The following is a 56308-nucleotide window of genomic DNA, read 5'->3' as shown; positions in this document are numbered from 1 at the left end:
CGCGTCGCCGTCGCCTCAGGAGATATTTATGACCGTCATCACCGATCTGAAGGTGCTAGATCTACGCTTTCCGACCTCGCAGCATCTGGACGGTTCGGACGCGATGAATCCGGACCCTGACTATTCGGCTGCCTATGTCATCTTGGAAACTGATCGCGGTCTTGATGGACATGGGCTGACCTTCACTATTGGTCGCGGCAACGAGATCTGCTGTGCGGCGATTGAGGCCATGCGTCATCTTCTCGTCGGGCTCGATCTTGACGAGGTCCGCGCAAATCCGGGTGCAGCCTGGCGCCGGCTGACAGGCGACAGCCAGTTGCGCTGGATCGGTCCGGACAAGGGAGCCATGCATCTTGCGGCTGGTGCGGTCGTCAACGCAATCTGGGATCTGCTGGCGAAAGAGGCAGGCAAGCCCGTATGGCAACTTGTGGCCGATATGACGCCTGAAGAAATCCTGAAGATCGTGGATTTCCGCTATCTGACTGACGTCCTGACACCGGACGAGGCGCTCGATATTCTGAAGCGGGCGGAAGCCGGTAAGGCCGACCGCATCGCGACCTTAAAGCGCGAGGGATATCGCTGCTATACGACATCGGCAGGCTGGTTGGGCTATTCTGAGGAAAAGCTGCGGCGTCTGTGCAAGGAAGCGATCGATGCCGGCTTCAATCACATCAAAATGAAGGTCGGACGAGATCTGGAGGACGACATTCGCCGCCTGACGATCGTAAGAGAAATTATCGGCCCTGACCGCAATTTGATGATCGACGCCAACCAGGTCTGGGACGTGCCGCAGGCGATCGACTGGCTGGGCCAGCTGGCGTTTTCCAAGCCGCTCTTCATTGAGGAGCCAACAAGCCCGGATGACGTTGCCGGGCATCGCAAGATCCGCCAGGCAATCGCGCCGATGAAGGTCGCGACCGGCGAGATGTGCCAGAACCGCATCATATTCAAGCAGTTCATCGCCGAAGGCGCCATCGACATCGTGCAGATCGACGCCTGCCGCATGGGCGGCCTCAACGAGGTTCTCGCTGTCCTGCTGATCGCCGCCAAATACGAGTTGCCGGTCTGGCCGCATGCCGGCGGCGTCGGGCTTTGCGAATATGTCCAGCACCTGTCGATGATCGACTATCTCTGCGTTTCCGGGACGAAAGAGGGCAGGGTCATCGAGTATGTCGATCATCTGCACGAGCATTTCCTCCATCCATGCGTCATCAAGGATGCAGCCTACATGCCGCCCGATGCGCCGGGTTTCTCGATTGAGATGAAGGCACAGTCGCGCGAAGATTATCGCTTCAAGGCTGGCGGCGGCCAATCTGGCCAAGGCTGACCGCTTAACCAGTCGCTTGATCGGAACCGGATGCGGCTGGGCACCGTTGGCGCCCAGCCGCTGCACGTTATTTAACTTGAGTAACCGTTAGCTTACCGTCCACTCGTTCGGCAACGAATTCGATGCTCGCGCCCTCCTTCAGTTTCGCGCGGATGGCGGGATCATCGGCGCGGAACACCATCGTCATGGCTGGCATGTCGAGGTTCTTCAATTGCTCGTGCTTGATCGTGACCTTGTTCGTCTTGGCGTCGATCTTTGTCACCACGCCCTTGGTAAATTCCTGCGCATAGGCGCCCGCGGCGGCACTAATGGTGAGGGCGGCGGCAAGGGCAATTTTGACCAGATTTTTCATACTGATGTCTCCTATCTTTCAAAGTTTCAATTGGCGGATACCGATACGTCGCCGTGCATGCCCGCCTCATAGTGACCGGGGATAAGGCAGGCGAATTTGAACTCGCCGTCGCTGGTGAACTTCCAGAGGATTTCGCCAGATGCACCGGGCGCCAACCGCATCGAGTTGGCGTCGGCATGTTCCATCTCGGGGAATTTCGCCATGACGGCCTTGTGCTCAAGGATCTTGTCCTCCTGGTCGAGCACGAATTCGTGGTCGGACTGGCCGGCATTCTTGAGTGCGATCCTGATCGTCTGTCCCTTGCGGGCCTTGATGACTGCCGGCTGAAAGAGCATCTTACCGTCATCGGTTTCCTTCATGGTGACGCGGATGGTCTGCGTTACCTTGGCCTTGTCGCCGGGCTCGCCGACGGCCATCTTTGCCTCATGACCGCCAGCATGCGTTCCCGATGACAATGCCGGGCCGGCAAATGCTGCGACGATGATTGCGATTGCGAATGCGAATGTCTTCATGTGAGATCCTTTCATGGTTGTGAAATATCCGGCCGCTATCCGTGATGCGGCTTGGGGGTAATCTGGGTCTTGGCATCCTTTGCTCTGGTCTGGTCCGGCAGTTCACCGGTCCATTCCCAGGCCTGCGTTCCCGGAGGGTTTTCGTACCAGCCCGGGTCGGCGTAATCGTCCGCGGAGATGCCTTCGCGGACTTTCACTACCGAGAACATTCCGCCCATTTCGATCGGGCCATGCGGCCCCCAGCCGGTCATCATCGGGATCGTGTTTTCGGGTATGGGCATCTCCATTTCGCCCATATCGGCCATGCCCTTGGTGCCCATGGGCATGTAGTCGGGCTGGAGTTTGCGGATTTTTTTCGCGAGCTTCGATTTATCGGTGCCGATGAAGGTCGGGATATCATGTCCCATGGCGTTCATCGTATGGTGCGACTTGTGGCAGTGGATTGCCCAGTCTCCCAAGTATTTCGCGTCGAATTCATAGGCCCGCATGGCGCCGACGGGTATGTCGATGCTGACCTCGGGCCAGCGCGCTTCCGGTCGAACCCAGCCTCCATCCGTGCAGGTCACCTCGAAATCATAGCCGTGCATGTGGACCGGATGGTTGGTCATCGTCAGGTTGCCGACGCGGACACGCACGCGGTCATTTTTTGAGACGACGAGCGGACTGATGTCGGGAAAGACACGGCTGTTCCAGCACCACATGTTGAAGTCGGTCATTTCCATGACGCGCGGCACGTAGGAGCCGGGTTCGATGTCGTAGGCATTGAGGAGGAAGACGAAGTCGCGGTCGACCCGCATGAACTTCGGGTCCTTCGGATGGATGACGAAGAAGCCCATCATGCCCATAGCCATCTGGACCATCTCGTCTGAATGCGGGTGATACATGAAGGTGCCAGACTTCACGAGATCGAACTCATAGACGAACGTCTTGCCGATAGGGATATGCGGCTGCGTCAGGCCACCGACCCCATCCATGCCCGACGGAAGGATCATGCCGTGCCAATGGATAGTCGTATGCTCCGGCAGCTTGTTGGTGACGAAAATGCGCACGCGGTCACCTTCGACGGCTTCGATCGTCGGGCCGGGCGACTGGCCGTTATAGCCCCAAAGATAGGCCGTCATTCCGTTGGCCATCTCCCGCTCGACAGGCTCGGCCACAAGATGGAATTCCTTGACACCGTTATTCATGCGGTGGGGCAGGGTCCAACCGTTGAGCGTGACGACCGGCTGGTAGTCCGGCCCCGAGGTCGGGTGGATGGGTGGTTGCATGTCGGCCGATGCCATGGTGGCGGCATCCGGTAGGCCCATGGCGGAGAACTTGGTCCAGGCACCGGCGGCCAGCAATGCCGCTCCCGCTCCGAACAATTGTCTTCTGTTGAACATCGAGATTTCCTTTCTACTCGTTGGAGCCGGCCGCCATGGCCGGTTCCACGGCTGCCGACGAAGGTCCGCCGCCATAAATGGCGGGCGCGAGATTGGCGTCTGCGAGCCAGAAGTCGCGTTTGGCGTTGACGGACAGCAGGGTGGCGTTGATTTTCTCACGCGTATCGGTGAGCAGCTCGAACGTATTCGTGATCATGCCGTTGTAGGTGAGCAGTGATTGCTCCGCGACACGGCTGCGCAGCGGCACGACGTTGTTGCGATAGTGACGCGCAATATCGAGGCTCGATCGATAGGCCTGGTAGGCTGATCGCGCTTGCGAGCGGATAGTCACAGCCTTTTCCGCGAGCTGGTTGGCCGAGCGCATATAGGCGAGCTCTGCCTTCCGCATGCGTGCTTTGCCGGTGTCGAAGATCGGAATGGCAAAGCCTATCTCCGCCGATCCGGAGAAATCGACCTTCCTTACCCCATCCTCGCGGCTTCGCTCTGCTTCAAGCCCGGTCACGAGTTCCAGATCCGTGACATAGCGGGTTGCTTCCGTCAGGCCGTAGGACTGCGCGGAGGCCTCGAGCTCCAATCGTGAGACCTTCAGATCGATACGGTTGCGAAGGGCATTCGCCTCGATCGTATCGCGCTGGGCGATCGTCTTTGGCAGGGATGGCAGCCGGTTCGGCAGGCGATAGCTCGTGTCTGCTCCCCAAAGTCCGAGTAGCCGCGTCAGGTCTTCCTTTGCGAGCCGTGCGGCCAGGCGCGCCTTAGCGGTTTCGCCGGCGAGTTCGGCTGCAAATGCATGCTCACGCGCCTGGGCGCCTTTTGCCATTGCACCGGTTTCGCCGAGCTTTTCTGCAAGCTCGGAAGCCGCATCGGCGGATGTCTGTGCTATCTGCAACTGGGCCACACTCTCGTCGGCCGCTACCGCCGTGATCCAGGCACGACGCGTGTTGGCGGCAAGGCCGAGCGTCGCGAGCGCAGCGTTCAACTGCGCCTGCTCAAAACGTGTGTCGGCAAGCGCGACATCCCGCTTCTTGGTGATCAGCACGAGGATATTGGCGGTGAGTGCCCCCTCGATTGTCCTGAACGCTTCAAGCTCAGGCGTGCCAATGCCCTTCAGGCCAACGGAAGCCGTCGGATTGAGGAGCATGGTCGTCTGCCACGCATCGGCGGCGCTGTCGCCGAGATCGGCATAGGCGGCCTGAAGGCCCTTATTGTTGATGAGCGCGATCTGAACCGCCGATTCGACGCCAAGCGTCTTCTCGCGAGACAGAAGCGCCTTGGTGCGAGCAGTCAGTGCCTTTGCCTGTTCCTGGTTTTGCACCCAGATGGCGTCTTTTGCGACAACGGATCTGGTTGTCGCCGACACGGTCGAAAAACCAGCTTGCTTTCCGGCATACTCGGCGCCGCTGACGCAGCCGCCGAGTATGATTGGGAATGCCAAAGTCGCTACAAGTCTTCGAATTGGGATCATGACGCATCTCCCTTCATCGGAGACTGCTGATCATTCTGCCGGCGCCACGGTTTTGGATCGGTCGGTGTGCGGAAAACATAACCCGAGACCGGGGATTGATATCGGACAGGTGTGACAGAGTGTGTCTGTTCGACACCCGCCGATGCGATGACGTCAGGAGGAAAAGTGGATGCGCAGCCGCCCACGAATAGAGGCAGCCCCACCACGACAATGGAAGGTCTCATCTTTAGAAATCCAGATAGGAAATTGCCAATGGCATCCTGCGGAAACACTCTCCGCAAAGGCCATGCGAACCCGTCAGATGCGGGCAGATCCTATTTAGATATTCGGGGGGCGATCGAGATTGGGCTGCTCGCCAAGCATATGCCGATCGTCGATGAATTGCCGGACGGAAGACACGGTAAATCCGCCGACCTCATAACCACCGCAAACAATACCGAAGCCGACGCAGAAATCCTTGCAACATTCCTGTTTGCCGGCCTTGTTCTTACCGAGATCGGATGCATCGCTATGATGGTCGCCGGCAAGGTCGGCCTGCGTGGCGCGATGATCGCCATGATCCATCTGCCTCTCGGCGCGGATCTCGGGAAATGCCGATCCATGCATGGCTGCATTTGCGTTGGACAGCGTATAGCCCGCCAGCGATACGATCATCGCTAGCCGCACGACAAGAAGCAATTTGCTCAGTGCGATTCGATAGGCTTTTCCCATGTCGACATCGCTACAATCAAACCTTGCCGTTTTCAAGATCGACCGCGACCAAGATTCGTGGTGTGCCGCGATGACTTGATCCGAAGCCGTTCCTCAAGATATCAAGCCTCTTGAATTTCATGAGGGAGCACCTGGATGCAGGACGAGCAAGCCGCGATTATCGAAGAACTGGGCGTGGCCGCGCAGTTTGACGCCGGGGCGGAAGCCGAGCGACGCACGGCATTCCTGGCGGATTACCTACGCAATAGCGGCGCCTGGGCCTATGTTCTGGGCATCAGCGGCGGGATCGACAGCCTCACGGCGGCTCTTCTCGCGCAGGCGGCAGTGAGCAGGCTGCGTGACAGCGGTTATGCCTGCGAATTCGTCGCGATGCGGTTGCCTTATGGCGTGCAGGCGGATGAAGCCGATGCGCAGGCCGCCCTGGCGACAATCCGGCCCGACCGGTCGGTAACGGTGAACATCAAGCCGGCTGCGGACGCCATGATTGCCGAGATCAAGCGCGACGCGCCGGGTATTCTTGGAGGCGAGCGTGAGGATTTTCATCACGGGAACGTGAAGGCGCGCGAACGGATGATTGCTCAATACGCAATCGCTGGCGCCATTCGTGGCCTCGTCATTGGCACAGACCACGCCGCCGAAGCGCTCATGGGCTTCTTCACGAAATTCGGTGATGGTGCTTCCGACATCCTTCCGCTTGCGGGGCTGAACAAGCGCCGCGTCCGAGCCGTCGCCAAGGTGCTGGGCGCACCGGACAGCCTGATTTTCAAGGTGCCGACGGCGGATCTGGAGACGAATGCTCCTTTGCGGCCTGATGAGGACGCCTATGGGGTGACCTACGATCAGATCGACGACTTTCTGGAAGGGCGATCTATCGATGGACGGGCCTACGACCGTATCCTGACCACCTATCGAATCTCGCGGCACAAACGCGCGCTCCCGGTCACCCCTTAATCGGTCAAGGCCGTCCAGTTTACGGGCGCGACTCAGAGGCAAGTCCAGCAAGACTGCATAGTGGCCTTGCGTGCGAAATTGCCGCGGCCAATGCCCGCGGCGCAACGCTGACCTCTGCGCTTGCTCAGACATTTCCGTTTAAGGGCAAGAAGCGGAGTTCGGCGCCTTTCCTGCTCACATATCCCTTTTGTCAGGTCATCGAGCGGTTTCGATGATCCATCAAGATCTACGAAGGGATCCGTCATTATGAGCAGGCAAGATGATAACAAGGCCATTGTCGGCCGCTGGTTTACCGAGTTCTGGGGCAAGGATGTCAATCTTGCCGTTATCGATGAGATCGCAGCGCCCCACATGCTGTTGAAGTACTCACTGCATGAGCCGCGCCGCGGTCGCGACGACATCAAGGCGTTCATGACCGACTTTCGGGCTGCGTTCCCCGACCTCAACTTCTGGGGCACTGCTGATTTGATCGCCGAAGGCGACTATGTGGTTGGCCAGTGGGAAGGCGGCGGCACGCATACCGGTCCCGCATTCGGTGATTTCCTGATCGGCGTCCTGCCCTCAGCGACCGGTCGCACGATGCGGTTTACCGGTACGACCGTCCTCAAGGTCGTTGACGGCAAGATCGTCGAAGAGATCGGCCTGGATGATGGTCTGACGGCGATGACCCAGCTTGGTCTTGTCAGTGCCACCAGAGGGTAAACATGGTGCCGTGCTGCTCGGGCACGGCGCCATATTTCCAAAGCAGAGCGACCCATTCAGGGAGAGGCTTCAGCAGCAAGTCGCGCCTGGTGTAAAATCTTGGGGAACATTGATGCAATGGCTATCCGGCGCTCCCTCAATCCCGCGCAAACCATATGCCTTGGTCGCAAGAATCGGGTGGTCGACAGTCCCATTTGAAAGCAAGGATTGCGGTGATGGATACGGCTTGGGGTCGAACTCAATCTGCAACGACACGAGAAGACGGCAATGATCAGTATGGCGACGATTTTCCCGCTTTCCCGGAGGCTTCCGGTGGCAGACGATCCACGCTGGGCACGCATCGTGGCGCGAGACAAGGCGGCGGATGGCGAGCTGTGGTACACTGTTTCGACGACAGGCGTCTATTGCCGCCCATCTTGCCCATCCCGCGCGGCGAACCCAAAGAATGTCGCACTCCACGACACGCTGGAAAGCGCCCGGGCAACTGGTTTTCGTCCGTGCAAACGCTGCAATCCCGACGGTCTATCGCTCGAATCTGAGAATGCGGCGCTCATCGCAAGGGCTTGCCGTATGATCGAAGACAGCGAAGAGGAGCCCTCCCTCGAGACGCTGGCCGGTGCCTTGGACCGCAGCCCGAGTTACTTTCATCGCCTCTTCAAATCGACGACAGGCCTCACACCAAAGGACTACGCCGCAGCCGACCGGGCCAAGAAGGTTCGCGAGAGCCTCGATATTGGCAATAGCGTCACCGAGGCGATCTATGATGCAGGCTTCAATTCGAGTGGTCGCTTTTACGAAAAATCGACGGGCATGCTTGGCATGACACCGACACAATATCGTCGTGGCGGCGAAAACGAGGAGATCAAGTTTGCGGTCGGACAGACGTCGCTCGGGGCAATCCTGGTTGCCTCGAGCAAAAAGGGTGTCGCTTCGATCCTTTTGGGTGACGATCCCGACGAGCTGGTTCGCGACTTGCAGGATCGTTTCCCGAAAGCGCTTCTGATCGGCGCTGACCGCGACTATGAGGCACTGATCGCGCGGGTCGTGGGATTTGTCGAGAATCCGCTTGTCGGCCTGGATCTGCCCCTGGACGTGCGCGGGACGGCGTTTCAGCGGCGCGTCTGGCAGGCGTTGCAGGAAATTCCCGTTGGCAAGCATGTGTCCTATGCGGAGATTGCACGCCGCATCGGTGCGCCGAAGGCCGTACGAGCGGTCGCGGGCGCATGCGCTGCCAACAATCTCGCCGTGGCGATACCCTGCCACCGGGTGGTGCGCAACGATGGTGCGCTTTCCGGATATGCCTGGGGTGTGGATCGCAAGCGCGCGCTCCTTGAGCGTGAAGCCCTGAAGACGGCAGCGATATGAGGATTACACCTCATATCCCGAACAGGCGGCTGGTCTCATATCGAAATGATGTGAAGGCTGAAACCAATCATGTCCACCTCTGTCGCAGACGGTCGGCCAATGCCCTTGCATATGGAGGTCGGTGCACCTGATGAATCTGTTTTCGCACTATGATCGTTCGGCTACATTTCTTGCAAATCTCGACGACGACTGGGCGAGGCTCATTCGTCTCGTCGGGCCTTGCCTGCATGATCCAAAGGCCGCTCGCGAGCCCTATGAGGCGCTGGTGCGGGCAATCGCCTATCAACAGCTGACGGCCAAGGCCGGTGATGCAATCATCGGGCGTCTCAAAGCATTGTTCGAAGATCGCGAGTTCCCGCGTCCGGAAGAGCTGATTGCCGCCGATTTCGATAGGATGAGAGCCTGTGGCTTTTCCGCGAGCAAGGTTGCAACGATCAAGGCGATTGCCGAAGGCGCGCTGACGGGCATCGTGCCCAGTCATGAGCTTGCCGTCATGATAGATGACGAGACACTCATCGAACGGATGATCAGTATCAAAGGCGTCGGGCGTTGGACCGTCGAGATGCTCCTGATGTATTCTTTGGAACGCACGGATGTCCTGCCTGCTGACGATTTCGGCGTGCGCGAGGGCTATCGCACGCTGAAGTCGCTACCGGAGCAGCCCCAGCCCAAGGAACTGCGCAAGCTGTCGGAGGCCTGGTCGCCGCACCGCACCGTCGCCGCGTGGTATCTTTGGCGTATGCCGCGTGAACGTGGAAATGTGCTGAAGTAGGACCTATGGCAATTGCAAATTTGCCTCCTCGGCTTGCCGGGCGATGTACCGCGAGCGGCGGAAGGCAAGGCCCAACCATGATTGTCCTATCCGAGGTGCCAGCAAGGGAAGAATGCCATGCACCTGCAAAACCGCGTGACGCCATTTGGCGACATCGTCGCCATCTCGCAACGTGGCATGTTCACCGGCAATCGTGGCATTATCCATGATCCTTCGACGAGGACCCTGCTTAGAAAGCGCTGGGCATCGAAAGCATGGCTGGTCTGCAGCTGTAGCTATAAGGGGCAGCATCGCGAGGTTATGGCGACACGAAGCTGGACCGAATTGTTTTTCCTCGACGAAGCGGTCGCGCTTGCCGCCGGTCATCGCCCCTGCTTTCTGTGCAGGCGCCCTGCCGCCGAGGCCTATCGTGCATGTTGGGCAATCGGTACCGGAGAGGCATTTCCATCTGCCCGGAGAATAGACGAGGTGTTGCATGCCGAACGCCTCGATCGTCGGGCCAAGCGCCTGCATCGTGTGACAATGCTGTCTGATCTGCCCGACGGTGCGGTCATCGCGCAGGGAGAAGAAGCATTCACGTTGCATGGCGGCTGCGCATATCGTTGGACAAACGAAGGATATGCCCGACCGCAAACCCTCAAAAGCGCCGAATGGCTTTTGACGCCACCTTCGACAGTCAAGGCGTTACGAGCAGGCTATGTGCCGCTCTTTCATCCGACGATCGCCACCAACTCCGATGAGCAAGGTCATGCTTGATCTGTTTGATACTATCGCTCCTGCTGATCCTCCGTTTGAGCCGCTAGCGGAAGGGGCCGCGCTGCTGCGTGGCGCGGCTCTCGCGTTTGAGACGGAGGTGCTTACTGCACTCGACGAAATTACCCTGCAGGCACCGTTTCGACACATGGTGACGCCGGGCGGCTTTACCATGTCGGTGGCCATGACGAATTGTGGAGAGGCTGGCTGGGTGACCGACCGGACCGGCTATCGCTACGATCCCAACGATCCCAACGACCCCGAAACGGGACGTCCCTGGCCAGCAATGCCGTCATGTTTTCTCGACCTGGCGGTCCATTGCGCATCCCGGGCAGGTTATCCCGCATTTCGCCCCGACGCCTGCCTCATCAATCGCTATGAGCCCGGGGCTCGTCTTTCTCTGCATCAGGACAGGGACGAGCGCGATTTCGCAAAGCCGATCGTGTCGATATCTCTAGGCTTGCCGGCAATATTCCAGTTCGGCGGACTTAAGCGCGACGATCCCGTCAAGAAATTCGCTATGCGCCACGGTGACGTAGCCGTCTGGGGCGGAGCCTCGCGGCTATGTTATCACGGCGTGACGGCGCTAAAGGAAGGGGTGCATGACGTTCTTGGAAGAATGCGCGTCAATTTGACCTTTCGAGGCGCATTGTAGCAGTTCGAGCTTTTTCCATTGAGGACACAAGCATGGTGATGACAGGCGTGCCTTATGGCCAGATGCGGTGCCACGGAGACCACCGTCAGACATGCTTCGAGCCTGGCGGGCGATTGTGGTGACAAGGACGCCGACACATGCCTTTTCGTGGCAATACACAGGGTGACCATGCGCCTTCGGAGAGTGCAGAGGGCATTGATGCTCTCGTTACGCTCGCCGCCGCTAATCCGGGCAAGGCACTGGTTCTATCCTATGTCGTGCAAATCGCGGCAGATGGTTGCGCCGTGTGGAACATCCTCGAAAATGGAGAGATCGAGGTTCGTTTTAACTCCGGGGAGATATTTATTCTTGCCGAAACAACAATCCTGCGACTTGCCTGATGGAGTGTGCTCCGACCTCAGATGGTGCCTGAGTGCTTTCTCGCCTTTGACGGTGAGGTTCAGATTGTCGATCTGACCGCCGCCGCGCGAAAACTGGCCGTTCAAGGCGCAAATTCACTGAGCGAACGGCAGCTCACGACCTGGCACATGCCGTTGGATGCGGGAATAGTGACGCGAACACCATACAGGCCGGGGCCGCATTGGGCCGAAGTCGCCACGTAGCGGTCGTACATCGTCGTTCTGCCATCGCGCGACGTGAAGCGCAATATCGCCTGCTTATCGCGCACCAACAGCGCTTGAACGTCTTCGCAGCTATGCGACCGAGTATCATATCGCTCTATCGCCACGGCAGGTGCCGCAAGGCCAATGTTCATCATTATAAAGAATGCAGCTTTCCACATCCGCTTGGTGCTCCCATACACTTTGTCTACTCGCAGCCCCATCTGTGTCATTTAGATCGGCGTTCAAGTCGATGCCATTCGGGGATCTGGCATCGTCATTTCGTGGGCGTCTTCCCTTTCTCAAGTGCCGTGCCGCGCGTGCGGAATGCACCCGTCTCCCCCGGGGCTTGTCGCTCACGCAGAAGGAGGCGACGTTTGCGCTGAACACCCCAGCGATATCCCGAAATCGAACCGTCCTTCTTGATGACACGATGGCACGGCACGAGAACTGCAATCGGATTGTTGGCAATCGACGCCGTGACCTCTCTTGCGTCCCGCGTCCCGAGTTTGGCGGCGATGGCACCATAGTTCGTCGTCTGACCGGCAGGAATGTCCCGCAGCGAAAGCCAAACCTTGATCTCGTCTGGCGTCCCGCGCAGATCCAGCGGCAAGTCGCACCAGGCGGCTGGATCCTCGATCGCATTCGCCAGCGCCTCGATCAGGTCACCAAGTTCCCCCTCGCGCCGCTCCAGGTCCGCATCCGGAAAACGCATGCGCAATGCATCTTCCATTGCGCTGCGCATCGTACCGAATTCGAGAGCCACAATACCCTTATCGGAAGTCGCTGCCACAAAATCTCCAAGGGAACTGATCCCCCAGGCGAAGCGAATGAGTTCGCGCATCGTCAATACCTTCCAGGTTTATCGTGCTCCACCCGTAGAAGCTGACGTCGCGAACCTCTCTCCGATTTTTGCTTTCAAATCGAATATTGAATGGCGGCCACCACTCTGCCGGCGCGGCAATTTTCAATTTGAAAGCAAGATTCAGATCGTGCTTTCCCCCGTGGAAGCTTAGGCCTCTTCCGACGGTGCATCCGGTTCGGCGCAAATCGGTACGCGAATGCGTGACGGTTGCCGAAGGTATGCTGCGGATCGCAACGAATGCGCGGATGGGTGTCACTGCACAAACGGGAGCAACTGCGCGTGAAGAAGCGGCAAGCCCTTCAGAGTGTGATTGCGGTTTGACCGGATGCCGGTCTGCCATAGAGGGAGAACATCACAATGACGATGCTGCTATACAATCTGCACCTTATTGCCGCAGAGCGCGGTGATGGGCTGCGCCCCGAGTTGTTGCGCATGATGATGCGGCCCGCAGCCCTGTCCAATATCGGTCAGACAGGAGAAGCGAGGCGTGCCTGCGAACAAGCGGAGCGCAACGAAGAGGTAGCGACCGACCATGCGGCCGCCGCTGGAATCGTGGAATTCCCAGTTCGCAATTTCCGGCTGTGAGCCTTAAGGACATTGCCAATGATCGTATCACAGTAGACGGTTCGGCTCACAGGCTCTCGCTGCCGATGTCCGAACGTCGCCAAGCCCATCACGACCTTTCGCGCAGGAATGCATCGACCTCGGAGCGCCTCGGCATCGATGGTGCCGTACCTGGCTTCTGAACCGAGAGGCCTGCCACAGCTGCGCCAAATCGGACCGCTTCGAGAGGAGGGCGTCCCTCTGACAGCGCGACCGCAAACCCGCCATTGAAGGCGTCGCCGGCGCCGGTTGTGTCAACGACGTTGGAAATGTCAAAAGCCGGCACGAAATGCGTTCCAACCGCGCCGTGAAGCAATGCGCCCTTTGCGCCCAGCGTAACAACCACATTGCGCGCCCCGCGCTCGACGAGGCTTGTCGCAGCCCTCAATGCGCCCTCGTCGATGCTTGTGTCGATCCCCGTCAAGGTGGCGGCCTCGGTTTCGTTGGGCGTGACGAAATCGCAATAGCCATATATGGCGTCGCCCACGGGGAGTGCCGGCGCCGGATTGAGCACTGTCGTTACACCATGCTCGCGAGCAAGTTTGAGCCCCTCGACCGCGGCATCAATCGGCTGTTCGAACTGCGTGACGAAGACTTTTGCACCGGCGATCAGCGGTTGGGCCGCGCGAATATCAGAGACATTCAGATTGGCCGCCGCGCCGCTTTCGACGATAATCGCATTGTCACCATTCGTGGCTGACACGAAAATAAATGCTGCGCCTGTGGCGCTGGTGTCGTCGACCAAAACGTGTGACGTCGTGACTCCATCCTGTTCCCAGGTCTTGCGCGCCATCTCCCCGAAAGCGTCGCGACCGATGCGGGTTATCATCGCCGACTTAGCGCCGGCCCGCGCTGCGGCTATGACCTGGTTTGATCCCTTGCCACCAGGGCCCATGGCAAAGCCACGGCCAAGCAGGGTCTCGCCGACGACCGGCATACGCTCTGCCTTGAAGGCCAAATCGGCCACGAAAGTCCCAAGCACGACCACATCGGCGCGATCCATCAATTTCCTCCCCATAACTGCAGGGCGAGATGGGGCCGCCCTCTCGCCTTATCTTGACATGCCAGTGCTGCGCCGCCGGCGCAAGATATGATCTCCACTCCTTGGTTCGGTTATCCTCGAGCCAAGGTCTTCGTTGACCTGCCAAAGATTCTGTTCCCAAGGCGTTCGATATCACGATAGTTGGAGGGACGTAGCTCATGCCGCCTTGAGCTCTCTCATGGGATCATGCTCCCGGAGACTTGGGTGACCAGAGGATGGTGTCGGCCGTCCTTTCATAGGCCATGCCATTCGGATAACTGATCGCTTCCAGTTGCAGGCCCCAGGGCGATTGGAAATAGAGAATGCTTTGCCCGGCATGCGGCCCCTCATTCATGGTAAGGGGACCAAGACGTGTCGTAATGCCCTGCGCGTCGAGATAGGCCTTGGCGGCCTGGATGTCTTCGACATAGAGCCCGACATGGAAGGCGCCTATATCGCTGTTCTTTTGTTCGAGGTGACGCTGGTCGGGTGCCTCATATTCAAAAAGCTCGAGATTGGAGCCGTGGCCGATGCGGATGAGCGCAGCGCGCTTGATGCGGGCTCGCGGATGCGTGCCCAGTGCCTGATGCATGAAGTCGCCCTCTTCATCGGCGATTGGGCCGAAGGTATATGCACGTTTGCAGCCGAGCACCCGTACGAAAAAATCCAGCGCTTCGTCGAGGTCAGGAACCGTTACCCCCGTATGATCCTGCCCCAAAAGGCCTGGCAACCCTCGGCTCGCTGTATTTGTCATGCTTTTCTCCCATCAAGGAACTCAAGGGCCAAGGCAGCGCCTGCGCCGCCTTGCTTGAGAACCGGTTTTATCTGCGCCTATATTTCCTCCTGAATGGCGAATGTGCAACTGCCGAGCGAGGGCGGCCAGCTTCCGGTTGGATCGCGTGATCTGGGAAGGCTGATGATCGCTTCTGTAGCTGCTGGCGGCGTGTGTACGGACGACATGCCGGGGCACCGTCCTGAGGCTCTAATCGGGCGAGGGCACGTCATATCAGCCAAGCTTCACGGACAGTTCAATGTCGCCGGCAAAGGGAAGGGATAGATAGCGATCTTTCGTGGTGCGGATGAGGCTCAGATATTCGGGGCACATTTCCGCGTCGTCGGCGAGGACCAGTGCGCCTGTCCGCAACTTCGGTGCGACCAGCTCAAAAATGTCGGCATAAAGCGCCTTGGCGCCGTCGAGCAGCAACAGATCGATGGATTCCGGAAGGTCCTGTCGAAGCGTCTCCATTGCATCTCCAGCGCGAATCTCGACCAGATCGGCAAGACCTGCGTCCTCAAGGTTTTGCTGTGCCCTCTCGATCTTGCTCGCTTCGAACTCGCTGGAGATCACCCGGCCGCCGCCATTGTCGCGCAAAGCCGCTGCAATAAAGAGGGTAGAGATCCCGAAGGAAGTACCGAACTCGACGATTGTTCGCGCGCCCGTCGCCCGGACCAGCATATAGAGAAGCTCGCCCGTTTCGCGCGAGACGGGCAACCAAAGATCTTTCAGCTGCGCATAGAGATCGAGGTATTGCGTCTTGCTGGTCGTCAGCGCGGCCCGCTCTTCGGAAGTGAAAGCTCTAATGTCGGGGCTCGTGGCGGCATCGGCCTCTGCGAACAAGCGATCAAGCAAGGAGCAGAAGGGAGCGGAAGAATGGGTGTTCATGGTTTTTCTCCAATAGCATGGGGTTGTGCTGTAGGCAGAAATACGAATAATCATTCGCATTTTCTAATCGCATTGGTGAGCGGATTGATGGGTGAGCGCCTAACATCCCGAATTTCCACGAGAAAAGAGCCAAAACAGAGCCGCTCGAACGAGCTCGTTTCGGCCATTCTGACGGCAGCTGTTCAGGTTTTGACGGCGGAAGGCGCCCAACGTTTCACCACGGCCCGCGTCGCGGAAAGGGCAGGGGTGAGTATTGGTTCGCTCTACCAGTACTTTCCCAACAAGGCTTCGATCCTCTTCCGGCTCCAAAGCGACGAATGGCGACGTTCCACCGAGATGCTCCGTGGGGTTCTCGAAAGCGCGAAGCCGCCAATGGATAGGTTGCGACACCTCGTGCATGAGTTTGTTCGGTCCGAGTGTGAGGAGGCGCCTGTGCGTATGGCGCTTGCCGATGCAGCCCCGCTCTACCGGGATGCCCCGGAGGCGCGGGCGCTCAGGGCCGAGGCAGATCGTATTTTCGACAGCTTCATCTTGGAGCTGCTTCCCAATTTATCCGAAAGTGCCCGCGACATTGTCGGCGATTTGATTTCGACGACACTGACCACGGTGGGCAAGGAGTATTCGCAAGGATTGAGGGCGCAGAAGGAGATCGATGCCTATGCCGGCGCCATGGCAGACATGCTCTGCGCCTATGTTGACGCGCTGGAGCCGTACTAAGCTGGCAAAGCCACGCCATTGCATGATGCGATGGAGTTTGCGCACCCAACCGCAAGCCGCATGCGACGGGCAATGACCCCATCACAGAATCTCGTGCCAACATGATCCATGCCTGTCCCAGAATGTTTGTAATCATTGGCCATATCTGTGGTTAGGACTTGGATCAGTTGCTGGCACGCATAGGTGCGTACTTTCGAACGTGCGCAACCCTGTGATAGTAGTTTTGCGAATCGATCGGATGAATTTGCGCCGATCCGATGGCAACCCAGAATCTGAAGTGTGAGTACGTAATGAAGCGACTTCTCTCGATCGCATTGCTTTGCCTCCTTCCATCGGCAGGCTTTGCGGCTGCGCCAACCAAGACCGTGACATATTTTCAGGTGGTCAGCGCCTATCTCAAGGACGCGAAAGCTGCCGCAGCCAAATATGATCACAAGCGACTCGCTTTCGACGGTTATGTCGTGCGCATGGGCACCGATCCAAAAGGGACTTTCTTCGGTGGTATCCAGAGCGATGGCCAGAAATTCGACCTGTCGTTCAGCCCAGCCGATCAGGCGCCTCTCAAGAGCAAGTATGATGGCGGCGAGATAAAGCCCTTCGAGCCTTCGAATGCCCTTACCTTCGAATGCCTGAACGAAGGTTATGTGCCCGAGGCCATGACGATCAGACTGACCAACTGCAAGCTGGTACAGTAGTCTCAGCCTGTCATCTTCAGCAGATGCCCTCGAATCCCGCGTGCCGGTTATTGCACTGTCGCGCGGGCTATCTTTCGGCCAGCCGTTGTTCGAGGTGGCGATAGTCTATTTTGCCGTTGACGTTGAGGGGGAGGTCTTCGATCAGCTGGATCTCGCCGGGAAGCATATAGGGAGGCAGCAGATGGTGCAGCCTCTCTTTGACTTTGCCGATATCGATCTTCGCCCCCGCTACAAAGCCAATGATGGCTTCGACAGATCCTTCGTCGCTGCGAGGCCAGGCGACAACGGCTACCCGCTCGCTCTGCGATGCGGATGCCAGGGCTGCCTCGATATCCTGAAGTTCGACGCGGTATCCGCGAATCTTGATCTGTCGATCGAGCCTGCCCGCAAAGATCACCCCATGCCGCGCATCCAGCCGTCCGGCATCACCGGTCCGATACCAGCGCCCGTCACGATCGGAGACGAATTTTTCCGCGTCTAGCGCAGGGGCATGCCAGTAGCCGGCGGTCATTTGCGGCCCGCTGAGCCAGATCTCACCGGTCTCGCCATGAGCGACCTCGGCGCCATCTTCGCTTCTAATCGAAAGGCGTTGTTTTCTATCGGCCAGCCGATCGGCGTCACGGCTCCGTCGAAATAATTCTCCGGATCGACACGATAGTAGGAGGTGTGAATTGTGCCCTCGGTGGGGCCATACATATTGAAGATCGTCGCATTTGGTGCGGCCGCCTGCCATTTCCGGCTGAGGGAGACGGGGAAGGCCTCGCCGGCAAAGAGACTATATTTGAGGGAGGGCATGGCATCTGGCGCAATGAGCCCGAATTCGGCTGATTTGGCTGCCGCCGAAGGCACAAGCAGGCAAGCCGTGAGGTTGTTGGCGCGAATTGTGCGAGGGGCGAGAATGGCGCCGTTTTGCGGCGCAACGAACAATTCAGCCCCATGCAGCCAGCACATCATCATGTCATGGACAGACAAATCAAAGGTCAGGTCGACCGCTTGCAGCAGCCGATCACTGCTGTCGATCGGCATGAGCTCATGAACGGCATCGATATAGGCTTCGAGGTTCCCGGCATTGATCGGTACGCCCTTCGGCACGCCCGTCGTTCCGGAGGTGAACAGGAGATAGGTCACTGTTTGGCCGGCAAGCGCACCAAGAGACTTGAAGTCATCGAGTTCGGCGCCTGGCGTGCCCGATCTTGGAACCGGCATGGCCTTCAATATCGGCAGGGTCAGCGGTGCGACGCCGACATGCTTTTCAAGTTCTACCTGGACGGTCTCATCAACGACCAGGGCAACGGCCTGCGACGAAGACAGGATCTGCCTGTTTCTGCTCGCGGGGAAAGTGACATTGAGGGGTACGTAGCCGCAGCCGGCTAGCAGAATGCCCAGCACGGAGGCGTAGGCTGCGAAGGTCCTTTCGGCACATAGGGCAACCAGTTGGCCTGGTCGGATGCCGGCGAGACGCAAATCCTCGCTAATGTCTCTAGCCGACAGAAGCAGTTGCTCATAAGAGACGCGAACGCCGGCGACGTTGATTGCAGGCCTGTCTCGAAATCGTCTCGCTGCGACAAGAAGCCGTTGGTCGAGTGTCATATATGGCTCCGGTCCTAGAGAGAGGCACGACGTCGCGGCCAGATGGATTGGTGCGCGACTGACGAGATGCATGCGCGACCATAGACGAACCGCCGCCGCCGCGCTCTTTGCAGATTGACAAGCCGCCGTTTCAGTTCGGCAATCGCGGCAGCCGGTTCGTCGTCCCTGGCACACCCGTGTCTAGTACCCCGCCTCCTTTTGGCGGCGGAATGCCAGCACACAGACCGCCTCCTTCGCTGGCTCATGGCGATAGAGTACGACACAGCCGGATTCACCGAACGGGATTAGAAGTTCACGACATTCCAGCGTCTCCACTTGGACGGGGCGGCTGATTTCAGGCATTCTCTCAAGGAGAAGGAGCTGCCGTTCAATTGCCTGACCGGCATGCCTTGCTGCTTCCGGCGCCTTGCCGATCAGGAAGCGACGGCAACGCTCCAACCCTTGCGCCGCGCCTTCGGTGACAATCACTTGTGGCACTCAGGCACCGTTGTTTCGTCGTCCCTACCCCAATTGTTCAGCCAGCCCTGGCCTCCTGACCAGTCAGGTGGCGTCCCGTTTCCTGATAGGATTCCCAGGACGGCAGTGCCTCGCTCTTAAAACTCTCGCGAGCCTCTTCGCGGTCTACATATTGCTGTATGGCTTCGAGCATGATCCAGTGCGCCGAGCGTCGGCGTATGTTGGCAAGCTGCTGGACGCGGCTTTTCAAGCCACCGTCGATCTTCAAGGACGTCGCCACCTCCGAACCCCATATCACATGGCAATACCTAGTAATAAACTAGCCCTCGTTTTCCTCGCTCTCCAGATCGCTCCAAGTCACAGTTCTTGTCGCGGTCCAATTCTTTCCCATCTTCTCCAATCCGCTCCCGAAATCTCACTTGATGCATCCTCCCGCCCTTTCTGTCTGTCGCATGGTTTGAGGCGGCACAAAAACTCAGATGTTTTCGAGAAAATTGTGCTAAAAGCGGATCAAGACATTCTGCATAGGCCAGGGAGGGGACGATGCAGTCATTGCTCACGCCGGTTCATACACCCGTGCCGGTCGAGGTGCTCGAGGCGGAGATCCGCAGGATCTGCGGTGCGTTTACCCTTGAGCCGACGCTCTCATCAGGCATCGTCGCCGGAGATGTCGCCACCCGACGCATGGGGCTGTTCGAGACGGCAATCGTCGGGCTCGATGCCAGCAAGCATGTCGAGCGCGGCGCAAAGGCGATCCGTCAGGATCCTGGCGAGCACTTCTTTCTTCTCGTTCAGGATACCGGACAGTGCAGTGTCGAACAGAATGGCAGGGTGGCCGATCTGGAGCCCGGCGACATGTTTCTGGTGGATTCCGTCCGTCCCTCGCGTTTCCTCTATCGCGGCATTCGTTCGAGCCAAGTTTCGATCCACTTGCCGCGCAACGAGATGGTGCATCGCTTCGGCGAAGCCTGTACAGGCGGTGTGTCGATTAGCCGAAGCGATCCGCTATGGTTGGCGATGCGCGCCGTGCTGACGAAGATGATCGACAGCTCGACCGCCCAGACCCAACTCGGGGAGGCGTTTCTCTGTCTTTTGGGTGCCTATCTCCAGTCCACGCGCGGGGCAGGCGCGACGGAAACCCTGTTGTCACGCGCACTCGCTCTTATCGACCGTCATGGCGTCGATCCTGCCTTCGGTCCGCGGGAGCTGGCAAGCCGGCTTAACGTCTCAGAGCGCATGCTGCAGCGGCATTTCCAGGCACTCGGGGAGACCCCCGGACATCGCCTACTGAACCGTCGTCTGGAGATCGCCTATAGCCGTCTCTCGGCTCGCTCGCGCCAAGCGGCCAATGATGGCATCGCTGCTATCGCCTATGACGCCGGCTTCAACGATCTCTCCTATTTCTACCGGGAATTCCGCAAGAAATACGGTGTCACGCCAGGCGCCGTCGCTCGCTGTCATTGACGCTTTTGTCCAACAGTCCGGACGTTTCCGTCCAAGTCTGCCGCGCGTTCCTGACCTAATCTTCCGCCAATCCTGGCCCTTGGCCAGGTTTTCGTGGAGGAAACTGGCTATGACGCATTATTCTGCAACCATCAACGGAACGATGGTGAACTGTGCCACAGATTTTGCCGTAATCAATCCGGCGACCAGGCAGGAGGCCGGCCGCGCACCCAACATGGATGGCGGCGATCTCGATCATGCGGTCGAGGCGGCGCGCAGGGCATTTGCCGAGTGGTCGGCACGCAGCGACAAGGATTTGCAGAGCATCTGCGCGGCAGTCACTGCCCGCATCGAGGAGCACGCGGAGGAACTTGCCAGGATCATTACGCTCGAGCAGGGAAAACCGTTGAATGGGCTCGGTTCTCGCTGGGAAATGGGCGGTGCCGTTGCCTGGGCTGGTTATACGACCGGGCTTTCCCTGCCGGTCAAGCTGTTGCAGGATAATGCCGAAGGCCGCGTGGAGCTGCACCGAAAGCCGATTGGCGTTGTCGGCTCGATCACGCCTTGGAACTTCCCGGTGATGATCGCGATCTGGCATATCATGCCGGCGCTTCGGACGGGCAATACGGTCGTCGTCAAGCCGTCGCCGCTTACTCCGCTTTCGACGTTGCGCCTTGTGGAAATTATGAACGAGGTGCTGCCGCCGGGCGTATTGAATGTCGTGACCGCCGACGACCAAGGCTTCAATCTGGGCGCAGCGATGGCCGCTCATCCCGACATCAACAAGATCGTTTTTACCGGTTCCATTGCCACTGGTCAGAAGGTCATGCAGTCGGCGGCATCCAACATGAAGCGGCTGACGCTGGAGCTCGGCGGCAATGACGCCGGTATTGTCCTGCCGGATGCCGATCCGCAAAAGATCGCCGAGGGCCTTTTCTGGGGTGCCTTCATCAATAATGGCCAGACCTGCGCCGCGCTGAAGCGCCTCTATGTGCATGAGACGATCCATGATGCCGTCTGTGCAGCGCTGGTCGCCTATGCCAGCAATATTCCGGTCGGCAACGGCATGGACGAGGCGAGTATTCTCGGCCCGGTACAGAACCGCATGCAGTTCGACAAGCTGAGCCGGCTGGTGGCCGATGCCAGCGGGCGTGGCAAGGTGCTTCTCGGTGGTGCGCCCGGTGAGGGGCTCTTCTTTCCGCCGACGATCATCGCCGGCCTTTCGAACGGCGATCCGTTGGTCGATGAGGAGCAGTTCGGTCCCGCTTTGCCGGTCATCAAATATAGCGATATCGACGATGCCATCCGCATGGCGAATGATAGCCCGAACGGTCTCGGGGGCTCCGTCTGGTCCTCGGACATATCGGTGGCAAAGACCGTGGCATCGCGCATGCAATGTGGCTCGGTCTGGATCAACAAGCATGGCGCGATCCAGCCCAATGCGCCCTTTGGCGGCGTGAAAGCCTCCGGTCTCGGCGTCGAGTTCGCCGAGGAGGGGCTCGCCGAATACACGGATATCCAGGTGATATTCGCCTGATCTTGAACAGGTATGACAGGGAGGATGGAAATGAACGTGAAACACTTGCTGGCTTCGGCCGGGCTGCTCATGACGCTAAGCGCGCCGGCGGCGATGAGCCACCCGCTCGATGGGTTGACGGCGGAGGAATATCAGAAGATCAACCAGATCCTGCGGGAGCAGAAGATCGTCGATGACAAGACGCTCTATCCGCTGATCGAGTTGAAGGAGCCGGCCAAGGCCGACGTCCTCAAATGGAAGGATGGCGACACGCCGCTGGATCGCGAGGCGAAGGTGCAGCTTACGAGCCCTTCGGGCTTCAAGGAGGCCGTGGTCAATATCACCAAGGGCACCGTCGAAAACACGACGGCGATCAAGGGACAGCCCATGGTGCTCTTCACCGAGTTCATGGACGCCTTGCAAGGTGTACTCGGTGATCCGCAGATGGTCGCGGGCCTCAAGAAGCGCGGTCTGACGCCCGACCAGGCCTTCTGCCTGCCATTGACGGCCGGCAACTTCTTCACCGAAGAGTATCAGAATTCCCGCCTGATGAAGGTGCCCTGCTACCATGTTCCGGAAGGGTCGAACTACTACGCCAAGCCCATCGAAGGCCTGTTTGCCGTCTACGATATTGGCCAGAAGAAGGTTCTGAAAGTCATCGACACCGGTGCCATCGAAGGTCCGAAGGACAATTGGGGCTACACCGAAAAGGAAGTAGCCGAGCGCGAGCCTCTGCGTCCGCAGACCAATCTTGCCACGCTTTCGCAGCAGGGAGGTCCAAACTACAAGATCAATGGCAGCCATCTCGAATGGGATATGTGGCGGTTTAATTTCCGCGTCGACAAGCGCCCGGGCCTGGTACTCTCCAACCTCGACGCCAAGGATGGCGATACATGGCGCTCCGTGATCTATCAGTCACATCTCTCGGAAGTCTTCGTTCCCTATATGGATCCGACCGAGGGCTGGTACTGGCGCACCTATATGGACAGCGGAGAATATGGTTTCGGCCTGTTCCTGAGCCCGTTGCGTGCAGGCGTCGATTGCCCGAACTACGCGACCTTCCTGCCGGCGACGATTGCCGACGACAAGGGTAACCCATTGACTATCCCCAACGCCATCTGCGTCTTCGAACGCAGCATCGGCGATCCGGCCTGGCGCCACTTCGAAGTCTTCGCACAGGCACCGGACAAGCCAATCCCGGCGGAGGGCCGGCCGGCAAGCGAACTCGTGGTGCGCACCGCCTCGGAGGTCGGCAATTATGACTATCTGATCGACTATCGTCTGCAGCCAGACGGCCAAATCCGCATCATGATCGGTGCGACGGGCCTTGACGCCGTCAAGGGCGTTCAGTCGACGTCGATGGACGATCCGACGGCTGCCGCCGACACCGCACATGGCACGCTGATCGCACCGAATCTGGTCGCCGCCAATCACGACCATTATTTCAACTTCCGCATCGATTTCGACATCGACCAGCCGGCCAACCATTTCGGAACGATGGATATCGTCCCTGCCAAGGTCGATGCTAAGAATCCGCGCCGCTCCATGTGGACGGTGCAGCACACGATGCCGAAAACCGAGATGGAGGCGCGTTACCAACTCTCTGCCATGAAGCCGCGCTACTTCATGATCTCCGATCCCTCGCGCAAGGGCTATCTCGGTCAAGAACCTGGCTGGATGATCCATCACGGCGACGTCGCCTACGGCCCCTTCGACTTCGTCAAGGATCCGCCGATGAAGCGTAACGCCTACATCGAATATTCTGTGTGGAACACGGTCTATGATCCGGATCAGCAATATGCCGGTGGCAAGTTCGCGATGCAGAGCGACGGTTCCGATACTCTTCCGGAATGGGTTAAGGCCAATAAGCCGTTGATGGGGAAGGACATCGTCACCTGGTTCACGGCCGGCTTCCATCATATTCCGCGCATGGAGGATTGGCCTGTCATGTCGACCGAGTGGAAGACGATCCATATCGAGCCGCACAACTTTTTCGCCCATAATCCTGCTTTGACGTTGCGGAACTGACAGCTCTTTACGCCAGTGCCGTTCAAGCGGCGCTGGCGGATGCACGAGGACGCTGCCAAGGCCGAAGCGTTGGCATTCAATCCAGCATCAACTGGACATTATCCTCCGCTTCGGAGCCGCCGGGGCAATGGATTTGAATGATCTCGACAATTCAATCAAACAGTGTCGGCCCGGTGCCGGCGCGAGCGGCGGCCAGACGTTGCCCAACACTGTTTCGGTTATCGGGATGGCAGCGCTCGAGCATGTGTTCGAACATTTTGACCGTCGCGGGATAGCCGAGCGCTTCTCTCGAGACTGCCGAATGCGACCATCTGATCGTGAAGCCTCCATCTGGGGTCCCGAAACCACCTCTCAGGATATCGTCGAGGGCATCGAGGTTCCGGCCCCAGAAATGGTCCGGGACCAAGACGCGGGTGATTTCATCATAGAGCGCCTCCAGGGACGTTATCCGCGAGCCATCGATGACATGCTGGCATGTGACTTCGCACCACTGTGTTGCTCGTAAACGGTTTGGTCGATCGGCAGTCACAATCTATCGATCGAATGTGAAGCTGTCCCCGCCGGGCCGCCGGGACAGGACTTCAGTTAGCCAATGCCATGCCGGGCTTACTTCAGCGTGACGACGCCTGCAGGCACATCGGGGATATTTGGAATGATGCCGTTCTTGGCATACCATTCGGCGACCTTGCCGATCTGCTCGGCATCCGCCTTGGAGACGGCCGTCGTCGGAACGGCGTTGTTCTCACCGATCTTCTGCGCGAGATCGGCAGGCACGTTCATTTCCTTGACCCAGATGGCGCCTGCTTCGCTCTTGTTGGCAACGGCCCAGGCATTTTCCGACTTGATGACGTCGAAGACGAGCTGAAGCTGCTCAGCCTTGGACTGGGCGAATGCTTTGCTCGCAACCAGGACGACGGCGTTGTCCGAGCGAATGGCGTCGCCATCGGCGACGACCTTGCCGTCATAAGCCTTTTCGGCAATCGTCAGAAACGGATCCCAGGTGGCCCAGGCATCAACATGGCCTTGCGTGAAGCTCGGACCGCTGTCGCTCGGGCTCAGATAGACGCGCTCCACGCTTTTCGGATCGACCCCGTTGGTCGCAAGACCCTGCATGAGCAGATATTCACCCGTGCCGCCGCGATTGACCGCGACTTTCTTGCCGGCAAGGTCCTTGATCGAAGTGATTTTGGAATCCTTCTTGACGACGATGCCTTCCGAGCCCGCGGCCATCTTCTGGTAGGCGAAGACGACCAGCGGGACCTTGGCGGCAAGCGCTGCTATTGCAGATGTCGAGCTGCCAGCGGTGATGTCTATGCTGCCGGCATTAAGGGCTTCGAAGGCAGGAGCAGCAGCCGGGAAGGGGCCGGCCCACTCGACCTTGATGCCTTTTTCGCCAAGCGCCTTTTCGAGCGTGCCGCGTGATTTGGCAAGGGTAATGTCGTTTGGACCTCTCAACCAGCCGATACGGACGACCTGGTCCGCAGCCTGGGCGGTGGGGGCAAGGGTAGCGATGGTAGCCGTTGCCGCCATCGCGATGAAGAATTGGCGCTTGGTGATCATTCTAATGTTCCGATCTGCCGAAATGGCGTGCTGAGAAGCGATAAAGTCAGACATGGGAAGGTTCGACGCCGAGTTCGGTCAAAAGCTCGGTTTCGAGGCGGCTTGCCTCCGGACCGCTGCGGCGGCGAGGATGATCAAGGTTGACGGGTATTTCTCGGGTGAAGCGACCATTGTCGAGCACGAGGATGCGATCGGCGAGCGTGATGGCCTCGCCGATATCGTGGGTGACCAGAAGGACGGCGGGCCGGTGCTTTTGCCAGAGGTCGAAGACCAGCCCGTGCATGCGCAAACGCGTCAATGCGTCCAGAGCTGCAAATGGCTCGTCGAGCAGCAGGAGTTCGGGCTCGCGCACAAGTGCGCGGGCAAGGGCAGCTCGCTGCGCCTCGCCGCCGGAAAGGGTGAGCGGCCATGCATTCCACCGGTGCGACAGGCCGACATCCTCAAGCGTCTGCGCTGCAACGGAGCGCGCATCCTGCCGCTTGACGCCCAGCGTGACATTGTCGATCACGGTTTTCCACGGCATCAGCCTCGGTTCCTGAAAGACCACGGAGCGACGTTGAGGAAGCTGCAGGTGCCGGGCTGGTGTAGCGTCCAGGCCGGCAAGCACGCGCAGCAAGGTGGACTTGCCGGAACCGCTGCGGCCGAGCAGGGCGACGAATTCGCCCTTTGCGATCGTCAGATCGACGTTATCGAGAATGGCCGGGCCGCCGAAGGAACGCGAGAGACCACGAATATCGACCAGGGGTGTCATGCGATCGCCTCCGGACGCCAGCGCAGCGCATAGGCTTCGATCAGCCGCACGAGACCATCCGTCAACAGCCCCATGAGGGCATAGACCATGAGGCAGACCACGATGACATCTGTCTGCAGGAAGTCGCGCGCATAGGTGATGATGTAGCCGATGCCGCTCGACGCATTGATCTGTTCTCCGACCACGAGACTGAGCCAGGCAACGCTGAGGCCATATCGAACACCAACCAGAAGAGACGGCAATGCGCCGGGGATGATGATGTGGTGGATGATGCCCGATGTGCCGAGGCCGAGCGTGCGGCCGGCTTCGACGAGTTTCCGGTCAATGCCGCGAATGCCGCCATGCAGCGTCAGATAGATCGGGAAAACCGAACCAAATGCGACAAGGCCGACTTTTGGGGCTTCGCCGATCCCGAACCACAGGATGAAAAGCGGCAAGAGGCCGAGAAAGGGCATGGCTTTGAGCATCTGGAGCGGTGGATCAATGGCGGATTCGCCGAAACGGGACAGGCCCGCAGCAAGCGCCAGCGCCACGCCGACGACGAAGGCGATCGAGAAGCCGAGCAGCACCCGCAGGAAAGAGACCATCAGGCCGGTGACAAGCTCGCCTGACGTGATCAACCGCCCTGCCGCCCCGAGGATTTCGCCGGGCGAGGCAAGCGTTCGCGGTGACAGGAACCCCGTCATGCTGGAGGTCTGCCAGATGAGGATGATTGCGATCGGCGAGATGAGACGCGTCGCCCACCGCGCCGCTTTCCGGCCGGCCTTTCCCGGCGGCCTGGAATTGCCGTCTGGGCGGGAGATGTCTCGACTGACGGTCGAAATTTCAGCCATGTGCGGGCTTTCCACCAAGATCCCGATCGAACAGGGTCGACCAGGTGAAATGCTTGCGTTCCGGTGCGGAACGTTCGACGGGCAGTCGCGGCAGAACGAGTTCGCCGAACCGATAGGCCTCTTCGAGAAGCGGCATGCCGGAAAGGATGAACGTATCGACGCCAACCTTCTGATAGGCCTCAAGCGTGCGGATCACCGTATCCGGCGAGCCGACGATCGCCGTACCCGGACCGGGCCGGACTAGGCCGATCCCCGCCCATAGATTGGGAGAGATTTCCAGGTCGCGCAGATTGTCCGGCTTGATGCCGCCATGCATGGCGCTCATCCGCTGCTGGCCGACGGAATCCGTGTTGGACACAAACCGCTGATTGGCCGCAATCGCGGCGTCGTCCATTTGGTCGTAAAGATCCGCAGCCGCCTCCCAGGCTTTGTCATCCGTCTGACGGACGATGACGTAGAGCCGGATACCGTAGTTGAGGGTGCGGCCGTGAGCCTCGGCGCGAAGCTTCACCTTGGCAACCTTGTCGCCCATCTGCTCCGGGGTTTCGCCCCAGGAAAGGTAGGTTTCGACATGCTTGGCGGCAACCTCGATCGCGCTGTCGGACGAGCCGCCGAACCAGAGCTGCGGCGGCTTGATGGCCGATCCGGCCGGCAGCGCAAGCTTTGCTCCTTCCGTCTGAAAATACTTGCCCTTGTGGGTAACGCTCTCGCCTGCCATCAGCCGATGCCAAATGGTCAGATATTCGTCCGCCATGACATAGCGTTCGTCGTGCGGCAGCATCATGCCATAGGCGCCAAGCATCTTGGCGTCGCCTGAGACGACGTTCAGCATCAGCCGGCCGTTCGAGAACTCCTGGAAGGTTGCCGCCATCTTGGCGAGCAGCGTCGGTGCGACGAGGCCAGGATGGAAAGCGATCAGAAATTTCATCCGTTCCGTATAGGGAAGAAGCGCGCCGGCGAGCGGCCAGACGTCGTGAGCGCCGGTCGCAAACAAAGCGCCAGTGAAGCCGAGATGGTCATAGGCCTGGGCAAGCTGCTTGTAATAGCCGTAGTCGATGGTGCGCGATCCCTCGGCTTTCCACGGATAGGCGCCATCGGGTGCGCACATGTACCAGAGTACGTTCATGTCAGATCTCTTTGTCGCTTGTCGTCTGAATTGTCAGCTTGGTCGGCAGGTCGCCATGTTTGAAAAGCGTATCGGCTTCTGCCTGTTGCTCACGAAGAACTGCGGAATCGACGGCGGCCACCCGCCAGTTCCGGCCTGAAACGACGCGTGTCCATGCCCGTCGTTCTGTTTCGTCTCCGCCCGTCGAAAGCAGGGATGCCGCCTTTTCGGGATCGGCGGCAATCTCCTTGCCGAGACGCTCCAGTTCGCCTGCAAAATCAGTCGCTACGGCGCTCGAAATGCCGCGTTCGTCAATGGTCCAGAATAGCGAGCGGTTTGGGATGAGGTCGCCGCAATGGGCAAGGACGCGAAATTCACCACTGAGCAGCGACTGCTCGAGATGGGGCGCCATGGCGACCCAGGCGGCGACCGCTCCGTCCTTCAGGGCATCGCGGGACGGGATGGGCGCCATGTCCTGACGCTGGATATCCGACAGGGTCAAGCCGGATTCGTCCAATCGTTTGGCAAGGAAATAGGTCAAAAAGGAGCCGTCGACCAAGGCAACCGCTTTGCCTTTGAGATCGGCAACGGTTTCGATGTCGGCGGCCTTCCACACCAGAATTGCCCCGTTGGCCGGGCGGGGGGCCGATGCTGCGACATAGGAAACAGACAGCCCGGACGCCGCCGCAAGGATGGGCGGCGTCGATCCCGTTCCGCCAATATCGAATTCACCGCGAGCCAGCTTCTTTGCCGTGTCGCGGCCTTCCGGATAGCCAACGAATTCCGGATTCATCGATGCAAAGGCGCCAGGCCAGAGCGCAGCCAGATGCAGGTGCAGATTATTCGGATGGTGGCCAATCCTGAAAGCCAAGACATTTACCTCATTGCCATTGTTATATAAATTTATATAATGACTGGAGAATTGATGACGAGAAACTCCACGCTTAAAATTCCGCAAGAAAGAGAAAACTATTCTCATCGGGCGTAAGGTTCGAAATCGATGATAAAGCCTTTAGATGACAAGAACCGCCTGCGCCGGGCCCACGAGCCGAAGGTAAAATGCCGGGCAATCGGTGCAGCTTCTGATTTCATGAAAGCTATGGCAAACCCGGTACGGTTGGCAATCCTCTGTGTGCTTATGGAGGGCGCGAGAACGGTAGGTGAGCTTGAGGAAATTCTCGATGTTCACCAGCCAACATTGTCACAGCAGATCGGAGAACTGCGAGATTCCGGCATTATTGTCGGAACGCGCCGCTCGAAGGCGGTCGTCTATCGCCTGACGGATCCGCGGGCCGGCCAGATTATTGCGCATCTGCGATTGCTGTTTGCCGATTCCGAAGCGTCGGCGATATGGCGTGGCGCTCAGTTTGAAGCGGGCAGTACCATCGAAATGGCATAGGCGGCTTGCCAAGCATTGGGGCCGAGCCAGCGCCATCATGGCGGCGACCTTCGTGCCGAAGCTCTGCTCGTGATCGCCGCCAAGGCGTCAAGGGCAGGGGATCAAGCGCCTGCTGTTGCTTCCGCGATCGCCTTTGCCAGACCCTCCGGATTTTCCGTCGCCATGGAGTGACCTGCCGCGGCCACGATGCGCACCGAAATGCCCGAGGATGACAGGAACGGAACATCAGCATCCGGCAGGCTGCGTTCTCCGAAGATAAAAGTTCTCCGAGACGGGTGTTTCAAAAACCGAGAGCGCCAGTCAGGTGAGCTGCCTTCCACCAATGATGTTGCGCTTCGATGAACCGCGAGAGCCGATGAGGCACGCATCATTGCGGCCCACTCGCGATTTCCGACCCTTTCGGCCTCAGTGAGGTACGCATCGTGGCCGCCATTGACATAGTCGGCCTCTTTAAAGGCGGCGATAGCCCGACTGAATGTTCCGCCGCCATTGTCGAGGTTGGCTTCGGAAAGAACGAGGTGTTTGACCTTACTTCCAAGGAGATCTGCCGTTTCGATGGCAACGGTTCCGCCCATGCTGTGTCCGTAGATATCTATCCGTTCGAAGTTTTGTGCCTCGATGAAGCTGAAAACCTGCAACGCATGGTCATGGATGCGATAGCTGAAATCGTCTGGGCGATCACTGTAGCCAAAGCCCAGGAGATCAAGAACGATAAGCCGCCGCCCTCGCAAGGTGGGTGCGAGCGCCACATGAGGGTACTCGAATGATGATGCACAGCCGAGGCCGTGAATCATCAAAAGGGGAGTGCTGCCGCCGTCAAACTGGAGATACCGCAATCGGGCTGTCGATGACTGAATTGCAAAGGAGCGCATGGCAAATACCGGAATGAACAAGGCGCATATTAATGCCCGCAAGCGTAGCGAGGAAGGCTCCAAAGCAGCGAGCGGCAATCCATGCTTCAAGGTCAGGCCGGCAGTTTTTCTCCGCCGAGATGGCGTTCGAGGAACGGTAGACTGTCCTGGCCCCAGTAAAGTTCCCCGTCATAGCGAAACGTGGGAAAGCCGAAGACACCCGCCGCCTTGGCTGTTTCATAATTTGATTCCCATCTTCCCAGAACTTCTTTGCTTTGCGTGCGGGCTTCGATATCTGCTCCATCAAAGCCTGCCGCATCGGCGATCGCTTGGCGTATTTTGCCGTTGCCGATATCCTCGGCCCGCGTCCAGAAGGCCTCCTGCAAGGCCTGGGTCAGGCCGAGCCAATGCTGCCCTGAAAGATGTGCGGCGATCACCGCCAGGCCTGCCGGCGTTGGATCGGAAAGCGCGCTCCTGTTCTCGAACATCAGCGACCTGCCGCGCAAGGCCGCCCAACGTTTGAGATCCTTCACTCCATAGGCGCGGCGTGCATCGGGTCGATTGCGCGCATAGATGGCGCCATTGTCTTCGATCAGAGGAATGACATAGGGCTCAATCCGTGCGTCAAAGCGCGCAGCCAGTGCTTTGAAAGGCTCCAGCCCGATATAGGCCCAGGGGCTGCCGATCCCGAAAAAATAGTCGATGGTTTTGGTCACTGCGCGCATACTCCGTTTGGGGCAGATGGTTGACTGGCGGTGTCGAATATCAAACGAGGGCGGCCGCTGGCTCTTGGACGATGGCCTGAAACCATATTTGCCGACTCATCTTGAGCGGGTCGGGCAAAAGCACCGGTGGCGACCCAGGGATGTCCTGAGTTCGCGTCGTCGGCGCGCCCGCATCGGCGTTGATGGTGAACCTGGCCGCTATGTCCCAGCCTTCCTTTGTTACATCGAATCCGATCTCAGGCTAGGCAAGGACCGAATGATGAGGAAGGATAAATATTCTCATTCTATGGATTTAATGGAATAATTCAGTGAAGCTCAAGATCGGGCGACCAATGAGAATTGCGGGATCCGCAATCAGGATCTTCCTATATGATCTTCGTTAGCTGGATTTTTCAAAAGTCTGGAACCAAATGACCAACCAGACGGTTTAGCTATAACTTTGATCCGACGTCGATATTCCCCCAGCCGGTAAAGTAGGCGGGGAACTTGAGGAGCTACGATTATGAACATTTCGTCCCGGTTTCGTTCCGTCGCATTTGCCGCCATTGCTGCTGCTGGAATAGGCCTTGCCGGTGCCGCGCATGCCGACAGCGGCACGATCCGCTTTTCCGTTTACAAGGCTGCCTTCTTCGTTGGCGGCTCCGGCGGAGAGGGCACACTGACCTTCCACGGTCGCCATTATCCCATCTCGATCGGCGGTATCTCGGGCGGTCTCGCATTCGGTGCTTCCAAGACCTACTTCCAGGGAACCGTGCGTCATATTCGCCGCGCGCAAGATGTCGGCGGCGTCTACGGTGCAGCTGGTGGCGGCGGTGCTGTCGGCAAAGGCGCCCAGATGATCGTCATGACCAATGACAAGGGCGCTCAGCTCGAGCTGACAGGCAGGCAGGTCGGCCTTCAGGTCAACGCCGACGTCAGCGGCATGAGCATCACGGTGAAGTAGCAATACCCGAAGTATGACGGTCGGGTTCGACCGACCCAGCCGCATCATCGATTATAGTGGCAGAGTTGCATTGGCAGCTCTGCCACGTGACTTGTCCAAGCTATTATCTCAGCCGTCTGTGGCCAGAGGATCGAACGATCTGCCGAGTGACTGACCTCAGGCGATCCGGGCCTGGGTCTGGGGATCGAAGAACACGGCCTTGTCGAGGTTGAATGCCAGCCGTGCGTGCTGGCCCGCCTGAATGCGGACATCGGCACGCAAGCGAGCAACCACCTCTTTGCCGCCGAGCTTGATGACGGCAAATGTGTCGGAGCCTGCCGGTTCGACCACCTCTATCAGGCAATCGTTTTCAGCGACCGTCTTAGCGTTGCGATCGGCGCCATCCGGATCGGTCAGCGCCTCGGGTCGAATGCCGAAGACGACCGGACGTCCGCTATGGGCTTCCAACTGAGCGCGATCGGCTGCGATCGGCAGTTTGATCGGTTCGCCATCGGCGCGTGCCAGTGAGACAGAAAGCCCGTTGCTTCCCTTTTCGATCGTGCCCGACAAGAGGTTCATGGCGGGCGAACCCATGAAATCGGCAACGAACATGTTGGCCGGATTGTTATAGATCTCTGCCGGTGTTCCGAATTGCTGCAGAACGCCATCCTTCAGCACGGCGATTTTCGTCGCCAAGGTCATGGCCTCGATCTGGTCATGTGTGACGTAGACGATCGTCGTCTTCATACGCTCATGCAGGCGCTTGATCTCCGTGCGCATGTCGACACGCAGTTTGGCGTCGAGGTTGGACAGCGGCTCGTCGAACAGGAACAGCTTGGGATCCCGCACCAGGGCGCGGCCCATGGCGACACGCTGGCGCTGGCCGCCCGATAGCTGGCTCGGCTTGCGATCGAGCAGGTGGCTGATCTGCAGCACCTTGGCAACCTCGTCGATCGCCTTCTTGCGTTCTTCGACGGGCACGCCACGCATTTCCATGCCGAAGGAGATGTTGCCGGCAACGGTCATGTTTGGATAGAGCGCATAGCTCTGGAAGACCATGGCAATGTCACGTTTGGAGGGATGCAGGCCAGCAATGGAGCGGCCGTCGACCTGGATATCGCCTTCGCTGATGGCCTCGAGACCGGCAATGGTGTTGAGCAGGGTGGACTTGCCGCAACCGGATGGTCCGACGAGCACCAGGAAGCCGCCTTTTTCAAGCTCGAGATCGATGCCCTTCAGGATATCGACGGCGCCATAGCGCTTCTTCAGTCCGGAAATTTCGAGAAAAGCCATGGCTGTTATCCTTTGACAGCGCCCGCCATCAGACCGCGCACGAAATAGCGGCCGGCGAGTATGTAGACGATGAGCGTGGGGACGGCGGCAATCATGGCGGCAGCCATGTTGACATTGTATTCGACCACGCCGGTCGAGGTATTGACGACGTTGTTGAGTGCGACGGTCATCGGCATGGAGTCCCCGGTGCCGGCGTAAGCGGACGCGAACAGGAAGTCGTTCCAGATATTGGTGAACTGGTAGATGACGGTCACGACGATGATCGGCAGCGAGCTCGGCAGCATGATGCGGCGGAAGATCTGGAAGAAGCCGGCGCCGTCAACCTGGGCGGCTCTCACAAGCTCGGTCGGAAAGGCCTCGTAATAGTTACGGAAGAACAGCGTGGTAAAGCCAAGGCCGTAGACAACGTGGACGAAGACCAGATTGACGGTCGAATTGCCGAAGCCGAAGCTGAAACCGGTCGCATCCTGCAGCGTTCCACCGAAGCGTCCGAGCGCGCCGAGGATGGTCGCCATCGGCAACAGCACCGACTGGAACGGAATGAAGCAGGCAAACAGCATCAGGGCAAAGACCAGCGTATGGCCGGGAAAGCGCCACTTGGTCAGCACGTAGCCATTGAGCGCGCCGAGGATGGTCGAGATTGCCACCGCCGGTACGACCATTTTGATCGAGTTCCAGAAATAGCCCTTGATGCCGGCGCAGGTGAGGCCGACGCAGGTCTCGCCCCATGCCTTCAGCCAGGGATCGAAGGTGGGTGATTTCGGCAGCGCCAGCATGTTGCCGTTCTGGATTTCGTCCATGGTCTTGAACGAGGTGACCAGCATCACGAACAGCGGCGCGAGATAAAACAGCGCGAACAGGAACAGCAGGCCGTAGATGACGACGCGGCTGATCCAGCGGCGGTGGTTTGCGCCATGCGCATGGCCAACCGCGGGAGAAGCAAAGGAGCTCATCGTGCCTTCTCCTTCAGTTCGGAATAAAGATAGGGAACGATGATCGCCGAGATGGTCATCAGCATGATCACCGCGCTGGCCGAGCCGACCGCCATTTCATTGCGCTTGAAGGTGTACTCATACATGAAGTTCGACGGCAGCCAGGCCGAGCCGCCGGGCCCGCCCGAGGTCAGCGCCACCACCAGGTCGTAGGATTTGATCGCCATGTGGGCGAGCACGATGAAGGCGGAGAGAAATACCGGCCGCAGCAAGGGGATGATGATGCGGCGATAGAGCTGGAGCGGCGAGGCACCATCGATCTGCGCGGCCTTCATGATCTCGCTGTCGATACCGCGCAGTCCGGCCAGGAACATCGCCATGACGAAGCCGGAGGCCTGCCAGACGCCGGCGATGACGACGGTATAGATGACGAAGTCCTTGTTCTTGATCCAGTCGAAGTGGAAGCTTGTCCAGCCGAATTGATGCAGGGTCTGCTCCAGACCGAGGCCCGGATCGAGGAACCATTTCCATGCGACGCCGGTCACGATGAAGGACAGCGCCATCGGATAGAGGAAGATCGGTCTGAGCATGCCCTCGCCCCGGATTTTCTGATCGAGCAGGATTGCCAGAAGCAGGCCGAGCGCCAGGCATATGAACACGTAGAGAAAGCCGAAAATCCCCATATTGACGATCGACGTATACCAGGACGATGGCGGGTCGTTTTCGAATGTCCAGCGCCATAGGCGCTGATAGGCGCGTGCGCCCGTCAGGTCGTAGGAGGGAAATGTCTTGGAGTTCGTGAAGGACAGATAGACCGTCCAGAGGATAAAGCCGTAGACGAAGACCAGCGTGATGGCGAAACTCGGCGCAAGCACGATCCTCGGCAGGGCGTCCTGCAGGCGGGCGCGGAATGACACTGTTGGCTGCGCCGACACCGCTTCCCTTGTTGCAATTGAGCTCATGGGCTTCATCTCCTCCTCGGGGTAGGCCTGCTATAAAAGGCTTCCCCACCTCAAGCGGGGAAGCCGGTCTCACGACCCGCTATCAGCGTGCGTCGTCGATCGCCTGGACGAGCTGCTTGACAGCTTCGTCAGAGGACTTGATCTGGCCGTGGACGAACTTCGAGACCACGTCCTTATAGGCGTTGGCGATTGCCGGAGGCGCACCATAGCCCTGGGCGAGCGAGCCGAACAGCGTGCCGCCTTCATTGGCATGCTTCAGGTCGGCGATGCCTTTCTTGCCGCAGGCGTCGAAGGCGGTGTCCGGCACGTCGGTGCGGGCGGGAACCGAGCCCTTGACGACGTTGAAGGCCGACTGGAAGCTCTTCGACAGTGTTGCGGTTGCAAGCGCCACCTGGGCGGCCTTGCGGTCGGCAGGAACGTTGAACATGCCGAACATGTCGGAGTTATAGATCACGCTGCCTTCGGTGCCGGGGAAGCGGTAGCACAGATAGTCCTTCTCCGGGGTCTTCTTGGCGGCGACGAATTCGCCCTTGGCCCAGTCGCCCATGACCTGTACCAGCGCATCACCCTTGATGACCATGGCGGTCGCAAGGTTCCAGTCGCGGCCCGAGAAGTTCGGGTCAACATATTTGACGATCTTGGCGAGGTTGTCGAACGACTTCTTCATCGTGTCGGACTTCAGCGAAGCCTCGTCGAGGTCGTTGAAGGCCTTCTTGTAGAATTCGGGGCCGCCGGTCGAAAGCACGATCGAGTCGAACATCGTCGCTTCCTGCCAGTTCTGGCCACCGAGCGCGAGCGGAACGACACCCGCAGCCTTGGCCTTGTCGAGAAGCGCGATCAGATCGTCGAAGGTCTTCGGCTGCTTGCCGCCGATCTTGTCCATGACGGCCTTGTTGATCCAGAGCCAGTTGACCGAGTGAACGTTGACCGGAGCTGCGACCCACTTACCGTTATAAACCGAGAACTTCTGCAGCGCCTTCGGCACCGAATTGTCCCAGCCTTCCTTCTTGGCGGTCTCCGTCAGGTCGCCCATCACGCCAGCCTGAGCGTAGTCGAGCACGGTGTAGCCGAGCATTTGCGAGGCCGTGGGATAATTGCCGGCGGCAACCATGGCCTTCAGTGCCGTCATGGCTGCATCGCCGCCACCGCCGGCGACCGGTACGTCCTTCCAGGCATAGCCTTCCTTGGAAAGATCCTGCTTCAGCACGTTGAGCGCTGCGGCTTCGCCGCCAGACGTCCACCAGTGCAGCATCTGCACTTCCTTGACGTCAGCGGCGCGCGCCGAGACGCCAGCACCAGCAACCGCCAGCGCAATCATTGCAGTCGTCGTCAGAAATCTACGCATTGATAGCCTCCCAAATTTGCAAGTCGTTCAAGCGAAGGTCCTCCCCCGCTTCCCTAAAAGCCTCCACCGTCGAGCGGAAGCTATTCCGCTGGCGACTTTGTTCGCCGCGAAGCATTTAAAACGTTATAAATATTCTCAAGTCAAGATGTCGATGCACGCCTTCATATTCGCTATAAATGCGTGAATATGCTCGTAAATGTCACGATTTTCCGAGGATGCTGCGGTCCGATTTTTCAAATGTTAATACCGAAAACGTTTGCATCGGCGTATTTGCACTTCGTTTCGAAACAGCGTACAAGGCGATCACTCCGAGGCAGGCTGGGTATTCCCTTGAAAGACACTTCCGGAAAATCCGCGTCCCTTGCGAAGACAGCGCGCAGAAGCGCCAAACCGACGCTGCGAACCATTTCCGAAATGACGGGCTTTGCCGTTACGACCGTGTCGCGGGCATTGAGCAATGCACCTCAGATTTCGATCGAGACGCGGGAGCGCGTCCATGCAGTGGCTGCGCAGATCGGCTATCTGCCCGATCGCGCCGCGCAACGTCTAAAGACAGGCAAGACCAATGTCATCGGCATCCTGCTCGATCCGCATGAGGAAATTCTCGGCTATGGCATTTCCATCATGCACGGCCTGGCCAAGGCTTTGCGGAACACCGCTTATCATCTGATCGTAACACCGAATTTCATCAATGGAAGCAATGTCGAAGCCGTTCGCTACCTAGTGCGCAACGGGATGGTCGACGGGTTGCTCTTATCCCGAACGGAACCTTTCGATCCGCGTGTTCGCCTTCTGTTGGAAAGCGGCTTTCCGTTTGTCACACATGGGCGAACGGAATTCACGGTCGACCATCCTTTCGTCGACTACGACAATTTCAGTTTTGCCTATGAGGCGACGAAGCGATTGGTGGAACGCGGCCGGCGAAAGCCGATGATCATCCTGCCACCGAGACGGCTGACTTTTTCGCAGCACCTCCTGCATGGTTTCATGACCGCCGTCCGCGAGGCGGGCGTCGACTACGAGATTCCTGAGGAGATCGATCTCGATTGTCCCGTCGAGCAAATTCGTGAATATATGAGCCGACGCGCCTCGCAGCCCGGCTCACCCGACGGCTTCACCTGCGGCGGCGAGGTTTCAGCTCTTGCGACTATTACCGGCATGGGCGACAACGGCCTGACACTTGGGGTGGAATATGACGTGGTGGCGAAACGCACCTCGAAGCTGCTGAGCCAGATCCAACCCAAGGTCGAGACCATCTATGAGGATCTGGTGGATACCGGCGAGCGAATGGGCCATGTCCTGCTTGCCTCCATCGCCGGCGATCAGACGATCGAAAAGCAGGTCTTGCTGAAGCCCGAAATCGGCTTTCCGGTGCTTTCGGGTGCCGACTGAATAATCAGGACCCGATCTCGTGCTACGACGCCATGGACGGTCTCTCGTGACAACGCGCAGACGACGGCCAAACGGCCGCCTCCTAAGCTGCAATCGTGCTTGCCTCTCTATTGGAGGACCTGCGTCGCCGCCCGATAGCGCTCTGCTGCAACCGGTGTGAAGCGATGGGCGCCCCATGCTCCCGCCGAAAGGGCGACCGGGAATGGGCGCTCCGGCGGACTCCAGCGCGGGGAAACGCCAAGCACGGGCAGCGCCCGCGCCATGATGGATCCAGTCACGGGAACGGCATTCCAGCCGGAAGTGCGGAAACCGTAGGTTTCCGGTAATCCCTTTGGCTCATCCAGAATGGTCAGAAACAGATATTTGGGGTTGTCGATTGGCGTCACGCTCATGAAAGAGGTGAGGACCCTCTCCTTGGAGTAGCGGCCGCCAACCACTTTCTCGGCCGTCCCTGTTTTGCCGCCTATGTAAAAGCCCGCAACATTTCCGCCCCTTGCCGAACCGACCTCGGCATTAAGCCGCATCAAAAAGCGCAGGGTTTCGCCTGTCTTTGCGGTAATGACGTTGTTCGCGAGAATCCGATCTTCAACCGGCGTGCCCTTGATGAAGGTCGGCTGGATGAGGCGCCCGCCATTGATCAATGAGGCGATTGCCATGCTTGCCTGCAGCGGTGTGACCGCCATGCCGTGCCCGAAGGCAACGGTCACGGTGTTGATGTCTCCCCATCGCGGCGGAAGGATTGGAACGGCGCTTTCGGGAAGCTCCGTCGTCAGTCGATCGAATTGCCCCATCTTCTTCAGAAAGTTCTGTTGAGCCTGCTTGCCGACCGTCAGAGCCATGCGCCCCATAGCGATGTTCGAGGAATGAATGAAGGCTTCCGGCAAGGTCAGCGGCCTTTTCTGTCCGCGAAAATCCGAGATCGTGGAGCGCCCCAGGCGTAACGGCTGGCTGGCATCGATGACGGAATTCAGATTGAAGGCGCCGGAATCGAGCGCCATTGCTGTCGTCAGCGCCTTGAAGGTCGATCCCATTTCAAACGTGCCGACGGAAATCCGGTTGATGCGATCGGACCGCAGCGCATCGGACGGTATGTTGGGGTTGAAGTCCGGAAGCGAGACGAGGGCGACGACTTCGCCATTCGTTACGTCAAGTATAAGCCCGGCCGCGGCAATTGCGGAAAACTTGTCCATCGCCTTGCGAAGTTCGTCTTTCAGGATGAATTGCGCGCGCAGATCCATGCTGAGCTCGATAGGGTGCAGCGCATTCGCATCGAACTTCAGACCTGTATCCCGCAGGATCTGCAGGCCTTGGCCATCGATCCACTTTTCGATTCCCGCGATGCCGATATTGTCGGTGTTGACGGCGCCGAGAACATGCGACGCCAGATCCCCGTTCGGATAGAGCCGTTGCGTCTCCTCGCGGAAGCCCACGCTCGGGATTCCGAGGTTCCAGACCTGGTTTTTGGTTGCAAGCGGGATCTTGCGCTTGACCCAGACGAAACCTCGGTCCGTGTCGAACCGTCGATAGAGCTCCGCCGGGCTGAGATCCGGAAACACGGAGGTCAACCCTTCAACTGCCTCGTTGATATCAACCAGTCGGCGTGGCTCGGCATAGATCGAGGCCACCGGTATGTCCATTGCCAGTACCGTGCCGTTGCGATCGACGATATTGGGTCTTGCGACCGATGGCGGTATCAGGGCGGCTGCAGACGGTGGCGGAGTATGCAGCCCGAAATGCACAAGTCTGGCGCCGATGATTGCGTAGGACAGGATGAAGATGATCGCCAGAAACGCGATCCTCAGCCTCAGTGCGGGAGGGGACGGCCGCCGCCGCCGCTTGCGAAGCGGGGGCAGCGGCATTTTTTTCATGTAGAAGCGCATCGTCATGGCGTGCCCCATGAGCGCCGGGCAGTCATTGGACCGATATGGGCGTGAAGTGACGCGGATAGGCGCTGGCCGTCAAACGGATGCGCCCCGCCAGAAGCGTGGGAATGCCTTGCCATGATTTCCTACCGGAGGTGTTGGGAGATGAGTTCGGTGGGGAATCAAAGACGGGGTGGCCGCTCGAACATAACAGCGTCGTGGTGCGGCGCCTTGGCTTGAATCAGCAGCCATTTGGCGGATTTCTCCGCCAATCTGTCTATGGATGACGTGGCGACCAGCCAGGGAACATCATGCGTATGATCTGCGCCCTGATCGCTGTGATTATGGTCGTCTGCGGAGAGATCTTCGTCCAATTGCATCCCAGCGGAGCGTGTATCAGCGCCGGCAAGGAGCTCTTGGGAGGAGGTCTCAAAAGCGAGAGCAGGCGCGGTCGGAGACAGGACCAGCGCGATGGCCAGCATCCACGCGACGATCAACAAACGCACAAACCTGTCTAGACGTTCGACCATGCCGCAAATGGTTAGGCAGGAATGTTTAACGTCTCGTTAACCCTGTTGCAAAACGAGATGGCGGCGCGCTGCAGCGCCTTCTCCAGCAGGATGCTCTGCGACTTGATCTCCTCTCCGATGAAGGGCTCCCATCTTCACCCACAAGGCCATGACAAGATTGGTTTCCGCGACGGCCAGTCTTGTCGCCTTTGCCGCAAACTTGTCACGGATGAACCGCGCGGCTTCCTCAAACCGCGCTCGTCCGACACCTGCTGCCTGCGCGTTCGGCTATCAATTTTGCAACACTCGTCGAGTTCCGTAATTTTCAAGTCTCTTATGTATGGACAACGATCGGTGCGGGCTATGTTATGCGACCTGAGGTCGGATACTGGTTTGAAAGCGATGCGGTTTGTAGACTTGCGGCTTATCGGGATGCTGAGATCGCGCAGCCGGCGCCAAGCCCGCGGCCGCGTTGATGCTTACGAGCCATGGGTTCATGCGGCGTTTGATCGCTTTGAACGCGAAATCGCGGCCTTTTATCGACGATCTCAATTCACCGTTGTGGCCTGACGGGCGAAATGCCGTTCGGCGTGACTTTCAGTTGGGCCTATTGAGGCTCCATTCTTGCTGCAAGGCGTCGACGAAGCCTGCGGCGAGTGCCGGACGGGCTTTCGGAAAAGCTCGCCCGATAGCTGCGGGAAAATGCCGAGGCAGAGTTGAAGCCTGTTGCTGCGGCGATTTCTGCAAAAGTATCTTTCGTTTCGATCACTTTGCGTCGCGCCGCATTCAGTCGAAGTGCCAGGTAATGCACATGTGGGGGGACCCCAATGCTGTCCTGAAAAAGACCCTGCAGATGGCGGGCGCTGACGCCAACCCGCCGCGCCAGACGGGCAAGCAGCAATGGCTGCTCGATATGTTCTTCCATCAGGCGAATGGCCTGGGCGACGCGAGGGTCGCGCATGTGCAGACCCGCAGTCGAGGGGGAAAGCTCAGCTGCATTTTGACCGGATGACGGTTCGTAGATGAACAGCCGGCTGACCTCGAGCGCCAGCGAATAACCTTGCCGCCGGCGGATGATTTCCAGCATGAGGTCGACCGTCGGCAGCGAACCCGCCGTCGTGATCCGCTTGCCGTCGATCGCGAAGCGGTCCCTGGTCGCCCTCACTTGCGGATAGGCGAGGGCGAAGTCATCGAAATCTTCCCAGTGAACGGCGGCCGAGACATTATCGAGAAGACTCGCCTCGGCGAGAATCCAGCTGCCGGATTCAATGCCGGCAATCATCGAGCGATGACGTGCCGTCTGTGACAGCTGCATCTTCAATGCCTGCGTGGCGCTGCGTCGCCAATTGTAGCTGGCAAGAACGAATAGCGGTGTCGTCTCGGACATTGGTCGGAAACTTCCGGAGGCGGGTACCGGGACGAAGCTCGTCGTCTCCACCGGGGCACCATCAAGCGTGAACAGTCGCCAGCGATAAAGCTCCGCTCCGGAAATACGATTGGCCCCGCGCAACGGTTCGATCACCGAAGCGATCAGAATAAGGTTCGTCTCCGGCAGGATCAGGAGATCGATGTCGAGCGTCTCATTGGCCAATGTGAGCATTCAGCAATCCTTCGATCGTTCCGAAACTGTATCGAATGCCTCCGATAATGCAAAGCAAGAATGCGCCTCATGCCTCGTAATGTCCTTAATACGAGGGAGAACAAAAATGCCTCTTACGATGAATCGCGATGTCTTCATCACCTGTGCCGTCACCGGCGCCGGCGACACGGTTTCCAAATCCAGCCATGTTCCGATCACTCCCAAGCAGATCGCGGAATCCGCGATCGATGCCGCCAAGGCTGGGGCAGCAGTGGTTCACTGCCACGTTCGCGACCCGGAAACGGGCGCCGCCAGCCGCCGCAACGACCTTTACAAGGAGGTCACGGACCGTATCCGTTCCGCCGACGTCGATGTCGTGCTGAATCTGACGGCCGGCATGGGCGGCGACTTGATATTTGGCAATGTCGAGAGCCCGTTGCCACTCAATGCCAAGGGCACAGATATGGCGGGTGCCACCGAGCGCGTGAGCCACGTCGCCGAATGCCTGCCGGAAATCTGCACGCTCGATTGCGGCACGATGAATTTCAGCCTCGGCGACTATGTCATGACCAATACGCCTGCCATGCTGCGGGCCATGGCAAAGAAGATGACGGACCTCGGCGTTCGCCCGGAGATCGAGGCCTTCGATACCGGTCATCTCTGGTTCGCCAAGCAGCTTGCCGAGGAGGGCCTGATCGAGGATCCCGTCCTCATCCAGCTCTGCATGGGCATCCCCTGGGGGGCGCCCGATGACCTCAACACATTTATGGCGATGGTCAATAACGTTCCCAAAAGCTGGACCTTCTCGGCCTTTTCCATCGGCCGCAACGCGATGGCCTATCCGGCGGCTGCGATCCTTGCCGGCGGCAATGTCCGTGTCGGGTTGGAAGACAATCTTTATGCCGGCAAGGGCATGCTCGCGACAAACGCGCAGCTTGTCGAAAAGGCGGTGCAGGTTGTTGAAGGCATGGGCGCGCGCATCATTGGCCCCGAAGATGTCCGCAAGAAATTGAAACTGACGAAGCGCTGAGGCTCCGATGACCAAGATCAACAAGGCGGCCTGTATCGGCGGCGGCGTCATCGGCGGCGGATGGATCGCCCGCTTCCTGCTGGCGGGCATCGATGTCGATGTCTACGACCCGCATCCGGAAGCAACCCGTATCGTCGGCGAGGTTCTGGCAAATGCCGAAAAAGCCTATGCGATGCTGACTGGCGCACCGCTTCCGCCGCGCGGCAAACTGACATTCAGGGACACGCTGGAGGCAGCCGTCGCCGGTGCCGACTGGATCCAGGAAAGCGTGCCCGAGCGGCTGGATCTCAAGCGCAATGTGCTGACACAGATCGATGCCGCGGCAAAGCCGGATGCGCTGATCGGCTCATCCACCTCGGGGTTGCTGCCAACAGACCTGCAGCGCGACATGCGCCATCCGGAGCGCCTGTTCGTCGCCCACCCCTATAATCCCGTCTATCTCCTGCCGCTCGTCGAGATCGTCGGCGGCGAGAAGACCAGCCCTGCCACGATCAAGGCAGCGATGGAGCGACTGCCGCCCATCGGCATGAAGGGCGTCCATATCGCCAAAGAGATCGAGGCTTTTGTTGGTGATCGCTTGCTGGAGGCGCTTTGGCGCGAGGCGCTGTGGCTGATCAAGGACGATATCTGCACCGTCGAGACGCTTGACGATGTCATCCGCTATTCCTTCGGTCTGCGCTGGGCGCAGATGGGCTTGTTCCAGACCTATCGCATTGCCGGCGGCGAAGCGGGCATGCGTCACTTTCTTGCCCAGTTCGGCCCGGCTTTGCAGTGGAACTGGACGAAGCTGATGGATGTCGTCGATCTTGACGACGCACTCGTCGAGAAGATCGGCCAGCAATCCGACGAACAAGCCGATGGACTGTCGATCCGCGAACTCGAGCGCATCCGCGACGAAAACCTCGTGGGTATTCTCCAGAGCCTGAAAGGCGGCCATGGCGGCAAGGGCTGGGGCGCCGGCAAGCTGCTCAAGGATTTCGAGCAGCATCTTTGGGCTGCGGGCGGAGAAAAGAAGCAGACGCTGGAGGTTACAAAGCCGCTGCGCCTGATCGACACCAAGGTCAGCCCGGCCTGGGTCGACTACAATGGCCATATGACCGAGCACCGCTATCTGCAGGTGTTCGGCGACACCTCGGACGCGCTGCTGCGCCTGATCGGCGTCGATATGGACTATGTCGAGCGCGGCCACAGCTACTATACGGTGGAGACCCATATCCGCCATCTCGGCGAGGCAAAGCTTGGTCAGGCCATCCATTCGACCGCGCAGATCCTCGCATCCGACGAAAAGCGGCTGCATGTGTTCCATGCGCTGCACGATAGCGAAAGCGGCGATGTAATCGCCACCGCCGAACAGATGCTGCTGCATGTCGATGCAAAGGCCGGCAAGGCCGTTGCTGCACCGGAGGAGATACTGGTGAGATTGAGGCCGATCGTCGCTGGCCATGTCGCCTTGCCAATGCCGGAGGGAGCCGGCCGTCATGTGGGACAAAAACGCTAGGAGGAAGCGATCGTGAATTTCGGACTCAGCGAAGAACAGGAGATGATCGTCCAGACGGTCAGGGACTTCGTCGAGACGGAGATCTATCCGCACGAAAACGAAGTCGAGCGCACCGGCATCGTGCAGTCTGAAATCGGAGACGAGATCCGGCGCAAATGCATCGAACTTGGTTTCTATGCCTGCAATTTCCCGGAGGAAATTGGCGGCGCCGGGCTCGATCACGTCACCTTCACGCTCGTCGAGCGCGAGCTTGGGCGCGGTTCCCTGGGGCTCACCGTCTTCTTCGGCCGTCCATCGGGTATCTTGATGGCCTGCGAGGGCGAGCAGCGCGAGCGTTATCTCCTGCCGGCGGTGCGCGGCGAGCGCGTCGATGCGCTTGCCATCACCGAACCGGACGCCGGTTCCGACATGCGCGGCATGAAATGCGCAGCCAAGCAGGATGGCGATGATTTCGTGCTCAACGGTACGAAGCACTTCATCTCGCACGCCGATGTCGCCGATTTCGTCATCGTCTTTGCCGCGACCGGCGAAGAAGACACGCATCGCGGTGTCAAGAAGAAGATCACGGCCTTCCTGGTCGATCGCGGTACGCCAGGCTTCGAGATCCTCAAAGGCTATGATTCGGTTTCCCATCGCGGCTACCATAACTGCATCCTGAATTTCACCGACTGCCGTCTGCCGAAGTCGCAGGTGCTCGGCGAGCTGCATCGCGGCTTCGATCTTGCCAATCAATGGCTTTACGGGACGCGTTTGACCGTTGCCGCCACTTGTGTCGGCCGTGCGCGTCGCGTTTTCGATCTGGCTCTGCCCTATGCCGCCGAGCGCAAGCAATTCGGCAAGCCGATCGGCGCCAATCAGGGCGTCTCCTTCAAGCTTGCTGATATGATCACCGAAATCGACGCAGCGGACTTGCTCACGCTGGCCGCCGCCTGGAAGCTCGATGCCGGCATCCCCGCCAATCGCGAGATTGCGTCGGCCAAGCTTTATGCCTCGGAAATGCTTGCCCGCGTCACCGACGAGGCAATCCAGATCTTCGGCGGCATGGGATTGATGGACGACTTGCCGCTTGCCCGCTTCTGGCGCGACGCCCGCGTCGAGCGCATATGGGACGGTACCTCCGAGATACAGCGGCATATTATCAGCCGCGATCTGCTTCGGCCGTTCGGAGCATGAGCCCATGACGCAGCGCTCGCTCGATCGCCTCATCAGACCCAGAACGATCGCCGTCTTCGGCGGTCGCGAAGCCCGGCGCGTGATCGAGCAATGCGATCTTCTGGGGTTTTCCGGCGAGATCTGGCCGGTGCATCCGACACAGGAATGGGTCCTCGGCCGCCGGTGCTATCGGTCGGTCGCCGACCTGCCCGGCGCGCCGGATGCCGCTTTCGTCGGCGTCAATCGGACGCTTACCGTCGATATCGTGCGCGAGCTTTCTGCGAGAGGAGCTGGCGGCGCGGTCTGTTATGCTTCGGGCTTCAGCGAGGCGGTTACGGAACTGGCGGATGGCGCGGATCTGCAGCGGGCTCTGGTTGAAGCGGCCGGTGCCATGCCGATTGTCGGGCCGAACTGCTACGGCATGATCAACGGGCTCGACGGCGCTCTGCTCTGGCCAGATCAGCATGGCATTGTAAGAAGCGAGCGCGGCGTTGCCATCCTCACGCAATCTTCCAACATCGCCATCAATCTGAGCATGCAAAGACGCGGCCTGCCCGTCAGCTATCTGATGACGGCAGGCAATCAGGCGCAGACCGGATTGTCGGATCTCGCCCAGGCCGTTCTCGCGGATCCTCGTGTCACCGCCGTCGGCCTGCATATCGAAGGCTTTGGCGATGTCAGGGCGCTTGAAGCTCTTGCGATGCATGCGAGGGAGTTGAAGAAGCCCGTCGTCGCGCTGAAGGTCGGAAAATCCGAGCAGGCCCAGCGTGCCACCGTCTCGCACACGGCCTCGCTCGCCGGCAGCGATGCGGTTGCCGACGCCGTTCTTGATCGTCTTGGCATTGGTCGCGTCTCAACGCTTGCGGAACTCATCGAAACGCTGAAACTCCTGCATGTCGCAGGTCCGCTCGACAGCAATGCGATCTCTTCGATGAGCTGTTCTGGCGGCGAAGCATCGCTGATGGCCGATGCAGCCGTCGGCCGCAATGTCGAGTTCCGCGCCTTGAAGGCCGAACAGCTGCCGGCTTTGCGCGCGAGCCTCGGGCAGATGGTGACGCTCTCAAACCCGCTCGACTATCATACCTTCGTCTGGGGCGACTTGGAGCGCCAGACGGAGGCCTTCAGCGCCATGTTCGCCGGCGGCTACGCCCTCAATCTACTCGTGCTCGACTTTCCACGCGAGGACCGCTGCGATGGCGCAGACTGGATGATCACAGTCTCGGCCGTTACCGCGGCCGCAAGACAGACGCGTGCCCGTGCCGCCATCTTGGCAACGCTGCCGGAAAACATGCCGGAAGCCATCGCCCGGCAATTGATCGAAACCGGCATCGTGCCGCTTTGCGGCATCAGCGAGGCTTTGGCTGCTGCCGAGATTGCGAGCGGCGTCGCCGATGCCTGGAAAAGACCGCGACCCTTGCCGCTCCTCGATGCGCAAGCCGATGCCGGAGAAATCGAGACCCTGAGCGAAGCTGCCGCGAAGGTTGAGCTTGCGGCGGCAGGCCTTACCGTGCCCCTCGGCAAGACCGCGGCCACGGCAAGTGAAGCGGCTGATCGCGCTGAGGAGCTCGGCTTCCCTGTCGCGCTCAAAGCGCTCGGCGTCGAACATAAATCCGATGTCGGTGCGGTCAAACTCAACCTATGGGATAGAAAGGCCGTCAAAGATGCGGCGGAAGGAATGAGTCATGTGGCGCTGAGATTTCTGGTTGAACGCATGGTCGATCGCCCTCTTGCGGAGTTGATCGTCGGCGCAGTCCGAGATCCCGTCGTCGGGCTGACCCTGACGGTCGGTGCGGGCGGAATTCTCGTGGAATTGCTTGAGGATTCTGTCGTTTTGACGCTTCCGGTCACGAAAGCCGAGGTGTTGGACCGGATTTCGCGGCTCAAAGTCCGCAAGCTGATCGAAGGCTATCGCGGCCATTCAAACAGCAGCCTCGAAATCGTCGCCGATGCCGTCGTATCGGCGGCAGAATATGTCGTAAAGAACGCTGCGCGGCTCGAGGAACTGGACATTAATCCCTTGATGGTTTTGGCTGGATCCGGTGGCGTCGTCGCTGCGGATGCCCTCATTCGGCGAAGGAGGTAGCAGAAGTTGCAGGACCCCATTCGAACCCGATGCGATGATGGCATCCTCGAGGTTGTCGTTGACCGGCCGAAGGCGAATGCCATCGATCTGGAAACCAGCCGCAAGATGGGACTGATTTTTCGCGATTTTCGCGACAATCCCGATCTGCGGGTCGCGATCGTCACCGGCGCTGGCGAGAAGTTCTTTTCCGCCGGCTGGGATTTGAAAGCCGCAGCGGCTGGGGATGCCGTGGATGGCGACTATGGTGTCGGTGGTTTCGGCGGTCTGCAGGAGCTGCGCGACCTGAACAAACCGGTTATTTGCGCTGTCAACGGCATCTGTTGCGGCGGTGGCCTGGAGATCGCACTTTCGGCAGATCTGATCATAGCCGCCCCCCATGCGACCTTTGCGCTGCCGGAAATCCGCTCGGGCACGGTTGCTGATGCTGCATCGATCAAATTGCCGAAACGCATTCCGTATCACATCGCGATGGACATGTTGCTGACCGGCCGGTGGCTCAACGTTGAAGAGGCGCACCGCTGGGGCTTCGTTAACGAGATCGTCGTCGCCGACAGGCTGATGGACAGGGCGTGGGAGCTGGCGCGCCTGCTCGCAAGCGGGCCACCGCTCGTTTACGCAGCCATAAAGGAAATCGTCCGCGAAGCGGAGGGTACGACGTTTCAAACTGCCATGAACAAGATCACCAAACGGCAGTTTGCGACCGTCGACGTCCTCTATTCGAGCGAGGATCAATTGGAAGGTGCCCGGGCTTTCGCCGAGAAGCGAGCCCCAATCTGGAAAGGAAAATAGGGGCGGCGGCAACCGCAGCATTTTTCCTACATGGTCACGGACATCAGGCGTCAGGCGGAAGAGGAAACCGTTTCCTGAGGCTCGCTGTTCGAGAATTCTGTCAACACGACAAAAAGAAGGAACAGGGGAATGAACGACTATACGAAGTACTTGGCAAATCGCGTCACGTCCGGTGGCCTCAACCGCCGCGAATTCATGGGACGTGCAATGGCAGCCGGTGTGACTTTAGCACTCGCCGACAAGCTTTTTACCGAAAGTGCAATGGCAGCCGAACCGAAGCGCGGCGGTCATCTGAAGCTCGGCCTTGAAGGTGGTGCTGCAACCGATTCCAAGGATCCGGCGAAATTCCTGTCCCAGGTCATGTTCTGCATCGGCCGTTGCTGGGGCGACATGCTGGTCGAATCGCATCCATTGACGGGTGCTGCCGTTCCCTCGCTCGCCGAATCCTGGGAGCCGTCAAAAGATGCCGCCACCTGGACCTTCAAGATCCGCAAGGGCGTGAAGTTCCACAATGGCAAGGAGCTGACGATCGACGACGTCGTTGCCACGCTCAAGCGCCATACCGATGCGAAATCGGAATCGGGCGCACTCGGTGTCATGAAGTCGATCAAGGACATCAAGGCCGACGGCGACAACCTCGTCCTGACGCTGACCGAAGGCAACGCCGACATGCCGTTGCTGCTGACCGACTATCACCTCGTCATCCAACCAAACGGCGGCAATGACGATCCGCTCGCATCGATCGGCACCGGCCCCTACAAGATGGTCAGTTTCGAGCCGGGCGTGCGCGCGACCTTCGAGCGCAACAAGGACGACTGGCGCACCGACCGCGGCTTTGTCGACAGCGTCGAGATCATCACGATGAACGATGCGACCGCGCGTATCGCTGCACTTTCGTCCGGCCAGGTCCATTATATCAACCGCGTCGACCCGAAGACCGTGGATCTTCTGAAGCGTGCGCCCACCGTGGAGATCCTGTCGACCGCGGGCCGCGGACACTATGTCTTCATCATGCATTGCGACAAGGCGCCCTTCGACAATAACGACCTGCGCATGGCCCTCAAATACGCCATGGATCGCGAGACCATGGTCAAAAAAATCCTCGGCGGCTACGGCAAGGTCGGCAATGATTTCCCGATCAACAGCACCTACGCCCTCTTTCCCGAAGGGATTGAACAGCGCGCCTACGATCCCGACAAGGCCTCCTTCCACTACAAGAAGTCCGGTCATAGCGGCTCGGTTCTTCTGCGCACTTCCGAAGTCGCGTTCCCCGGTGCCGTCGACGCCGCCGTCCTTTATCAGGAAAGCTGCAAGAAGGCCGGCATCACCATCGAGGTCAAGCGCGAACCGGGCGACGGCTACTGGACCAACGTCTGGAACGTCCAACCCTTCTCTACCTCCTATTGGGGCGGTCGGCCGACGCAGGACCAGATGTATTCGACCGCCTATCTTTCGACGGCGGACTGGAACGACACGCGTTTCAAGCGTCCCGATTTCGACAAGCTTCTGCTTCAGGCCCGTTCCGAACTGGACGAAGCCAAACGCAAGGAGCTCTATCGCGCCATGGCGATGATGGTGCGCGACGAAGGCGGCGTCATCCTGCCGATGTTCAATGATTTCGTGAATGCCTCCACCAAAAAGGTGAAGGGCTATGTTCATGACATCGGCAACGACATGTCGAACGGCTACGTCGCGACCCGCGTCTGGCTGGATGCCTGATGCCCAAACCAGGCGAATAGGCCCTCATCCCTGAGGAAGCCGGGACCGCGGATGATTTTCGCGGTCCTCCCGACGTTTAAGCGCGAGGCATCGGCCATGTCCAATCTGCCCCCCGGAACCGTTTTGCCCGGGCTGAGGTTCAAGCAGCGTTTCCCGTTGCTGTCCCTCATCATCGAGCGTTGCGTGCTCAGCATCGTTCTTTTGTTCGCCGTTTCCATCCTGATTTTCGGCGGGCTTGAGGCGTTGCCGGGCGATTTCGCCACCACCTATCTCGGCCAGTCGGCAACGCCGCAGGCGGTCGCCAATATCCGCGAGGAACTCGGTCTCAACCGACCTGTCGCCACCCGCTACGTTCAATGGCTCGGCAATGCCGTCAAGGGGGATTTCGGCACCTCATGGGCGAGCAAGAACTCGGTCAGCGAGCAGATCGGCAAGCGCCTCGGCAATTCGCTATTTCTGGCCGGGTTTGCTGCCTTGATCTCGGTGCCGCTGGCGGTTTGTCTGGGCATGCTCGCCGTCCATTTCCGAAACCGAATGCCGGACAAGATCATCAACGTCATATCGCTGGCGGCGATCTCGCTGCCGGAATTCTTCATCGGTTATCTCCTCATCATGTTCTTTTCCGTGAAGTTCGGAGTTGCGACCTTTCCTGCGACCGTCTTTGACGGCATGGGCTTCATCGATCGACTAAATGCAATCGCCCTGCCAACGGCAACCCTCGTTCTGGTCGTGCTTGCGCATATGATGCGCATGACCAGGGCGGCCATCTTGTCGGTCATGTCGTCGGCCTATATGGAGACGGCCGAGCTGAAGGGGCTCTCGGCCTTCCGCGCTATCGTCAAGCATGCAGCGCCCAACGCGCTGGCGCCGATCATCAACGTCATCGCGCTGAACCTTGCCTACTTGATCGTCGGTGTTGTCGTAGTCGAAGTCGTCTTCGTCTATCCCGGCATGGGCCAATACATGGTCGATGCGGTGACGGTCCGTGACATGCCCGTGGTACAGGCTTGCGGCCTGATCTTTGCGGCGGTCTATATCTTCCTCAACATGACCGCCGATATTCTCGCCATCATTGCCAATCCGCGCCTGAGGCATCCACGATGAGATTGAGAGATATCCCCATCACCGCCTGGGTCGGCATGGCCGGCATTCTGATTGCCTTCGTCTGCGCGATCTTTGCCCCCTGGATCGCGCCTTACGGCGAGACGGAAGTCGTCGGCAATGTCTGGCAGCCTGCCGATGCACAATATTTCTTCGGCCTCGACAATCTCGGCCGCGATATCCTGTCGCGTCTGATCTACGGCACCCGCACGACGCTCTTCGTCGCGCTGGGGGCAACGATCATTTCCTTCTCGCTCGGCATCATCCTGAGCTTCACCGCCGCCGTCTCGCGCGGCTTGATCGACACGATCTTCTCGCGCTTCAACGACCTGATGATGTCGATCCCGACCTTGATCTTCGCACTCGTCGTGCTCGCCGTCCTGCCGCAGAACCTGATCGTGCTGATCCTCGTCATGGCCATTCTCGATTCCACCCGCGTCTATCGCCTCGGCCGTGCCGTGGCGCTCGATGTCGCGGTCATGGAATTTGTGGAAGCAGCCAAGCTGCGTGGCGAAGGCAGGCTCTGGATCATCTTCCGCGAGATCCTGCCCAATACGCTGTCGCCGTTGCTGGCGGAGTTCGGGCTGCGCTTCGCCTTCTCGATCCTGTTCCTCTCGACCTTGTCCTTCCTCGGTCTCGGCATCCAGCCTCCGGCTGCTGACTGGGGCGGCATGGTCAAGGACAACAAGGATGGGATCATCTTCGGCATTTCCGCCGCCCTCGTGCCAGGTTCCGCTATCGCGGCTCTGGCAATCTGTGTCAATCTGGTGGTCGACTGGCTCTTAAGGCGCACCTCCAGCCTCAAGGGAGGGCGTGGCGATGCCTGAGCTTCTTTCCGTACGCGACCTGAAGATCGAGGCAACCAGCTATCCCCCCGGCGAACCGCCGAAACGCGTCACCATCGTCGATGGTGTCTCCTTCGGTCTTCAGAGGGGCAAGGTGCTCGGGCTGATCGGCGAGTCCGGTGCCGGCAAGTCCACCATCGGCCTTTCGGCACTGGCCTATGGCCGCGGCGGCGCCGAGATTACCGGCGGCCAGGTGCTGCTCGACGGCAAGGACATCTTGCCGCTCGGCAAATCCGGCATCCGCAGGATCCGCGGCGCGCGGGTTTGCTATGTCGCCCAATCGGCCGCCGCCGCCTTCAATCCGGCGCATCGGCTGGGTGCCCAGGTGATTGAAGCGACCGTCAAGCACGGTCTGATGACGAAGGAAGAGGCCAGGAAGCGAGCGCTCTATCTCTTCAGGGTCCTTGGCCTGCCCAATCCGGAAACATTCGGCGAGCGCTATCCGCATCAGGTCTCGGGTGGTCAGTTGCAGCGCGCCATGACCGCCATGGCGCTCTGCTCGAACCCCGAGCTGATCGTTTTCGACGAGCCGACGACCGCCCTTGACGTGACGACGCAGATCGATGTGCTGGCAGCGATCAAGCACGCTATCGAAGAAACTCATACGGCAGCGCTCTACATCACGCATGATCTTGCTGTCGTCGCCCAGATTTCCGACGACATCATGGTGTTGAGGCATGGCAAGTTGGTTGAATATGGCAGCGTCCAACAGATCATCGAGGCGCCGCGGCAGGATTATACCCGAGCGCTTGTCAACGTCCGGCAGGAGGCGCGGGCAGAAGCTGCCGATCAGTCAAGCGCGCTGTTGAGAGTGGAGAATATCAGCGCGCAATATTCCAATGGTTTCAAGGTTTTGCACGATGTTTCGCTACATGTGCCAAAAGGTCAGACCTTGGCTGTTGTCGGCGAGTCCGGCTCGGGCAAGTCGACGCTAGCCCGTGTCATAACCGGCCTTTTGCCGCCAAGCGACGGACGGATCATATTCGATGGCAAGCCGCTGACACCGGCGTTGAAGAACCGCTCGCGCGAGGAGCTGCGCCGCATCCAGCTGATCTACCAGATGGCCGATACGGCCATGAATCCGCGCCAGACGGTGCGCGATATCATCGGGCGTCCGCTGACTTTTTATGATGGCCTGCACGGTGCGGCCAAGACCGCGCGGGTGAAGGAGCTGTTGGATCAAATCGAGATGGGCAATGGTTTTATCGACCGCTACCCGGCCGAGCTCTCCGGTGGTCAGAAGCAACGCGTTGCGATCGCCCGTGCGCTTGCGGCCAAGCCTGAACTTATTTTGTGCGACGAGCCGACATCGGCGCTCGACCCGCTCGTCGCGGAGGGCATTCTGAAGCTGTTGCTCAGGCTGCAGGAAGAAGCTCATCTTTCCTATGTCTTCATCACCCACGATATCGCGATCGTGCGGGCGATCGCCGACAGTGTCGCTGTCATGCATCGTGGCAAGCTGGTTCGCTTCGGTCCGAAGTCGCAAGCGCTCTCGCCACCATTCGACGACTATACCGACCTGTTGCTGAAGTCGGTGCCCGAGATGGAGATCGGTTGGCTGGAACGAGTTCTGACGACCCGAAGGATGGAGAGCGCCGGAAACTGAAGCGGCGTTCTCAGATCGATCCGGCGCAGCGACTGGCTGCGGCGCATATGGCTGCAAAGCCGGCGCGGGCTCCATCGCTCACGTGCCTTGCCCGCAACCATGCATGCACCATCTGGGGTTCTTCTCGGAACCAGACTTCGACACCCGCCTGTGCCAGTCGGGCGGCATAAAGGCGACCATCGTCGCGCAGCGGATCGAAATGCGCCACCGTAATGAAGGTTGGCGGGAGACCGGCAAGCGATGCCAATGCAAGCGGCTCGGCTACAGGATCGCCTGACGGCGCCTGCAGGATGTTGCGGTAATAGGCAACATCGGCACTCGTCAGTCCCGGAGCATCGCTCATCTCCAGGTAGGAGCCGGAGACGAGATCGCCGCCCAGTGCGGGATAGATCAGGATCTGCCCGACAATACCCGAAAGCCCTTCGGTCCGCGCCCTGATCGCCAGTCCGGCCGCCAGATTGCCGCCTGCGCTGTCGCCGATCAGCACCACGGACTTTTCTTCCGCAAGCAACTGCCTCAGGACGGCGAAACAATCGTCCGTCTGCGCTGGCCATCGATGCTCCGGGGCGAGACGATAATCGACCGAAACCAGGTGAGCTCCGACACGATCGGCAATCTCGGCGCAGATGGCGTGATGGCTCTGGAGCGAGCCGACCACGAAACCGCCGCCATGCAGATAAAGCAGGCTCGTCGTTGTGCGGATGTTGGCCGGCCGATAGTGACGAACCGGAATTGCCCCGGCAATGAGAGCGTCAATCGTGGCCATACCCTGAGGCAAAGGCTGATCAAAACGAGCACAAAGCGCGTCATACCATAGGCGTTGCTGGGCAATGGACGCCGTCACCGCATCTGGAGGGTAGAAGGAATCGCAAATATCCAGGAAACTCAAGATGGCTGCTTCAGTCGGCATTGGACGCTGCGGAGAACTCATCGGTAAATCTCTGTTCCTGAATTGCACGATGTCATAGCACATCAGGCAATCTTCCACTTATCTCCCTACGGCCGTCATCGTCACGCTCGCGACACTCCTGCGAACCGGTCTCATTGCAGCTCTTGTGACGGGGTGCTTTGGCGATTTTCCTCGACCGATTGCGCCAAGTCGGAAATGGCGGGTTGAGATACTAGCTGGCAGCGGCTATCTGGTGCCAGCCCCACAGGAGGGTGTTTCACTAACGACAAGGTGCATGCCGGCATGATTCCAGATTTTCTCGTCACTCATTCGGGTGGATTCCATGCCGATGAACTCATGTCCAGCGTCATCCTGACCAGGCTTTTCCCACAGGCCCGCGTCGTTCGCAGCAGGATGCCAGAGTGGATCACACCTGGTTCAGACCGCATCGTCTATGATGTCGGAGGCAAATATGACGCCGCAGCACGGATTTTCGATCACCATCAGCGTGGCGCGCCGTTGCGCGACGACGGTCAGCCTTTCAGTTCGTTCGGATTGATCTGGAAGCACTATGGTCGCGACTACCTCATGGCCTTGGGTCTTCCAGAGGCGCATGTCGACACGGTTCACGCCTCCTTCGATGCGAGCTTTGTGCTGCCAATCGATCTGGTGGATAACGGTGCGCTCAGCCCCTCGGCTGCGGGGCCGCTGGCCTCACTGACGCTGCCAGCGCTCCTCGAAACTCTGAAGCCTGTTTTCGACGAAACCGACCCCGAAGCTGACGATCAAGGGTTCCACCATGCGCTTTCGATCGCCCGTAGCTTCGTCGAGGCGAGGATCGGACAGAGTGCCGCAAAATTGCGCGCCGAGGCGATCGTTCATCAGGCAATCGTAAGGACGGGCGAGGGGCGGGTTCTGGAGCTTCCGATGGGAATGCCGTTCCGTCCCGCAATCGTAAAGGCAGGCGCGGACCACCTGCTGTTCGTCGTTCATCCGCGCGAGAAGGATTGGTGCCTGACCGGTATCCGCCGGGCGGAAGACGGCTTTGCTCTGCGAGCCGATCTGCCGGCAGCCTGGGCTGGGCTGACCGATCGCGATCTGGAGATGGCCTGCGGCATCGAGGGAGCAACTTTCTGTCACAATGGTCGCTTCATCGCCGCTGCCAAAACTCGCGAGGCGGCACTTGCCATGGCGGAGCTTGCAGTGACCGAGGCGATTTCCTCGGCGAAAAGCCGGCCTTAAACAGCCTGTGTGAGAAGTCCGGCTAATCAATTAAAGTGGCCGCATTGGAAACGATGCGGCCATTTTCATGGGATATATTTCAGGGACTGATCGGGGTCAGAGGTCGCTATTGCCAGCGCGGATCGAGGATTACGTTGCCGCAGATGCCGCGGTGCGCGTGATCGATGCCTTTGTCGATGGGCTTGATGTTGCGC

General features: G+C 59.3%; 58 protein-coding genes and 1 pseudogene. 29 read left to right on the top strand and 30 right to left on the bottom strand.

Features of this window, described 5'->3' with window-relative positions:
- Nucleotides 1–28: 28 nt before the first annotated feature.
- Entirely contained in the window at nt 29–1327 is a 1299-nt protein-coding gene (locus QD461_RS18575) for an L-fuconate dehydratase (protein ID WP_414089076.1), read from the top strand.
- Nucleotides 1328–1394: 67 nt separating this feature from the next.
- On the opposite strand, the gene QD461_RS18570 is transcribed toward QD461_RS18575, so the two are convergent.
- The 6 genes from QD461_RS18570 to QD461_RS18545 form a co-directional block, all read right to left on the bottom strand.
- Nucleotides 1395–1679, bottom strand: coding sequence for a copper-binding protein (locus QD461_RS18570; RefSeq protein ID WP_414089075.1), 285 nt, complete (start codon nt 1677–1679; stop codon nt 1395–1397).
- 26 nt (nt 1680–1705) lie between these two features.
- Nucleotides 1706–2191, bottom strand: a complete 486-nt coding sequence (locus QD461_RS18565; RefSeq protein ID WP_414089074.1) for a plastocyanin/azurin family copper-binding protein — start codon at nt 2189–2191, stop codon at nt 1706–1708.
- A gap of 35 nt (nt 2192–2226) precedes the next feature.
- Nucleotides 2227–3573, bottom strand: a complete 1347-nt coding sequence (locus tag QD461_RS18560) for a multicopper oxidase family protein (RefSeq protein ID WP_414089073.1) — start codon at nt 3571–3573, stop codon at nt 2227–2229.
- A 13-nt stretch (nt 3574–3586) separates the two neighbouring features.
- A complete protein-coding gene (locus tag QD461_RS18555; protein WP_414089072.1) occupies nt 3587–5035 on the bottom strand; it encodes a TolC family protein in 1449 nt (482 codons plus the stop codon).
- Nucleotides 5032–5259, bottom strand: a complete 228-nt coding sequence (locus QD461_RS18550; protein WP_414089071.1) for a hypothetical protein — start codon at nt 5257–5259, stop codon at nt 5032–5034. The genes QD461_RS18555 and QD461_RS18550 overlap by 4 nt, the downstream gene beginning before the upstream one ends.
- A 94-nt stretch (nt 5260–5353) precedes the next feature.
- Nucleotides 5354–5746: a hypothetical protein gene (locus QD461_RS18545; RefSeq protein WP_414089070.1), complete on the bottom strand. Its 393-nt coding sequence runs from the start codon at nt 5744–5746 to the stop codon at nt 5354–5356.
- A gap of 135 nt (nt 5747–5881) precedes the next feature.
- On the opposite strand from QD461_RS18545, the gene nadE reads away from it, so the two are divergent.
- The 7 genes from nadE to QD461_RS18510 all read left to right on the top strand — a co-directional run bounded on the left by nadE (nt 5882) and on the right by QD461_RS18510 (nt 11324).
- A complete protein-coding gene (gene nadE, locus QD461_RS18540; RefSeq protein ID WP_414089069.1) occupies nt 5882–6697 on the top strand; it encodes an ammonia-dependent NAD(+) synthetase in 816 nt (271 codons plus the stop codon).
- 246 nt (nt 6698–6943) lie between these two features.
- Nucleotides 6944–7399 carry an ester cyclase gene (locus QD461_RS18535; RefSeq protein WP_414089068.1) on the top strand — a complete coding sequence of 152 codons (456 nt, stop codon included), beginning with the start codon at nt 6944–6946 and terminating at the stop codon, nt 7397–7399.
- Nucleotides 7400–7675: 276 nt separating this feature from the next.
- Nucleotides 7676–8764, top strand: coding sequence for a bifunctional DNA-binding transcriptional regulator/O6-methylguanine-DNA methyltransferase Ada (gene ada, locus QD461_RS18530; protein WP_414089158.1), 1089 nt, complete (start codon nt 7676–7678; stop codon nt 8762–8764).
- A gap of 130 nt (nt 8765–8894) precedes the next feature.
- Nucleotides 8895–9536 (top strand): DNA-3-methyladenine glycosylase family protein, encoded by a 642-nt coding sequence (locus tag QD461_RS18525; protein ID WP_414089067.1) that lies wholly within the window; start codon nt 8895–8897, stop codon nt 9534–9536.
- Nucleotides 9537–9653: 117 nt separating this feature from the next.
- The gene (locus QD461_RS18520) at nt 9654–10292 is read left to right on the top strand and encodes a hypothetical protein (protein ID WP_414089066.1); all 639 of its coding nucleotides are present in this window, start codon (nt 9654–9656) and stop codon (nt 10290–10292) included.
- On the top strand, nt 10285–10944 hold the full coding sequence (gene alkB, locus QD461_RS18515) for a DNA oxidative demethylase AlkB (protein WP_414089065.1): 660 nt from the start codon (nt 10285–10287) through the stop codon (nt 10942–10944). The genes QD461_RS18520 and alkB overlap by 8 nt, the downstream gene beginning before the upstream one ends.
- Before the next feature lie 137 nt (nt 10945–11081).
- Nucleotides 11082–11324 (top strand): hypothetical protein, encoded by a 243-nt coding sequence (locus QD461_RS18510; RefSeq protein WP_414089064.1) that lies wholly within the window; start codon nt 11082–11084, stop codon nt 11322–11324.
- 496 nt (nt 11325–11820) lie between these two features.
- Here the strand turns inward: QD461_RS18510 and QD461_RS18505 are convergent, their stop codons facing one another.
- On the bottom strand, nt 11821–12336 hold the full coding sequence (locus tag QD461_RS18505) for a methylated-DNA--[protein]-cysteine S-methyltransferase (RefSeq protein WP_414089062.1): 516 nt from the start codon (nt 12334–12336) through the stop codon (nt 11821–11823).
- A gap of 37 nt (nt 12337–12373) precedes the next feature.
- Here QD461_RS18505 and QD461_RS18500 point away from each other — a divergent pair, with 37 nt between their 5' ends.
- Nucleotides 12374–12559: a hypothetical protein gene (locus QD461_RS18500; RefSeq protein WP_414089061.1), complete on the top strand. Its 186-nt coding sequence runs from the start codon at nt 12374–12376 to the stop codon at nt 12557–12559.
- 206 nt (nt 12560–12765) lie between these two features.
- Nucleotides 12766–12993: a hypothetical protein gene (locus QD461_RS18495; protein ID WP_414089060.1), complete on the top strand. Its 228-nt coding sequence runs from the start codon at nt 12766–12768 to the stop codon at nt 12991–12993.
- A gap of 88 nt (nt 12994–13081) precedes the next feature.
- Here QD461_RS18495 and rbsK read toward each other — a convergent pair whose 3' ends face one another.
- From rbsK to QD461_RS18480, 3 genes are all read right to left on the bottom strand, one after another.
- Nucleotides 13082–14014, bottom strand: coding sequence for a ribokinase (gene rbsK, locus QD461_RS18490; RefSeq protein ID WP_414089059.1), 933 nt, complete (start codon nt 14012–14014; stop codon nt 13082–13084).
- A gap of 223 nt (nt 14015–14237) precedes the next feature.
- Nucleotides 14238–14786: a VOC family protein gene (locus QD461_RS18485; RefSeq protein ID WP_414089058.1), complete on the bottom strand. Its 549-nt coding sequence runs from the start codon at nt 14784–14786 to the stop codon at nt 14238–14240.
- Between the two features lie 252 nt (nt 14787–15038).
- Nucleotides 15039–15695 (bottom strand): O-methyltransferase, encoded by a 657-nt coding sequence (locus QD461_RS18480; RefSeq protein ID WP_414089057.1) that lies wholly within the window; start codon nt 15693–15695, stop codon nt 15039–15041.
- Nucleotides 15696–15782: 87 nt separating this feature from the next.
- Here QD461_RS18480 and QD461_RS18475 point away from each other — a divergent pair, with 87 nt between their 5' ends.
- Both QD461_RS18475 and QD461_RS18470 read left to right on the top strand, forming a co-directional pair.
- The gene (locus tag QD461_RS18475; RefSeq protein ID WP_414089056.1) at nt 15783–16412 is read left to right on the top strand and encodes a TetR family transcriptional regulator; all 630 of its coding nucleotides are present in this window, start codon (nt 15783–15785) and stop codon (nt 16410–16412) included.
- Nucleotides 16413–16702: 290 nt separating this feature from the next.
- Entirely contained in the window at nt 16703–17107 is a 405-nt protein-coding gene (locus QD461_RS18470; protein WP_184705834.1) for a hypothetical protein, read from the top strand.
- A gap of 67 nt (nt 17108–17174) precedes the next feature.
- On the opposite strand, the gene QD461_RS18465 is transcribed toward QD461_RS18470, so the two are convergent.
- From QD461_RS18465 to QD461_RS18450, 4 genes and pseudogenes are all read right to left on the bottom strand, one after another.
- The gene (locus QD461_RS18465; RefSeq protein ID WP_414089055.1) at nt 17175–17618 is read right to left on the bottom strand and encodes an AMP-binding enzyme; all 444 of its coding nucleotides are present in this window, start codon (nt 17616–17618) and stop codon (nt 17175–17177) included.
- A complete protein-coding gene (locus QD461_RS18460) occupies nt 17615–18697 on the bottom strand; it encodes an AMP-binding protein (RefSeq protein ID WP_414089054.1) in 1083 nt (360 codons plus the stop codon). The genes QD461_RS18465 and QD461_RS18460 overlap by 4 nt, the downstream gene beginning before the upstream one ends.
- Before the next feature lie 180 nt (nt 18698–18877).
- A complete protein-coding gene (locus QD461_RS18455) occupies nt 18878–19165 on the bottom strand; it encodes a type II toxin-antitoxin system RelE/ParE family toxin (protein WP_414089053.1) in 288 nt (95 codons plus the stop codon).
- Nucleotides 19162–19433 (bottom strand): annotated as a pseudogene (locus tag QD461_RS18450) (CopG family ribbon-helix-helix protein). The gene QD461_RS18455 and the pseudogene QD461_RS18450 overlap by 4 nt, the downstream one beginning before the upstream one ends.
- Nucleotides 19434–19696: 263 nt before the next feature.
- Here QD461_RS18450 and QD461_RS18445 point away from each other — a divergent pair.
- The 3 genes from QD461_RS18445 to QD461_RS18435 all read left to right on the top strand — a co-directional run bounded on the left by QD461_RS18445 (nt 19697) and on the right by QD461_RS18435 (nt 24140).
- Entirely contained in the window at nt 19697–20617 is a 921-nt protein-coding gene (locus QD461_RS18445) for a helix-turn-helix domain-containing protein (protein ID WP_414089052.1), read from the top strand.
- Between the two features lie 109 nt (nt 20618–20726).
- Entirely contained in the window at nt 20727–22133 is a 1407-nt protein-coding gene (locus QD461_RS18440; RefSeq protein WP_414089051.1) for an aldehyde dehydrogenase family protein, read from the top strand.
- Between the two features lie 30 nt (nt 22134–22163).
- The gene (locus tag QD461_RS18435; protein WP_414089050.1) at nt 22164–24140 is read left to right on the top strand and encodes a tyramine oxidase; all 1977 of its coding nucleotides are present in this window, start codon (nt 22164–22166) and stop codon (nt 24138–24140) included.
- Nucleotides 24141–24291: 151 nt separating this feature from the next.
- On the opposite strand, the gene QD461_RS18430 is transcribed toward QD461_RS18435, so the two are convergent.
- From QD461_RS18430 to QD461_RS18405, 6 genes are all read right to left on the bottom strand, one after another.
- Complete coding sequence (locus QD461_RS18430; protein ID WP_414089049.1) at nt 24292–24669, bottom strand: barstar family protein; 378 nt, start codon at nt 24667–24669, stop codon at nt 24292–24294.
- A gap of 77 nt (nt 24670–24746) precedes the next feature.
- A complete protein-coding gene (locus QD461_RS18425; RefSeq protein WP_414089048.1) occupies nt 24747–25700 on the bottom strand; it encodes an aliphatic sulfonate ABC transporter substrate-binding protein in 954 nt (317 codons plus the stop codon).
- A 46-nt stretch (nt 25701–25746) separates the two neighbouring features.
- Nucleotides 25747–26451, bottom strand: a complete 705-nt coding sequence (locus tag QD461_RS18420) for an ABC transporter ATP-binding protein (RefSeq protein ID WP_414089047.1) — start codon at nt 26449–26451, stop codon at nt 25747–25749.
- On the bottom strand, nt 26448–27284 hold the full coding sequence (locus tag QD461_RS18415; protein WP_414089046.1) for an ABC transporter permease: 837 nt from the start codon (nt 27282–27284) through the stop codon (nt 26448–26450). Before QD461_RS18415 ends, QD461_RS18420 begins: the two co-directional genes overlap by 4 nt.
- Nucleotides 27277–28410: an LLM class flavin-dependent oxidoreductase gene (locus tag QD461_RS18410; RefSeq protein WP_414089045.1), complete on the bottom strand. Its 1134-nt coding sequence runs from the start codon at nt 28408–28410 to the stop codon at nt 27277–27279. The genes QD461_RS18415 and QD461_RS18410 overlap by 8 nt, the downstream gene beginning before the upstream one ends.
- Nucleotide 28411: 1 nt before the next feature.
- On the bottom strand, nt 28412–29260 hold the full coding sequence (locus tag QD461_RS18405; protein WP_414089044.1) for an ABC transporter substrate-binding protein: 849 nt from the start codon (nt 29258–29260) through the stop codon (nt 28412–28414).
- 219 nt (nt 29261–29479) lie between these two features.
- Here QD461_RS18405 and QD461_RS18400 point away from each other — a divergent pair, with 219 nt between their 5' ends.
- The gene (locus QD461_RS18400; RefSeq protein WP_246806348.1) at nt 29480–29788 is read left to right on the top strand and encodes an ArsR/SmtB family transcription factor; all 309 of its coding nucleotides are present in this window, start codon (nt 29480–29482) and stop codon (nt 29786–29788) included.
- 101 nt (nt 29789–29889) lie between these two features.
- Here QD461_RS18400 and QD461_RS18395 read toward each other — a convergent pair whose 3' ends face one another.
- Both QD461_RS18395 and QD461_RS18390 read right to left on the bottom strand, forming a co-directional pair.
- Nucleotides 29890–30738 (bottom strand): alpha/beta fold hydrolase, encoded by an 849-nt coding sequence (locus QD461_RS18395; protein ID WP_414089043.1) that lies wholly within the window; start codon nt 30736–30738, stop codon nt 29890–29892.
- Nucleotides 30739–30752: 14 nt separating this feature from the next.
- Nucleotides 30753–31355 carry a 2-hydroxychromene-2-carboxylate isomerase gene (locus QD461_RS18390; protein WP_414089042.1) on the bottom strand — a complete coding sequence of 201 codons (603 nt, stop codon included), beginning with the start codon at nt 31353–31355 and terminating at the stop codon, nt 30753–30755.
- Nucleotides 31356–31866: 511 nt separating this feature from the next.
- Between QD461_RS18390 and QD461_RS18385 the strand changes: the two genes are divergently transcribed.
- Complete coding sequence (locus QD461_RS18385; protein WP_414089041.1) at nt 31867–32307, top strand: hypothetical protein; 441 nt, start codon at nt 31867–31869, stop codon at nt 32305–32307.
- Nucleotides 32308–32463: 156 nt separating this feature from the next.
- On the opposite strand, the gene QD461_RS18380 is transcribed toward QD461_RS18385, so the two are convergent.
- From QD461_RS18380 to QD461_RS18365, 4 genes are all read right to left on the bottom strand, one after another.
- On the bottom strand, nt 32464–33579 hold the full coding sequence (locus QD461_RS18380; RefSeq protein WP_184705862.1) for an ABC transporter ATP-binding protein: 1116 nt from the start codon (nt 33577–33579) through the stop codon (nt 32464–32466).
- 5 nt (nt 33580–33584) lie between these two features.
- A complete protein-coding gene (locus QD461_RS18375) occupies nt 33585–34532 on the bottom strand; it encodes a carbohydrate ABC transporter permease (RefSeq protein ID WP_414089040.1) in 948 nt (315 codons plus the stop codon).
- Nucleotides 34529–35473: a carbohydrate ABC transporter permease gene (locus QD461_RS18370; protein ID WP_414089039.1), complete on the bottom strand. Its 945-nt coding sequence runs from the start codon at nt 35471–35473 to the stop codon at nt 34529–34531. Before QD461_RS18370 ends, QD461_RS18375 begins: the two co-directional genes overlap by 4 nt.
- An 82-nt stretch (nt 35474–35555) precedes the next feature.
- Nucleotides 35556–36818 (bottom strand): ABC transporter substrate-binding protein, encoded by a 1263-nt coding sequence (locus tag QD461_RS18365; protein WP_414089038.1) that lies wholly within the window; start codon nt 36816–36818, stop codon nt 35556–35558.
- Nucleotides 36819–37148: 330 nt separating this feature from the next.
- Here QD461_RS18365 and QD461_RS18360 point away from each other — a divergent pair, with 330 nt between their 5' ends.
- The gene (locus QD461_RS18360; protein ID WP_281414656.1) at nt 37149–38210 is read left to right on the top strand and encodes a LacI family transcriptional regulator; all 1062 of its coding nucleotides are present in this window, start codon (nt 37149–37151) and stop codon (nt 38208–38210) included.
- Between the two features lie 107 nt (nt 38211–38317).
- Here QD461_RS18360 and QD461_RS18355 read toward each other — a convergent pair whose 3' ends face one another.
- Together QD461_RS18355 and QD461_RS18350 are read right to left on the bottom strand one after the other, a co-directional pair.
- Nucleotides 38318–40096: a peptidoglycan D,D-transpeptidase FtsI family protein gene (locus QD461_RS18355; protein WP_414089037.1), complete on the bottom strand. Its 1779-nt coding sequence runs from the start codon at nt 40094–40096 to the stop codon at nt 38318–38320.
- A 158-nt stretch (nt 40097–40254) separates the two neighbouring features.
- Nucleotides 40255–40602 carry a hypothetical protein gene (locus tag QD461_RS18350; RefSeq protein ID WP_414089036.1) on the bottom strand — a complete coding sequence of 116 codons (348 nt, stop codon included), beginning with the start codon at nt 40600–40602 and terminating at the stop codon, nt 40255–40257.
- Nucleotides 40603–40623: 21 nt separating this feature from the next.
- On the opposite strand from QD461_RS18350, the gene QD461_RS18345 reads away from it, so the two are divergent.
- On the top strand, nt 40624–41151 hold the full coding sequence (locus tag QD461_RS18345) for a hypothetical protein (protein WP_414089035.1): 528 nt from the start codon (nt 40624–40626) through the stop codon (nt 41149–41151).
- Between the two features lie 37 nt (nt 41152–41188).
- Here QD461_RS18345 and QD461_RS18340 read toward each other — a convergent pair whose 3' ends face one another.
- Nucleotides 41189–42181 (bottom strand): GlxA family transcriptional regulator, encoded by a 993-nt coding sequence (locus QD461_RS18340; RefSeq protein ID WP_184705874.1) that lies wholly within the window; start codon nt 42179–42181, stop codon nt 41189–41191.
- Nucleotides 42182–42287: 106 nt separating this feature from the next.
- Between QD461_RS18340 and QD461_RS18335 the strand changes: the two genes are divergently transcribed.
- From QD461_RS18335 to QD461_RS18295, 9 genes are all read left to right on the top strand, one after another.
- Nucleotides 42288–43190, top strand: coding sequence for a 3-keto-5-aminohexanoate cleavage protein (locus QD461_RS18335; protein ID WP_184705876.1), 903 nt, complete (start codon nt 42288–42290; stop codon nt 43188–43190).
- 7 nt (nt 43191–43197) lie between these two features.
- A complete protein-coding gene (locus QD461_RS18330; RefSeq protein ID WP_414089034.1) occupies nt 43198–44688 on the top strand; it encodes a carnitine 3-dehydrogenase in 1491 nt (496 codons plus the stop codon).
- Nucleotides 44689–44700: 12 nt separating this feature from the next.
- Nucleotides 44701–45861 (top strand): acyl-CoA dehydrogenase family protein, encoded by a 1161-nt coding sequence (locus QD461_RS18325; RefSeq protein ID WP_414089033.1) that lies wholly within the window; start codon nt 44701–44703, stop codon nt 45859–45861.
- A gap of 4 nt (nt 45862–45865) precedes the next feature.
- Nucleotides 45866–47923, top strand: a complete 2058-nt coding sequence (locus QD461_RS18320; protein WP_414089032.1) for an acetate--CoA ligase family protein — start codon at nt 45866–45868, stop codon at nt 47921–47923.
- Nucleotides 47924–47929: 6 nt separating this feature from the next.
- A complete protein-coding gene (locus tag QD461_RS18315; protein WP_414089031.1) occupies nt 47930–48712 on the top strand; it encodes a carnitinyl-CoA dehydratase in 783 nt (260 codons plus the stop codon).
- A gap of 129 nt (nt 48713–48841) precedes the next feature.
- The gene (locus tag QD461_RS18310; protein ID WP_414089030.1) at nt 48842–50431 is read left to right on the top strand and encodes an ABC transporter substrate-binding protein; all 1590 of its coding nucleotides are present in this window, start codon (nt 48842–48844) and stop codon (nt 50429–50431) included.
- Between the two features lie 96 nt (nt 50432–50527).
- Nucleotides 50528–51535 (top strand): ABC transporter permease, encoded by a 1008-nt coding sequence (locus QD461_RS18305; protein ID WP_414089029.1) that lies wholly within the window; start codon nt 50528–50530, stop codon nt 51533–51535.
- The gene (locus QD461_RS18300) at nt 51532–52359 is read left to right on the top strand and encodes an ABC transporter permease (protein ID WP_184705889.1); all 828 of its coding nucleotides are present in this window, start codon (nt 51532–51534) and stop codon (nt 52357–52359) included. The genes QD461_RS18305 and QD461_RS18300 overlap by 4 nt, the downstream gene beginning before the upstream one ends.
- Entirely contained in the window at nt 52352–53983 is a 1632-nt protein-coding gene (locus QD461_RS18295) for an ABC transporter ATP-binding protein (protein WP_414089028.1), read from the top strand. Before QD461_RS18300 ends, QD461_RS18295 begins: the two co-directional genes overlap by 8 nt.
- A gap of 10 nt (nt 53984–53993) precedes the next feature.
- Here QD461_RS18295 and QD461_RS18290 read toward each other — a convergent pair whose 3' ends face one another.
- Nucleotides 53994–54914 (bottom strand): alpha/beta hydrolase, encoded by a 921-nt coding sequence (locus QD461_RS18290; protein ID WP_414089027.1) that lies wholly within the window; start codon nt 54912–54914, stop codon nt 53994–53996.
- A 261-nt stretch (nt 54915–55175) separates the two neighbouring features.
- On the opposite strand from QD461_RS18290, the gene QD461_RS18285 reads away from it, so the two are divergent.
- The gene (locus tag QD461_RS18285) at nt 55176–56114 is read left to right on the top strand and encodes an MYG1 family protein (RefSeq protein WP_414089026.1); all 939 of its coding nucleotides are present in this window, start codon (nt 55176–55178) and stop codon (nt 56112–56114) included.
- Nucleotides 56115–56308: the final 194 nt, after the last annotated feature.

This window comes from Rhizobium sp. BR 314, from assembly GCF_047445805.1.
Lineage (GTDB): Bacteria > Pseudomonadota > Alphaproteobacteria > Rhizobiales > Rhizobiaceae > Rhizobium > Rhizobium lusitanum_B.
The sequence above is the reverse complement of the archived record's forward strand: the minus strand, read 5'-3'. Positions and strand labels throughout refer to the sequence as shown.

Bases quoted from the DNA above. Each gene is read 5' to 3' on its own strand.
- QD461_RS18575 (WP_414089076.1), top strand. From the start codon at position 29: ATGACCGTCATCACCGATCTGAAGGTGCTAGATCTACGCTTTCCGACC.
- QD461_RS18570 (WP_414089075.1), bottom strand. From the start codon at position 1,679: ATGAAAAATCTGGTCAAAATTGCCCTTGCCGCCGCCCTCACCATTAGT.
- QD461_RS18565 (WP_414089074.1), bottom strand. From the start codon at position 2,191: ATGAAGACATTCGCATTCGCAATCGCAATCATCGTCGCAGCATTTGCC.
- QD461_RS18560 (WP_414089073.1), bottom strand. From the start codon at position 3,573: ATGTTCAACAGAAGACAATTGTTCGGAGCGGGAGCGGCATTGCTGGCC.
- QD461_RS18555 (WP_414089072.1), bottom strand. From the start codon at position 5,035: ATGATCCCAATTCGAAGACTTGTAGCGACTTTGGCATTCCCAATCATA.
- QD461_RS18550 (WP_414089071.1), bottom strand. From the start codon at position 5,259: ATGAGACCTTCCATTGTCGTGGTGGGGCTGCCTCTATTCGTGGGCGGC.
- QD461_RS18545 (WP_414089070.1), bottom strand. From the start codon at position 5,746: ATGGGAAAAGCCTATCGAATCGCACTGAGCAAATTGCTTCTTGTCGTG.
- nadE (WP_414089069.1), top strand. From the start codon at position 5,882: ATGCAGGACGAGCAAGCCGCGATTATCGAAGAACTGGGCGTGGCCGCG.
- QD461_RS18535 (WP_414089068.1), top strand. From the start codon at position 6,944: ATGAGCAGGCAAGATGATAACAAGGCCATTGTCGGCCGCTGGTTTACC.
- ada (WP_414089158.1), top strand. From the start codon at position 7,676: ATGGCGACGATTTTCCCGCTTTCCCGGAGGCTTCCGGTGGCAGACGAT.
- QD461_RS18525 (WP_414089067.1), top strand. From the start codon at position 8,895: ATGAATCTGTTTTCGCACTATGATCGTTCGGCTACATTTCTTGCAAAT.
- QD461_RS18520 (WP_414089066.1), top strand. From the start codon at position 9,654: ATGCACCTGCAAAACCGCGTGACGCCATTTGGCGACATCGTCGCCATC.
- alkB (WP_414089065.1), top strand. From the start codon at position 10,285: ATGCTTGATCTGTTTGATACTATCGCTCCTGCTGATCCTCCGTTTGAG.
- QD461_RS18510 (WP_414089064.1), top strand. From the start codon at position 11,082: ATGCCTTTTCGTGGCAATACACAGGGTGACCATGCGCCTTCGGAGAGT.
- QD461_RS18500 (WP_414089061.1), top strand. From the start codon at position 12,374: ATGAGTTCGCGCATCGTCAATACCTTCCAGGTTTATCGTGCTCCACCC.
- QD461_RS18495 (WP_414089060.1), top strand. From the start codon at position 12,766: ATGACGATGCTGCTATACAATCTGCACCTTATTGCCGCAGAGCGCGGT.
- rbsK (WP_414089059.1), bottom strand. From the start codon at position 14,014: ATGGATCGCGCCGATGTGGTCGTGCTTGGGACTTTCGTGGCCGATTTG.
- QD461_RS18485 (WP_414089058.1), bottom strand. From the start codon at position 14,786: ATGACAAATACAGCGAGCCGAGGGTTGCCAGGCCTTTTGGGGCAGGAT.
- QD461_RS18480 (WP_414089057.1), bottom strand. From the start codon at position 15,695: ATGAACACCCATTCTTCCGCTCCCTTCTGCTCCTTGCTTGATCGCTTG.
- QD461_RS18475 (WP_414089056.1), top strand. From the start codon at position 15,783: ATGGGTGAGCGCCTAACATCCCGAATTTCCACGAGAAAAGAGCCAAAA.
- QD461_RS18470 (WP_184705834.1), top strand. From the start codon at position 16,703: ATGAAGCGACTTCTCTCGATCGCATTGCTTTGCCTCCTTCCATCGGCA.
- QD461_RS18465 (WP_414089055.1), bottom strand. From the start codon at position 17,618: ATGACCGCCGGCTACTGGCATGCCCCTGCGCTAGACGCGGAAAAATTC.
- QD461_RS18460 (WP_414089054.1), bottom strand. From the start codon at position 18,697: ATGACACTCGACCAACGGCTTCTTGTCGCAGCGAGACGATTTCGAGAC.
- QD461_RS18445 (WP_414089052.1), top strand. From the start codon at position 19,697: ATGCAGTCATTGCTCACGCCGGTTCATACACCCGTGCCGGTCGAGGTG.
- QD461_RS18440 (WP_414089051.1), top strand. From the start codon at position 20,727: ATGACGCATTATTCTGCAACCATCAACGGAACGATGGTGAACTGTGCC.
- QD461_RS18435 (WP_414089050.1), top strand. From the start codon at position 22,164: ATGAACGTGAAACACTTGCTGGCTTCGGCCGGGCTGCTCATGACGCTA.
- QD461_RS18425 (WP_414089048.1), bottom strand. From the start codon at position 25,700: ATGATCACCAAGCGCCAATTCTTCATCGCGATGGCGGCAACGGCTACC.
- QD461_RS18420 (WP_414089047.1), bottom strand. From the start codon at position 26,451: ATGACACCCCTGGTCGATATTCGTGGTCTCTCGCGTTCCTTCGGCGGC.
- QD461_RS18415 (WP_414089046.1), bottom strand. From the start codon at position 27,284: ATGGCTGAAATTTCGACCGTCAGTCGAGACATCTCCCGCCCAGACGGC.
- QD461_RS18410 (WP_414089045.1), bottom strand. From the start codon at position 28,410: ATGAACGTACTCTGGTACATGTGCGCACCCGATGGCGCCTATCCGTGG.
- QD461_RS18400 (WP_246806348.1), top strand. From the start codon at position 29,480: ATGAAAGCTATGGCAAACCCGGTACGGTTGGCAATCCTCTGTGTGCTT.
- QD461_RS18385 (WP_414089041.1), top strand. From the start codon at position 31,867: ATGAACATTTCGTCCCGGTTTCGTTCCGTCGCATTTGCCGCCATTGCT.
- QD461_RS18380 (WP_184705862.1), bottom strand. From the start codon at position 33,579: ATGGCTTTTCTCGAAATTTCCGGACTGAAGAAGCGCTATGGCGCCGTC.
- QD461_RS18375 (WP_414089040.1), bottom strand. From the start codon at position 34,532: ATGAGCTCCTTTGCTTCTCCCGCGGTTGGCCATGCGCATGGCGCAAAC.
- QD461_RS18370 (WP_414089039.1), bottom strand. From the start codon at position 35,473: ATGAGCTCAATTGCAACAAGGGAAGCGGTGTCGGCGCAGCCAACAGTG.
- QD461_RS18365 (WP_414089038.1), bottom strand. From the start codon at position 36,818: ATGCGTAGATTTCTGACGACGACTGCAATGATTGCGCTGGCGGTTGCT.
- QD461_RS18355 (WP_414089037.1), bottom strand. From the start codon at position 40,096: ATGACGATGCGCTTCTACATGAAAAAAATGCCGCTGCCCCCGCTTCGC.
- QD461_RS18350 (WP_414089036.1), bottom strand. From the start codon at position 40,602: ATGGTCGAACGTCTAGACAGGTTTGTGCGTTTGTTGATCGTCGCGTGG.
- QD461_RS18345 (WP_414089035.1), top strand. From the start codon at position 40,624: ATGTTTAACGTCTCGTTAACCCTGTTGCAAAACGAGATGGCGGCGCGC.
- QD461_RS18340 (WP_184705874.1), bottom strand. From the start codon at position 42,181: ATGCTCACATTGGCCAATGAGACGCTCGACATCGATCTCCTGATCCTG.
- QD461_RS18335 (WP_184705876.1), top strand. From the start codon at position 42,288: ATGCCTCTTACGATGAATCGCGATGTCTTCATCACCTGTGCCGTCACC.
- QD461_RS18330 (WP_414089034.1), top strand. From the start codon at position 43,198: ATGACCAAGATCAACAAGGCGGCCTGTATCGGCGGCGGCGTCATCGGC.
- QD461_RS18320 (WP_414089032.1), top strand. From the start codon at position 45,866: ATGACGCAGCGCTCGCTCGATCGCCTCATCAGACCCAGAACGATCGCC.
- QD461_RS18310 (WP_414089030.1), top strand. From the start codon at position 48,842: ATGAACGACTATACGAAGTACTTGGCAAATCGCGTCACGTCCGGTGGC.
- QD461_RS18305 (WP_414089029.1), top strand. From the start codon at position 50,528: ATGTCCAATCTGCCCCCCGGAACCGTTTTGCCCGGGCTGAGGTTCAAG.
- QD461_RS18300 (WP_184705889.1), top strand. From the start codon at position 51,532: ATGAGATTGAGAGATATCCCCATCACCGCCTGGGTCGGCATGGCCGGC.
- QD461_RS18295 (WP_414089028.1), top strand. From the start codon at position 52,352: ATGCCTGAGCTTCTTTCCGTACGCGACCTGAAGATCGAGGCAACCAGC.
- QD461_RS18290 (WP_414089027.1), bottom strand. From the start codon at position 54,914: ATGAGTTCTCCGCAGCGTCCAATGCCGACTGAAGCAGCCATCTTGAGT.
- QD461_RS18285 (WP_414089026.1), top strand. From the start codon at position 55,176: ATGATTCCAGATTTTCTCGTCACTCATTCGGGTGGATTCCATGCCGAT.